Origin of the sequence: Pseudoalteromonas apostichopi, from assembly GCF_030297135.1 — a bacterium.
In the GTDB taxonomy this organism is placed as follows: Bacteria; Pseudomonadota; Gammaproteobacteria; order Enterobacterales; family Alteromonadaceae; genus Pseudoalteromonas; species Pseudoalteromonas apostichopi.
The window spans coordinates 1,954,939-2,012,609 of the sequence record NZ_AP028065.1; the positions used below are offsets into that span (position 1 = coordinate 1,954,939).

Below are 57,671 nucleotides of genomic sequence, written 5' to 3' on the forward strand. Positions count from 1 at the left end.
TTCTGTGCTTTGCGCGAGTGTATTTGCATCATCTTCACGAAAACCTGCAAACGATTCAGATTTACGAGCAAGGGTCACTGACCATAAGCCACTTGGGTAAATTGGCTGTGGGAAAGGCAGAGTTTGTAGATCAACAAAGCCCACTTCTGTCATCGCATCGCGCATTTCTACTAATAGTGGCATATGCATAAGTGGTGATTCACTTTGCTGAATTAAGATACCGCCAGGGCGAAGTGCAGTTAAACAGCTCGTATAGAAAGCATGGTTGAATAAACCTTCGCCTGGACCAACAGGATCTGTACCATCGACAATCACTACATCGATTGATTCAGGGGCTGCTTCACGCATGTACTTGATGCCGTCGTCAAACATCACTGTAGCGCGAGGATCTTGATTTGATTCACACAGCTCAGGGAAGTATTTAAGTGACATTTGTGTCACGACTTCATCGATATCAATTTGTGTTACGCTTTCAACACCTGGGTGCTTTAATACTTCGCGCAATGTACCGCAGTCACCACCACCAATGATCACAACATTTTTTGGATTTGGGTGTGCAAGCAATGCCGGATGGCTGATCATCTCGTGATAAAAAAAGTTTTCACGGCTACTTACCATAGTACAACCGTCAATAATCATCAGATTACCGAAGTCAGTTGTTTCGTACATTTCTACTTTTTGAAATGGCGACTGTTGTTCATCAAGCTTTTTAGTAATGCGTAGTGAAAAGGCACTACCATCACGGTCACTAATTTCAGTGAACCAGTTGTTTTGATCTAAATTAGCCATCTTGCTCATACACTTTTGGTTAATGGTAAAAAAGGGGGGCAATTTTGCCAGTGCTTGACCAATTGCTCAATCAAATTTTAATCAGTATAGCGAATATTTTTTATCACTTTGGCATATAGCGCAATTTTTGTTAGCGTGGTCAGCCCTAGCGTATTAAAATGTGCGTTTATATTTAATGAAATTACAGAAGATATTGCCATGACTTGGGGTTTAGACAAAGCACGCGATACATACAATGTTGCTCACTGGAGTGACGGTTACTTTGACATTAACGCGCAAGGTGAGCTGGTGGCTTACCCTGATGGTGATCAAACTAAAGCTGCGGTGTCTTTATCTGAACTGACCGAGCAATTCAAAAAGCAAGGTCTTACTTTACCTGTACTAGTACGCTTTACTGACATTCTACAAAATCGTGTTGATACTCTGACAAGTGCTTTTACCAAAGCGTGTAACGCCCGTGAATATCAAGGTAGTTATACTTGTGTTTATCCAATTAAGGTTAATCAACAGCGCTCTGTTGTGAGTAAACTACTCGCTCATCCAAGTGGTTTAGTGGGCCTTGAGGCCGGCTCAAAGCCTGAGCTTATGGCGATTTTAGGTGTAGCGAAAGAGCCAATTACCATTGTATGTAATGGCTACAAAGACAGTGAATTTTTGCGCTTGGCCTGTATTGGTCAAGGCATGGGGCACAAGGTTCACATTGTTGTTGAAAAACTCTCTGAACTGACTACCTTGTTAGCTGAAATTGATGACTTAGGAATTGAGCCATCAATCGGTATCCGTATTCGCTTAAACTCGGTAGGTAAAGGTAAATGGCAAAATACCGGTGGTGAAAAAGGCAAGTTTGGTTTAACTGCAGGCCAAGTACTTTCTGCTGTTGAGCTACTTAAGTCGCGTAATAAACTTCATTTAATGCAACTAGTGCATTTCCATATTGGCTCTCAGATTGCCAATATCCGTGATATTCATCGGGCATTGCGTGAATGTGCTCGCCATTTTGCTGAGTTAACTCAGTTAGGCGTGCCACTTAATACAGTTGATGTAGGTGGCGGTTTAGGTGTTGATTATGAAGGGTCTGGTTCACGTAGTTCGTGTTCAATGAACTACAGTGTTGATGAATATGCACGTAATGTAGTGAATGCGTTTGCTGAAGTGTGCCAACAACATGACCTTAAACACCCAGCCATTATTACCGAATCAGGTCGTGCGTTAACAGCGCATCATGCGGTATTAATTACTGATGTTATCGATGTTGAGCGTGCGCCAAATCATGAAAACCCAACAGCGCCTGAGGCCGGTAGCGTATTGGTACTAGATGAAATGTGGCAGTGTTTACAGCGTTTAACACCGCGTATGGCGCTGGAAATTTATCATGATGCAATGCATCTATTTAGTGAAGCTCATGATCAGTATGTGCATGGCTTACTCACTATGCTTGAATGGGCGAAGCTTGAGCAGCTGTATTTCACCATTTTACACCGCGTTCGAGCATCCCTCAGCGAAAATGCCCGTGCCCACCGTGAAGTGTTAGACGATTTAAACGAAAAACTGGCCGACAAGCTATTCGTTAATTTCTCATTATTCCAATCACTGCCTGATGTTTGGGGTATTCAGCAATTATTCCCTGTGATGCCTGTTGAAAACCTACATCAGCCGTTAACGCAACGCGCTATTATTCAAGACATTACCTGTGACTCTGATGGACAAATTCGTAACTATGTTGAAGGTACCGGCATTGAGAGCAGCTTACCTATACCTGAGTACAAGCAAGGCCAGCAATATCACATTGCGATGTTCTTAGTGGGCGCGTATCAAGAAATTTTAGGTGATTTACATAACCTATTCGGCGACACAGATTCAGTGCATGTTGAGCTTACTGAAGCCGGTTATCAGCTGACTAACGCGATTAAAGGTGACAGCGTTAAGGACGTATTAAAGTTTGTTGATTATGATAGTGACATTCTTGCTGAAAACTTTGCAAAACGGGTTAAGTCACTGGCAATTGATGAGCAATCTAAGGCACAATATTTGTCAGAACTAAATGCTGGCCTTTCTGGCTACACGTATTTTGAAGATTAAGCATTAAAGGAATAAGTAGTAATGTCCATGATCCGTTGTGTGTTCAGTTTTTTATTCTACACCCTCAATACACTTTTTTGGTTCGTGCCCATCTTTATTTGTGGCGTGATTAAACTGATCCCAATTAAACCTCTGCAAAAATTAATGAGTTGGGTTGCTAAGCAATGCGCCACTATGTGGGTGAGTTGTAACAGTATTAACCAAAACTTATTTGCTTCTTATAAGCTAAACGTAACCGGACTTGAGCAGCTCAAAGCAAAAGATTGGTACTTGGTGATCGCTAATCATCAAAGCTGGGTAGATATTGTTGTAATGCAACGCGTGTTTAATCGCCGCATTCCTTTTTTAAACTTTTTCTTAAAAAAAGAACTAATTTACGTGCCTTTCTTAGGTCTTGCGTGGTGGGCATTAGATTTTCCCTTTATGACTCGCACTAGCAAATCACAATTAAAGAAAAACCCTAAATTACGTGGCAAGGACTTAGAAACAACGCGCAAAGCTTGCGAAAAGTTCAAAGAAATGCCGGTAAGTATCGTTAACTTTGTTGAAGGCACACGTTTTACTGCCGAAAAACATTCACGCCAAAACAGCCCTTTTGAACACTTGTTAAAGCCAAAAGCGGGCGGGGTTGCGTTTGTTATGCAAGCTATGGGTGAACAAATTTCAAAAGTGGTCAATGTAACCATTCATTATCCTGATGGTATTCCGAGCTTTGTTGATTTTGCCAGTGGTCGTGTTACGCAAGTTGATTTGCGAGTAGAAGTGATGGAAGTGAGCCCTAATTTAATCGGTGATTACACCGGTGATGCTGACTTTAGAGTTAACTTTCAAGCTGAGTTAAATCGCATTTGGGATGAAAAAAATCAGCAGCTAGCCGAGTTAGAAGCAAAAACGCAGTAGTATTGCTAACGCAGTCGAGAGCACATATATGTTAAAGAAATTTTTACCAAATTGGTTAACAGGCATCCTAGTCAGCATTGTTTTGTTTGCTAATGTGATTATTTGGGGCACGCTAGTGCTGCTGTTCGGTGTGCTTAAATTATTACTACCGTTTAAAGTGGTTAGCGATATTCTCCATGTAGCTTATCGTGGTTGGTGCAAAGGTAACCGTTTCGCTTTGTGGTTAGGTTGCCCAACGATTGATATCGATATTAAAGGCAATATCAGTAAAGATGGTTGGTACTTACTTATTTCTAATCATATGAGTTGGCTCGACATTGTTGTGTTAAGTGCGATTGATGTGTTACCTGCGCCAAAATTCTTCTTAAAAGACGAGCTGAAGTATGTGCCGTTCATTGGCACCGGCGCTTGGGCTATGGGTATGCCTTTTATGAAGCGCGTTAGCAAAGCGCAGCTGGCAAAAAATCCCAAGCTGAAAGGACTTGATGTAGAGCGTACCAAACGCAGTTGCCGCGATTTTCGTAATCACCCAACGACTATAATTAACTTTGTTGAAGGCACTCGCTTTACTTGTCAAAAACACAGTAAACAGAATAGCCCGTTTACTTACCTCTTAAAGCCAAAAGCGGGTGGTACTGCATTTGCCCTTGAGGTATTAGGTGAGCAGTTTGATGCATTATTAAATACCTCGATTATTTACCAGGGGGAAGGCGAGCATATTTGCCGAAATCTGATGCGTGGTCGTCTTAATGTCATAAAAGTTGAGATGCATGTGCAAGCAATTAGCGCAGATATGATTGGTGATTATCAGCATGACAGAGCTTTTAGAACAGCTTTTCAACAACATATTAATGAGTTATGGTTGCAAAAAGACGCCCAGCTACTAACTTATCATCAAGCCCAGCAAGCTGAGTACCTTGCCAACATCAATAAAGAGGTTGAAGCGCCATGAAGCAAACTCACCTGCAAGAATTGGTGATGCCTTGGTTTGAATCAATGCCAGACGCGACGCTGTTAAGCGCATTAACGGCGACAGCTATCGGCGTTGGCTCATTACTAATAATCTATACGTTTACCCGCCGCCTGCTACTGCCGGGCATCCAAAAGGTTGTTACTCGTCTTTCACCAGAGCGCATTGGCGCGCTGACACCTATGCTCAATAAGCTCAATCGTCGCTTTGCTGGAGCATTGTGTTGCGTTCTTTATTTGGCAACTTTTGATTACGTATATCCTGTCCATGATGTTGCCTCGTTGGTCCTTAAAACCGTGGGGCAAGTTGCCCTGATCATTTATGGTGGTTTCATTTTAAGTAGTGTGGTGAGTATTGCAGGTGGTATTTATAACCAACTTGACTTTGCCCGTGATATTCCGATTCAGGGTTTGATACAGGTAGTAAAACTTATCACTTTTATGGTTTGTGCCATCCTTATTGTGAGCATTTTACTAGAGAAGTCACCGACATATATTCTCTCAGGTTTTGGTGCGATAGCTGCGGTCACCTTACTGGTGTTCAAAGATACTATTTTGGGTTTTGTAGCCAGTATACAAATTGCAGCTAATCGTTTAGTGACCTATGGTGATTGGATCCAAGTGGATAGCTATGGCGCAGACGGTGAGGTTATCGACCTTGGCTTAAATACCGTAAAAGTACGAAACTGGGATAACACCATTACAACTATCCCAACTTATATGCTGGTTGCTGGATCATTTAAAAACTGGCGAGGTATGCAAGAGTCAGGTGGTCGTCGTATCAAGCGTGCTTTAAATATTGATATGAATAGTATACGTTTAGTCGATGATGCGTTTCGTGAACAAATTGATGCTGCTATCCCACTTAATGATTATATTCGTGTTTCAAGCTTGCCTGATCCGGTGACAAACCTTGGTTTATTCCGTCGTTATGCTGAAGGTTACTTAAAACAGCACGAAAAAATTAATCGTGATTTAACCCTAATGGTGCGTGAGTTACAACCGATGAATCATGGTTTACCCATTGAGTTTTACTGCTTTAGTGAAGATAAGCGCTGGATTTCGTATGAGCACTTGCAAGCAGAGATTATGGATCATCTACTTGCTGTGTTGCCTATATTTGGACTTAGACCCTATCAAAGTGTTACTGGGCAGTTAAGTACAAGCGAATCCCAAACAGGGCTAAAACCAAGTATCAAGGTTGCTAACACTGTGCGTGAAAAAGCTTAAAACTGACTAATCAGTACGCTAATAGCAATAAATCCTAACAATAGCCACCAAATTGGTGGCTTTGCTATTCTTAGCCAAGTAAATGCCGCAATAACTAAAGCTACTTGCCACAGATTTTGCACGGCTGATTGCCAAATAGGTGAATAAAGGGCGGCAGCTAAAAAGCCCACCACGGCGGCATTTAATGCTGAAATACTGCCTGCAAAGCGAGGCTTATCAGCCAGTTGTAGCCAGCTTTTCATAAAAGCTAACATCAATAAAAATCCCGGCAAGAAAATCATGATGGTCGCGACAATTGCACCTATAAGTGGCGTATTTGGCGACACTTGTGCGCCTAGGTATGTTGCTATGGTAAACATTGGTCCTGGAATGGCCTGAGCACTGGCATAAGCAGATAAAAACTGCTCGGTTTCAAGACTCGGCACACCAGCTTGTAAAATGGGTAATACAACATGGCCGCCGCCAAAGACCATAGCGCCTGTTTGGTAAAATGGTGCAAACAAAGAGAACCACTCGCCTAAAGGTAAAAAGCTCATCAGTAACAAGGCGGTAAATAAACCAAGCGGTAACCAAGCAATTTTCACAGGTTTATGTTCTTGGTTCTCTGGCAGTTTAAGCTGAGGATAAAACCAACCTATGGCTGCAGCCGCAATAAGTACTAAAATTTGACTTGATAACTGTGAAAATACAATCAGCGCAACAGTACTCAGTACTGCTATGAGTTTATGTAAGTGGCTTTTGCAAAAGCTCATTGCCATGCTGTAGGTTGCATCGGCAACGATCACTACAGCAAATAGTTTAAGTCCAGCAATGACTGCAAAGTAAATATCACCAAATTGGTGAGCACTGAGAGCCAGAAAAAACATGATTAAAAATGAGGGCAGGGTAAAGCCTACAAAAGCACAAAGACCTCCCAGTAGCCCACCTTTTTCAACCCCCATTGCAAAGCTAACTTGGCTCGACCCCGGGCCTGGTAACGCTTGGCTCAGGCTAATTAGTTGAGCATAACGTTCTGCTGAAAGCCATTTTAAATTATCAACAAAGTGGCGCTTAAAATAACCAAGGTGTGCTGCAGGACCACCAAAGCTCATACAGCCTAATAAAAAGAATTGTTTAAAGATGATGAATAACATTACTTTTGCCGTTCCAGGGTGAATGTTTCTATTATGACAAAATTGTATGACATTTTTGTGGTTTTTATGACACAAGGCCGTCTACAATATAGAGAACGAGTGAACGTAGTTATGAGTATCACTATGAAACGCTATATTACCTGTTTATTGTTATCGCTATGCAGCAGCTTTGCACTTGCAACTTCTTTTGAGAAGGTTGTGGTGGCTGTTGATCATGCGCCTCCTTATGGCATGGTCACTGAAGATGGTAAAGTGAGCGGCGCGATTGTTGATATTATGCGTGAGGTGCGGCGTACTTTACCAATCAAACTTGAGTATGTTGCTTGCCCGTTTTCTCGTTGTCTGAAAATGCTCGAACAAAATGAACTAGATGTGATGGGCGGACTCATTCGCACCAAAGCGCGTGAACAAAAAATGCAGTTTCTCACCCCTCCATACATGATGTTGTCGTCTTCTTTTGTGTTTTATGCAAGAACTGATAGCGAGCTTGAAATAAATAGCTATCAAGATTTAGCCGGTAAACGTATTGCTGTAATGCGAGGTGCAGCACACTTTCCTCGTTTCGATAACGATAAAACACTTATAAAAGTTGAGGCTTTAAGTGAAAATAATGCATTTGAAATGCTATTAAAAAATCGTGTTGAGCTAGTGATTGCTGTTGAGAGCACAGCTGATCATGCCTCTGTATTTCTGCAGCGACCTTCACAAGAAATCGTAAAAATGCCGTATCGCCATAAAGATGTCATATATGGTCACATTGCGTTAAGTAAACAATTCGCACGCTCAGATTTGGCCGAAAAAATTCAAGAGCGCCTCAATACGTTAGTCCTCAATGGCCGCTTAACAGAATTGGTCAAAAGATATAACTTACCTCCGATTACTACTGTAACACTTGATAAGTAACCCACTCTTCATCGTTTGTTCATAGAAACTCATTCATAATTGTTAACAATTCAATTTGAATAATTGCCATGGAGAGACACATGACTTTTACAAAATCAGTTTTAACAGTGGGCGTTTTAGCCGTTCTTTTAACAGGTTGTGAGACAACTAATACAGGTAAAGGCGCTGCGATTGGCGCCGCAACAGGTGCAGTACTAGGTAAAGCAACAGGTGATCACGACGATAAACGTATCTTCATTGGTGCAGCTATTGGTGCATTAGCTGGTGCAGCCGTTGGCGATTATATGGATAAGCAAGAAGAAGCATTTCGCGATGAGCTAGCGGGCTCTGGTGTTGAAGTGGTTCGTGAAGGCGATAATATCCGTCTGGTCATGCCATCAAACATTACTTTTGCGACAGATCAGTCATATATTTCATCAGGTTTCCACAGCACGCTAGACGCGATTGCTAACGTGATGAATAAGTACGAAAAAACGTATTTAAGTGTTGAAGGTCATACAGATAGCACAGGTAAAGATAGCTACAATATGACGTTGTCTCAGCAGCGTGCACAAAGCGTAAAAGATTACCTAGTTAATCATCAGATCATGTCTGCGCGCATTAGCACAAAAGGTTATGGTGAAACGCGTCCTGTAGCGAGCAATGACTCAGCAAATGGTCGTGCTTTAAACCGTCGCGTAGAAATTCAGATCGTACCAAATACACAAGGTTAGATTTTATACCAATCCGCAATAATACTTAATCATTTTGAGGGATTAAACCTGTCGCTAACTGCGTTAAAAATTTCTGATTTAGAACAACTAAATAACGAAATTTTTGCCTTGTTATCAACGAGGTTTTATTGCCTCAAAATAGACTACTTAATTAAGCTAATTGGTATTACATCTAAAGTTGTGGTCAGGTTTGATATGCCCTTTCAAACCTGACATTTCTCTTTTTTAATCTCGATTAAACTGTAATTCGCACAATTGTTTATACAATGGGTTAGTCTCAAACAATTGCTGATGTGTACCAGTTGCAATTATTTCCCCTTTATCCATTACAACAATTACATCGGCATGTTTAACCGTTGCTAAACGATGGGCAATAATGAGTGTTGTTCTGTCTTTCATTAGATGCTTTAACGCAGCTTGTACATGAAACTCACTTTGTGCATCGAGTGCACTGGTTGCTTCATCAAGCAATAAGATAGCTGGGTCTTTTAATATTGCTCGCGCGAGGACTATGCGTTGTTTTTGCCCACCAGAAAGCCTGACACCTTGCTCCCCTAAAAAGCTGTGATAGCCATCTGGTAGTTGATTAATAAACTCATCAGCATGGGCATATTTAGCCGCAGCATATACTTGCTCGTCGCTGGCGCTTGGGTTGCCATAGCGAATGTTATGCATTACATCTGAGCTAAATAAAATTGGGTTTTGTGCCACCATCCCCATTTGCTGGCGCAAGCAATCAAGAGAAAGAGCTTTTATGTTTATTCCTGCCAGCGAAATACTCCCAGAGCTTGGGTCATAAAAGCGCTGCAGTAACTCAAACAACGTTGTTTTACCAGCGCCTGACGGGCCAACTATAGCGACAGTTTGCCCCCGCTTTACCTGTAAATTCAGTGTATTTAAAGCGGCTTTATCAGGCCTTGAAGGGTAATGGAAAGACACATCATTAAATTGGATAGCAGGGTGGGTGAGCTTGTTTGCTTCAAATTGTGCATCGTTATTCGTATCCGGATTTTGGATCATGCTTTTAACGGCTAGTAGCTCTAACAATCGTGCTGCTGCCCCTGCGGCTCTTTGTAGTTCCCCATATACTTCTGCAACTGTTGCTACAGACATGGCCACCATAATTGCGTAAAACACGAAAGCGCCTAGTTCACCACCTGTCATTGTGCCAGCTAATACGTCACTGCCGCCAACCCAAAGCATCACACTAATGGCACTAAAGGTTAGGAATATAACCGCAGCAATTAAAAACGAGCGCTGTTTGATGCGGCTCTTCGCTACTTGAAACGCTTTGTTTGTCTCTTCGCTAAATGCCGCTTTTTCACGCTCTTCATGGCTATAACTTTGCACGACTTTGATATTTTGAATGATCTCACCTGCATAGGTGCTGATATCGGCAATAGCATCTTGGCTGGAACTTGCGAGCTTTCGTACTTTGCGACCAAAAATCATCATCGGTAGTAATACCACAGGCACGCAGGCAACAACCACAAGGGTTAGCTTTAAGTTGGTGATAAGTAGCATAGCTAGACCACCAATGAGCATTAAGCTACTGCGTAGTGCCATTGAAAAAGATGAGCCGATGATAGATTGCAACAAGGTGGTATCGGTGGTGAGACGCGACATTAGCTCGCCGCTGCGGTTTTCTTCAAAGTAGCTGGGGTGCAACGTAACAATACGATCAAACACAGCTTTACGCATATCGTTACTGACTCGCTCGCCAATCCACGACATTAAATAAAAGCGACAGAAAGTACCTACCGCTAATAAGCTAATCAAACCAATCAGTGCCATTACTGCTTGTTGAAGCTGAGCTTGTGAGCCAGCAATAAAGCCACGATCAATAACAAATTTAACGCCTTGCCCAAGTGATAAGTTCACACCAGCGGTGAGCAACAAGGCGCCAAGCGCTGCAAACACCACCCATTTATAGGGTTTTATAAAAGCTAAAATTGGTAACAGGCTGCTAAATGCCGCCTTTTCTTTATTGTTAGGCATGCTAGATTCTTATTGGTGAATAGGGTATAGATATGGTTATCAATGCTCTAAAAATCAACAGTTATTAAGGGATTAGTATGGAATCTACAACGATCAGTGGTCAATTCAGCGTAAAATTAAACCCAATTGGCGGCTATGCCACAGGTCAAGATGGCGTTAATTTAGGACGCATGTCTATTGATAAACAGTTCTCAGGCCCATTAGAGGCAACAAGCCAAGGCGAAATGCTCAGTGCCATGACTGCAACTCAAGGCAGTGCAGGCTATGTAGCAATTGAGCAAGTTGTTGGTAGCTTAGAAGGTAAGCAAGGTAGTTTTGTACTGCAACATTTTGGCACTATGGATAAAGGGACTGACCGATTAACTTTAGAAGTGGTGCCTGACTCCGGTGCTGGAGAGCTTGAAGGTATTTCAGGTAAAATGGCAATTCGAATTGAATCGGGTATTCATTATTATGACTTTGAATACCAACTGATGGACTAACATAACATCAGTTTTATTATTAATAGAGAATAAAGAATAATGACACTAACTGAGTGGTTGAGTTTAGTTTTAATTTGCGTGATGGGTGCTATGTCTCCGGGGCCAAGTTTAGCTGTGGTTTTAAAGCACAGTCTACATGGAGGTGTGAAGAACGGCATGTTAGCGGCGTTAAGCCATGGTATTGGGGTTGGTTTTTATGCGTGTGCCTCGTTACTTGGCTTAGGCGCGCTGATGACTCAGTTACCAACGCTTTATCAAGTGCTGGTCTATGGCGGTGCAGCATATCTCGCCTATTTGGGGATTCGTATTCTGTTAGCTAAACCTAGCCCGCAAACACTGAATGTTGAGCAGACTAAGCCAAGTCCTCGCATCGCTTTGCAAGATGGTTTTGCCATTGCTTTTTTAAATCCAAAGCTTGCGGTTTTCTTTCTAGCCCTATTTTCGCAGTTTATTGACCCAGAGAATCTGACTTTGCAAGTCGGGTTGATCATGTGTTTAACCGTGTTTGTACTCGATACAGGCTGGTATCTACTTGTTGCACTGTTAACCGAAATATCAAAAAAGCGTTTTGGTTTTACTAAGGCGAATCCATGGTTTGAAAAATTGCTAGGGGTAATTTTTATTACCTTAGCAGTTCGCGTCGTTATTACCCTATAAATCTCTCTTTGTTGCGATTACACCACTAATAAAAAGGGAGGTGATCGCAGCTCTCCCCAGTAAGCTCCTATTGCATACGTATTCATCACACAATATTCACCTTTTGGTTACACTTTATTGGTTGTTTTTTGACAACAACAATAACCACAAATACAACACCTCCAACGACAACAGGGTGGGAATCCAATGGGGAAATTCAAGCTAAGTGCGCTTATGCTGGCCTTGGTGGCAGCAAATAGTGCAATGGCGGCGACGGAAGAAGAACGCACATCGGCAAAGGAAGTAGATCCTGAGCTTGAAGTAATTGAAGTGCGCGGCTTCAGTCGCAGCTTAATTCAATCATTAAATCAAAAACGTTTTAGCGACACAGTCTCTGAGCAACTATCAGCTGATGACTTAGGAGCATTACCTGATGTGTCGATGGCTGATGCATTAACACGGCTACCGGGGATCTCAGCGGTACGTACCGGTGGCCAAGCTGCCGAAATAAACATCCGCGGTTTATCCGGTGGATTTGTTTTTTCGACATTAAATGGTCGTGAGCAAGTATCTACCAGTGGTAGCCGTAGTATTGAGTTTGACCAATATCCGTCTGAGTTAATCAGTTCGGCGGCGGTGTATAAGTCACCCAAAGCATCACTTATAGAAGGGGGCGTAGCGGGTACAGTAGAGTTACAAACAGCCAGCCCATTGGATAATGACCAGCAACACAAATTTACCGCTAATGTGCGGGGTATGTATAACGACCGTGCTTCAGAGGTATTCGATGCTACCGAATACGGCGATCGTATTAGCTTCTCTTACCAAGGTAAGTTTCTTGACGATACATTAGGTGTCGCATTGGGTTACGCACGCTTATTCCAGCCAAGTGTGGCGACTCAGTTTATCGGCTTTGCATATAACGGCAATAAAGATGTTGATGGGTTAGCAAATGATACCGATGGCCCTGCAGATAACCCTGCTAATGAATACATCAGCGAGGGTTTTGAGCTTCAGCATTTAGGCGGTGAAGAAACCCGTAATGGCTATTTAACCTCGATTGAATGGGCGCCAACCGATAGCTTTAAATTAAAAGGTGATGCGTTTTTATCTCGTTTTGATAGCGAGTCATTTGCCCGTGGTTTCCGGGTTAAGTTCGGTGGCCCATCTGCTGTATATGCTAACCCAGTACTTGATGGTAATGCGGTTATTGGTGGTGCGATTAACCGCACATCAAATAGCTTTACTCGCGTTGAAATCGTTAATGATGATAACCAAGACTTCGATGAAGTAGATAGCTACGGTATTAATGCAGATTGGCAAATTACCGAGCGTTTAAACATGAACGCTGACGTGTCGCTATCACGTGCTAAGAGTAACTTCCGAAATGGTTTACTTTGGGCATTGGTTGCAGAAGATGCTACCGTTGAAAACCCTGTGTTTGATACCAATGTATCACTTAACTATCAATTGAACGGCTTAAACTTACCTGATATTGGCTTTAATCAAGCCGACGCATTTAGCGATATCGACCGAGTTATGGTTAGTAAATACGGTATTTATCCGTATGAAAATGAAGATGAAGTAAAAGCATTTCGACTCGATTTTAAATATGAGTTAGAGAACAATTGGTTTAGCTCAATTGAATTTGGCGCTCGTTATTCAGACCGTGAGTACAGTAATAATCGCTCTGTATTTGAATACGGTAACGATGGCGCATTCTCTTCGACACAGCCGCCACTTCGTCTAACTGACGATATGACTACAGTAGTTGATTGGCAAGGTGAGTTTAGTTATTTCCCATCATACTTAGCGATAGATTTAGATAAAGCGCTCAACGCGTGGTTCCCTGATGGTATTCCACAGCCAGTACAAACTTGGGGTAATGCTGATGGTGTTGTTGATTTAGATGGTGATGGTGAGCCAAATGCACAAGGCTATACTACTAACTATTCATGGACCATGCTACAAAGCGGATCAGTTTACGAAGAAGTGGTATCAGCGTATCTTATGCTTAACATTGATACCGAAATTGGTACTCTACCAGTCACAGGTAACCTTGGTATTCGCAGAGTTGATACAGACCAGTCAGCGACAGTACTTGAAAATGTCGGTGGCGATCCGCAGCTTGGTGCGCAATATATTGTCGATGACAATGGCATTGTTAATGACCTTTATGCGCCTAGCGTGTTAGGTATTAAATACACTGATTACTTACCGTCGTTAAACCTGAATTTTAAAGTAAGTGACGCGACACAAATTCGTTTTGCTGCGGCAAAAGTGATGGCGCGTGCTCCAATTAACCGTTTAGCAGGTGATGCTAGTGCATCGGTTAACAATGACGGCGAAATTAACGGTTCAAGTACCAATAATCCATTCTTAAAACCTTTCTATGCGGACCAGTACGATATTTCATACGAGCAATACTTTGAAGACACAGATGGTGCTCTGGTTGTTGCTGCGTTTTATAAGAATATTGACTCATTCATAGATACGGTAGCCATAGAGAACTTTGACTTCAAAGGTAATGGTTTTAACGTACCAGAATACATTGTGGACCCTGTCAGCGGTGAGCAAATCGAAACTACTAATGGTGTGTACACTACTGCGGTTAATAATGCCAAAGGTGGTTATATTCGTGGGATTGAGCTTGCCTATACGCAAGTTTTCTCTTTCTTACCATCACCGTTTGAAGGTCTAGGCATTAACGCTAGTTACTCATATACCGAGAGCGAAGTGCAATCTATTACTGATTTAGGTGGCGATTCTGTGTCGCAAGATTTGCCTGGCCTTTCAAACAATGTCTTTAACGGCACACTTTTTTACAGCTATGAAAACTTTGAAACACGTTTGAATGTGCGTTATCGCGATGACTTTGTTTCAGAGCAAGTTGCTGTCAATGAGCAAGTGGTGAATTTTGATGCGGAAACGGTTGTCGATTTCCAAACATCGTATCAGTTCACAGATTCATTCGGCATGTTATTACAAGTGAATAACCTGACTGATGAACCAACACAAAGCTACTTTGGAACAACCAGTAAAACAGGGACCACGCAATTCTTTGGTCGCCAGTTTTATCTAGGTTTTACCTATAACCATTGATCAGTAAGCTGGAGATAAAAACATGAAAATAATAGCTAATTTTAGCCGCTTACTGATTGCATGCAGCATGGTATTGCTAGCTGCATGTGGTGGTGGCGCAAGTAACGATATAGATTCAGGGCAAGTTTTATTGACCTGTAGCGTACCGCAAGTCCCCAATGAAGCGGGTACTGAGTGTGTTGATCCACCGCCGATTAGTTGTCCGGCACCAACGGTACCAGATGAGAATAATGAGAGCTGTGTAGTTGGTGCTGATCCAACTCTTCCTGACCCTGTGGTTTTCCCCGCAGATGATGAAGCCATTTTATTCTATAACCGCACCAGTGATGATGCTTATGAAGGCTATCGATTACACTCATGGAATAATGATGACTGTGATGCGTACGCAGCGCCGTTTGATGCCACTGATTGGGCCAATGGGCATGAATACGATGGTATTGACCCTAACTATGGTGCGTACTGGATTGTAAAACTAAAAGAAGGTTATAACGAGTGTGCTAACTTCATCGTGCATATTGGTACCGAAGGATCTGGCAAAGCGTTTGGTGATGTCGATTTAAAAATGCCATTGATGCAGGACGATGAAAAGTTCCAACGAATGAACTTTACTATTCATGGTGAACCATCAGTATTTGAATACCCAATTGTTAGCTTAGGTGAGCGCCCGGTGAGTATTTCTGGTGCATCAGCGCATTGGATTGATTTATCTACTGTGATTTACCAGCCAAGCAATGAACTGACTAGTATAATTAAATTACACTCGTCAAGCAGTGCAAATTTAGCTGTCGATGAAGATACCGGTGAGTTAAATGGTCAAGTGGTTGAGCTTACATCGACGTCTTTGAGTGATGAGCAAATCGCTAAAGTGCCACACCTTGCTGGATGGAATGCGTATCAAGGTAGCTGGGATGCAACTGCAGCAAAAGAGCTTATTAAACAACAGTTGGTTGTGGCAGGCTACGATGCTGATGGCAAGCTAATTGAAGCAACCTATGTGCAAACAGCTAAAGCCCTCGATGATTTATATACCAGTGGCGAAAGTGACGCTAATGAAGCACAACTAGGAGTGCATTACGTCAATAATGGCATTGATGTGTCAGTATGGGCACCGACTGCAAGCAATATGAAATTAGCGCTGTATGATGCTGATAAAACAGAGCTTGAACAACTTGCTATGACCTTTGATAGCGCAACGGGTATTTGGTCTAGCAATCTCGATATCAGTCACGATCGTCATTACTACCGCTTTATGTTTGATGTTTATCACCCGGCGACTAAGCAAATTGAAAGCTTATGGAGCACAGATCCTTATTCATTAAACGTTTCAACCAATGGTTTATATAGCCAACTGATTAACCTTGATGATGAGGATACTAAACCGACCGGTTGGGATGAGCGTATGGTGCCAACGGTTGATTACCCTGAGCAAGCGGTCATTTACGAAGGTCATGTGCGTGATTTTAGTGTGCGTGATGAAACTGTCAGCGAAGCAAACCGTGGTAAGTATCTTGCGTTTACTGAGCTTGATAGCGCACCAATGCAACATCTTAAAAAGCTGGCAGATAATGGCTTAACTCATTTCCATTTACTGCCACTGACAGATATTGGCACCATTGATGAAGATGCCAGTCAGCGTGTTGATATTACTGCAACCTTAGGTGATTTATGTAGCCGCATTGACGATGATGCCGATGCATGTAAAACCGAAGATAAGAGTGCATTGATAGTTGATTTAATGGCGTCATACTTACCTGGCTCTGATGATGCTCAAGCACTTGCCAATGCAATGCGTGGTGTTGATAGCTTTAACTGGGGTTATGATCCGCATCATTTTATTGCGCCTGAAGGCTCTTACGCTTCATCGCCTGAAGGTATTGCACGAGTCAAAGAAACGCGTGCGATGATTCAGTCTTTACAAGAAATTGGTTTACGTGTCGTGCTTGATGTTGTTTATAACCACACGACCTCATCAGGTGTTTGGGATAAATCAGTCTTCGATAAACTGGTACCAGGTTACTACCACAGATATAACGAAACATCAGGCGATATTGAGCGCTCAACGTGTTGTGAAAATACAGCAACAGAACATGTCATGATGGATAAGTTTGTTGCTGATTCTATGGTGATTCTAGCCCGTGATTTTGGTTACGATAGCTTCCGCTTTGATGTGATGGGGCATATGCCAAAAGCGTCAATTATGACTGCGCTTAGTGCGGTGCAAGCGGTTGACCCTGATACCTACTTTTACGGTGAAGGGTGGAACTTTGGTGAAGTCGCAGATAACCGTTTGTTTGTGCAAGCTAAACAAATGGATATGGCAGGCACTGAAGTAGGTACCTTTAATGACCGTATCCGTGAAGCAATTCGCGGTGGTGCGTTCTTTAGCAATAATGCCACAGATGGCAACTTATCTGAGCAAGATACGTTGCGTTTATCACTGGCAGGTAACTTACAAAACTACATTCTTAAAGACTTTAAAGGTAATTCAGCAAAAGGCAGCAGCTTTAGCTGGAGTGGTCAGCCAGCGGCTTACGCCCTTGACCCGGCTGACAGCATTAACTATGTCTCTAAGCATGATAACGAAACACTATGGGATCAGCTGCAATACAAGCACGGCACTAACTTAAGTATTGAAGAGCGTGTACGTGTTCACAATATGGCTCTAGCTATGCCACTGATGAGCCAAGGTATTCCATTTATGCAAATGGGTGCGGATATGTTGCGCTCTAAGTCAATGGATCGCAACAGCTATGATTCTGGTGATTGGTTTAACTTTGTTGATTTCAGTAAAGAAACAAATAACTGGAATGTGGGTTTACCGCCTGCGCAAGATAACCAAGCGAAGTGGGGCGAAATTGCGCCTATTTCAGCAAATCCTAACGCACAAGCGATGGCAAGTGACATTGAGTACGCAAGTAATGTATTTACTGAATTCTTGGCAATTCGTAGTGCCAGCCCACTCTTTAGTTTAACCACAGAGCAAGACATTTTAGACCGTGTTGGCTTTCACAATATTGGTAAGCGTCAACAGCAAGGTTTAGTTGTGATGAGTATCGATGATGGCGTTGGGTTGACTGACCTAGATAGCCAATACGATGCCATTGTAGTGGTTATGAACGGTACTGAGCAAAGCTTATCGCATACGGTATCAACGGCTGCGGGTTTTGAGCTACATCCAGTTTTAAAAGCGAGTGTTGACTCAAGTATGTCAGCGGCAAGCTTTATAGCTGGTGAGGGCGAAGGTACCTTTAATGTTCCGCCATATACTGTTGCAGTGTTTGTGAAACCACAAGGTGATGCACAAGGCGAAGGCCTAAGTGCGGATGCTACTGTAGGTGCGCCAGATATCGTGCCATTTGGTAGCACAACGGTTTATGTTCGTGGCTCATTAAACGACTGGGGCACGGCAAATAGCTTTGAATATGTGGGTAATGGCGAGTACAAAATTGCGATTCCTCTAACAGCGGGTAGTTATGAGTTTAAAGTCGCTTCTGAAGATTGGTCTACCGTTGATTTTGGTGCGCTTTCTGCAGATGATGCTGAAGTGATCGAAGGCGAAGATGAGCCGCTAACACGCAGTGGCGCCAATATGATCTTTACGGCGGCAATGGATGCTGTTTATGTGTTCTCATTCGATGCCACAGACACCGAAAACCCAGTACTTAAGATTTATAATGAAGAGCCATTTGTTGGTACGCCAATTTATGTACGCGGTAGCTTAAACGGTTGGGGTACCAGTGACGAGTTGATGTATCAAGGTAAAGGTATTTACACCTTCACTAAACAATTATCTGCAGGTAGCTATGAATTCAAAGTGGCCTCTGAGGATTGGAGCACGGTGGATTATGGCTCAGGTGAGAGTAGTGCGGCTGTGACTTTAGGCACAGAAAAACAGCTTGCAGTAAAAGGTGCAAACATGACAATTGATATTACAACCGATGGTCAATATCAGTTTGTATTTGACGCCAGTAATCTCGAAGAGCCTCTTATGGCTGTGTTCAACGCAGAAATGTTTGGGGAAACTCAAGTATACTTACGCGGCAGCGTCAATGGCTGGGGAACGGATAACCCTCTAATTTATGCAGGTGATGCGATGTACAGTACAACCATGACATTAGAAGCTGGTGACTATGAGTTCAAAGTTGCTTCTGAAGATTGGAGTACAGTAGATTATGGCGGCAGTGGTGATGCACCTGTCGCTGTGATTGGTGAAGCGGCCTTACTAGAAGCCGTTGGTGCTAATATCGCCTTGAATATACCGACAGCGGGAGATTACCGTTTTACCGTGCAAGGACCCGATCTGAGTAAACTAACAGTGACGGTTGAAGCAGTGGAATAGCTTTCCCTGCAGTACCTTTAAGCCGGGCTTAGCTCGGCTTTTTTTGTATTTAATGAAAAGTTTGTATATTGTCATAACTCTTATCAAGGAGTCTATGATGACAGAAACCAGTTTATTGAGTGCCAGTTTTGATCCCAAAGTAAAACGGTATTGGTTATTACTGGGTATTTTTACCTGTATGATTAGTATGGTAGGTATCCCTTTCATTCCTATTGTTGCGTTAATAATCTGGCTGGTGGCAGGGCGTATTTTAGCGGCGATGTCAGCTACTTTGTTAACTCGTAAATTAGTGGTGAAGCGTGGTGTCTTTTTTAAAGAAGAAAAGTCGATCCCACTTGAAAAAATAACCGATGTAGCACTAAGTCAAGGTCCCTTAATGCGTCAATTTGGTCTCTATCGACTGAGCTTTGAAACGGCAGGTCAGTCGGGGCAAGGTGCATTGGTATCATTACTCGGAGTGATTGATGCTGAGAAGTTTCGCGAAGCAATCTTGAAACAAAAAGATGAGATGACTCAAACTAGCAGCGCTAAACCAGAGCATCAACCTGAAGACAGTCAGTTAGAACTGCTACGTTCACTTACTTATAGCGTAAAAAACATTGAGCAAATGTTAGTTACGCTATTAGATGAAAAGCGTTAGGCCATTTGTAAAGTAGGGCTACCAGCTTGTACGCTGAGCGCTTTTTGACGCTCGTTAAGCAGTGTGTAATCGGCTGTTTTGACACTACTTACATAATGCCACTGGGCAACTGCTTGTTGCTGAGTAAAGGTGACAGTTAAGTAGCCGCGTTCAACTAAGTTGTTATAAGCTAAGTCGTTAACCAGCAATGCAATGACTTGCTCAATTTGTGCGACAGCTTCGCTCGATTGTGTATTTAACGCTAAGTAGTTCTCAAGTCCTGGTGAAGAAACCGAAGATGTCGCAAACTCAACACCGGCAGCGGCTTGAGCAGAAACAGGATTGCTGGCATCAGTGACTAATTGTCCTGCCCAGCTGTTATGTGTATCACCCGCTAAAACGACAAGGTTCTTTTGCGCTGCAATTGCTGTCCCAAGTATTACCTCACGTTCATAAGCATAGCCATCCCATGCGTCAAGATTATAGGGCGCTGTCGTTTCTACGCGTGCTCGCTCTTGTGCTGTAACACTTGGATCTCCAGCTAAAATGCGTCCTTTAATTTGCGCAAGCTCATTAAATAACGTGTTTGCTTGAGCGAGTAATGCAGAAGGATCAGCACCGCTAGCTTGAATTACTTGAATATTCATTAGTAATTGCAGAATCTCAAATGGCAAATGCATTTTAGTCATCAGCACTTGTTGTCCAAGTACTTGCCATTGTGTTGTTGCTGTCGTTAAACCATCGGTAAGCCAAGTGAGTTGCTCGTTACCTAATAAAGCACGAGTAGGTGAGCTGATTGCTGCAACAAAGTCAGTTTGCCCTTGGCTAGTGGCCAAATCGAAATCAGCATAGTTAATTTGTTCATCGCGAGCTAAAACACGGGTATCGAGCATGTGTAATGACACTAAATTGCCAAACTCAAAGCGTCGATAAATACGTTCTTTATCGGTGACATTGCGTATTGGCATCCATTCGAAATAAGCTTGTAGCGCATGCATTTTTCGCTCGCTAAATTCACCTTCGCCGTCGTTGTGATTTTCTGCGCCACTGTGCCATGTATCATTTGCTATTTCGTGGTCGTCCCAAACAGTAATAAATGCACAATGACTATGGGCAGCTTGTAGGTTCTCGTCTTTACGATAATGGCCGTAACGTTTGCGGTAATCAGCTAAAGAAATGATTTCATCGCTATTGTCATCAGGTAATAAACGGCCTAGTTCGGCAGCATCTTCAGTCGCATAGCCTGTATTACCATATTCATAGATGTAGTCACCTAAGTGTAGTACTGCATCTAAATCGGTTTGTTTTGCGATTTCACCATACACATGGAAGTAGCCAGCAGGATAGTTAGCGCAAGAGACAACGGCAAATTTTACTTGTTCTATGTTGTCGGTTGGAAGCGTTTTACCTGCTCCAGTAGGTGACGTTTTACCATTACTTATGAAGCGGTAGTAATAGGTGGTGTTGGCATCGAGACCTTGCAGATCAACTTTCAAGGTATAGTCGGTTGCATCACTTACTTGAGTTTCGCCATCATGGCTTATAGTTGTGAAGTTAGCATCCGTTGAGGCTTGCCAAACTACGTTAACACTTTTGACGTTTTCAAGTGGGGTTATGCGAGTCCAAATGATGAGGCTATCAGCTAGCGGGTCGCCACTAGCAACACCGTGATCAAAGCTGACAGGGGTCTGCTTTGTGGTTTCCTCATCATCGTCATTAAGACTACAGCCAGTTAAACCGAAAGATAAAACGGCGGCTCCAAAACCAGCCGCCGATGCTTTTAAAAAGCGTCTGCGTGTAAAAGTCATTGCTCTGTACCTACAAATAGAAAAGTACGAGCTTATCCGACCAGTGTTACTATTCTATGAAGCTAAAACACTTGGCAAATTTGTTCTGCATTACAGGTGATTACAGTGACATTTTCGTAGCCAACACGAGTAAGTGCTTCGGCACTAAGTGTGGCACGGGCACTACTTGCACAGTGTAAGTAAATTGGCCTTGCAGGATCTTTTTCAATTTCCATTAATTTCATTTCAAGTACACCGCGCGGTATATTAATAGCACCTGTCGCTGCTTTTGTGGCGTGTTCAGCCGGCTCACGTACGTCTATTAATAAACCGTGATTTTCGCTTAATTCTTGTTTTGCTTGGTCAGCGTTAATGCGGCGCTGGTTTGGGGCAATAATTTTCATTAAGTCAGGAATTGGTGTCAGCATACTAATCCTCCATGCCAAGTTTGCGTAAAATAGTGATCATTGGGCACCACTTAGTGAATGCCGATTGAATTAAGTTTAGAGCAATAAATACCGTAAACCAAATCCACAACGGACTGTGAAACTGTTGTAGCAACAATGAAATACAGATCATTACACCAGCAATTAGGCGAAGCGCGTCATTTAGTTTCATAATAAGACCTCAATAACAGAGTGATGCATTTAATATATTAGAAAAACCTACATTAGTAAATTCTAATATTAGACTTTTCTAATATATCAATCTATACTTTAGCGGTATTTAAGAATATAGAGTAGTGTGATTATGAACATCGATTTTGCGGCTATGGCCGACAATGTGGAACAAGCAGAGCAAATGCTAAAGATATTGGCGAATAAAAATCGCTTGATGATCTTATGTTCGCTGCAAGATGGTGAAATGAGCGTGAGCGAATTAAACGAAGCTGTGCCGTTGGCACAGTCAGCATTATCGCAACACTTAGCGGCGCTGAGAAAAGCGCAGATAGTCTCGACTCGACGTGAAAGCCAAACTATCTATTATCGCGTGGTTGATAAAAACGTGGTATCGATCTTAGCGACCCTACATGGCTTATTTTGCAAAGGTAATTAAGCAATGAATGCTATCGATAATGCAGTAAAAAACAGCTTGAGCGGTCGCCTCCCCGTCATTATTTTTATTATGTCGGTGCTGCTTGGCTTAATGGCATTAAAGCAAACCCCTCGTGAAGAAGAGCCGCAAATTGTGGTTCCTATGCTTGATATATATGTGGCAGCGCCAAACGTTGAAGCGCCAGAAGTAGCCAGGCTGGTAACTGAACCATTGGAGAAGTTATTGGCGCAGTTAACGGGCGTTGAGCATATTTACTCGACTACACAAAGTAATGCTGCTGTTGTTACTCTTCGCTTTGAAGTTGGTCACGACCGTGAGCAAGCCATTCTCGACACTTACGCTAAACTCTATAGCTATCAACACACGATGGCGTCAGTGATCAGTTCATGGCAAATACGCCCGGTTGAAGTGAACGATGTACCCATTGTGATGCTGGGCTTATTTAGTAAAGATCCAAAACTTTACGATGATTACCAACTAACCCGCTTTGCCAACGAAATCGCTAACAGTTTACAGCGCATCGAAAACACCAGCGAAGTGAAAGTGATTGCTGGTAGAACTCGTCAATTAACGATTAACCTTGATGCAAGCGCGCTTGCTGCACATCAAACAACCCTAACCGATGTGTATTATGCGCTTAGCGTATCTAACCAATTAGTTAATGTGGGCAGTGTTGTTGAAGGTAAGCAGCAAATTGCCTTACAAGTGGGTGATGTTTTACGTTCTCAATCTGCGATAGAACGCCTTGTTGTCAACGTGGTTAACGGTAAGAGTGTTTACCTAAGTGATGTGGCCGAGGTGAGTGATGGTCCAAGCGAAGCACAAAGCTATCAATGGTTGGCTCAATCAGATAACCAGCAACAACTTCCTTTAGTTACCATTAGTGTCGCTAAGCAAGCTGGCACTAATGCGGTAGCTGTAGCCAATGAAGTACACAGCATGATGGACAGCTTATCGGCTAATTTGCTGCCAGATGAAGTGGGCTACACCGTACTGCGAGACTATGGCCAAACAGCGAACGAAAAAGTAAATAATCTTACCTCGAGTTTAGTATTTGCGGTGTTTACCGTGGTTATTTTTGTTGGCGTATTTTTAGGCTGGCGACCAGCAATTGTGGTTGGTTTAGCTGTGCCTATTTGTTACGGCATAACCCTGACACTTGATTTTGCCTTTGGTTATACGATTAACCGAGTCACGCTGTTTGCATTAATACTTTCTCTAGGTTTATTGGTTGATGATCCCATCACAGGCATAGATAACATAAGTCGTTTTTTAACGCAAAAAGGTGATAAAAAACAACGCATAGTTGATGCTATGAGCGAAATACGCGTGGCGTTGTTTATGTCAACATTGACTATTATGGTGGCATTTATCCCGCTTGCGTTTATTACTGGCATGATGGGCCCTTATATGGCACCTATGGCATTTAATGTGCCAGTCAGTGTGATGGTTTCTACCATTGTGGCATTTTTTGTAACGCCTTGGTTGGCCATGAAACTGCTGAAAGCGCCCGTTGATGACAGTATGCAACTAGAAGCCAATCCGCATAGTTTGTATGAGCGCATCTTATCGCCATTACTTGAGTCTAAAGGCCGTGCAAAACTCGTTCTATGGACCACATTAGGCCTGTTTGTCGCCAGTGCCATGCTACCCGTCATGCGTGTTGTGCCTTTAAAGTTGCTACCGTTCGATAATAAAAACGAGTTGCAAGTTTTAATCGATATGCCAGAGGGCACGAGCCTTGAGCAAACCGCAGCTTTCACGCGAAAAGTACAAACTGTCACTTGGAAATTAAATGAGGTAAGCGAGGTGGCAGCCTACGTTGGCCAGCCATCGAGTATGGACTTTAATGGTATGGTACGTGGTTATTATCGACGCGAAGCCGCCAATCTTGCTGAGCTAAGAGTATTACTGCTTGATAAAACTGAGCGTGATCATCAATCTCATGCTGTGGTCATGCGCTTGCGTGCAGCATTAGCACCACTGGCAACCGATGGCATTGTTATTAAAGTGGTTGAAGTACCACCAGGCCCACCTGTTTTAAGTACCTTAGTGGCTGAAGTTTACAGTGAGCCATTTGTTGATACAGACACTCACTATCAAGCAGCTCTTGCAGTTGCGGCAAGGTTAAAGCAAGAGCCGCATGTGGTTGAGGTTGATACCAGTATTGCTGCCAATGCACCCTTACAACGTTTTGTTACCGATAAAAGTAAAGCGTCATTGTCGGCGGTGTCTACGCAAGATATTGCCCAGACTTTAGCCATTGCCTCGCATGGGCAAAATGTTGGGGTGTTATATGTTAGCGGCGAAACAGACCCTGTTGATATTAAACTGCAACTGCCGTATCAAAACCGAAATCAATTTGCTCAATTGCTCGCATTGCAGGTTCGCGGTGACAGAGAACTCGCAAAAACCAGTGATGAATTTGGGCTGCAAAGTGCACCGCGTCCGCTGGTGGCATTATCTGAATTAGGCGAGTTTCAGTATCAAGATGTTGCTAAACCAATTATGCGTAAAGATCAGCGTAATGTTGTGTATGTAATGGCTGAGCTAAACGGTCGTACACCCGCTGAGATCATTGCTGACGTCAATGCCGACTTAGGTATCAGCGCTGACGAATTTAGCCAAACTGATTGGCAAAGTAGGCACTTTTTCAATAATGGTGGTAGCCAAGCTTGGCAATTACCTGCTGGCACTGACGTAACCTTTAGTGGAGAAGGTGAATGGCGAATTACCATTGATGTATTTAGAGATATGGGCATTGCCTTTGCGTTTGCGCTAACTGCAATTTTCATCATCTTACGAATTCAAACAAATTCTGCCAGTTTGTCACTGATCATCATGTCGGCTATTCCATTAACCGTGATAGGTATCATGCCGGGCTTTTGGTTATTAAATCAATTTGGAGAGCGCACCATTGCTGGTGCTCCAGAGCCGGTGTTATTTACTGCAACAGCCATGATAGGCATGATCGCACTTGCCGGTATTGTGGTCCGTAACTCACTTATTTTGGTTGAATTTATTAATCAAGCTCGTAGCCAAGGTATGGCAATTAAACAAGCTTTAATTGCCGCAGGTACAGTGCGTATGCGCCCAGTTTTACTCACAGCGGGAACCACCTTATTAGGTAACTTGGTGATCACCCTAGATCCGGTATTTAGCGGTCTAGCGATTGCAATTATTTTTGGTATTGTGGCATCAACATTGTTCTCATTATTTGTTGTGCCCCTGGTTTATTATTTAGTGTTTGCAAAGGATGCAGCCAAAGAGGAAAAAGCTCATGCAGGGTAAATCAAAACTTATTGGTTCAATTATCGCGTTATTTGTGATCATTGTGGCGGTACTTTACATGGCGGGCAGTTTTTCTGATAAGCAAGCTGCAGGCATGAAAAACCCATCGGCAAACGATTACAATGGTCAGTTAGTGACAGTTACACTGGCAGATATCGCTCGTGATGAAGTTGTGCCAGGAACCGTGATTGCAAAACAAAATACGCAAATCTCATCGCGAGTTATGGCACAGGTTGAGCGTTTAAATGTACGCGCTGGCGATACTGTAAAACAAGGTGATGTATTGATTACCTTGCAGCAAGATGACTTTAAAGCTGGGCTTGCACAAAGCGAAGCACAAATAAACGCAATTAATGCATCGCTGACTCAAGCAGAGAAACAGCTTAAACGTATCAACGATTTGTACAAACAAGGCTTGGTATCTGTTAGTGAATACGACGATGCTAAAGCAAGATTCGATAATTTAACTGCGAACCTAGCGATTGCTAAACAACAGCAAACACAAGCACAAGTCGCGTTGAGTTTTACGCAAATTAAAGCGCCGATTTCAGGTGTTGTGGTTGAGCGTTTTGCAGAACCTGGCGATACCGCAACCCCTGGTACGCCATTACTCGCACTGTATAACCCACAGCAATTGCAATTAGCGTTTAATGTCAGAGAACAACAAGCAATTAAATTGAATGTTGGCCAAGCTCTGACAGTCAAATTACCCGCTTTATCAACGTCAATGCCTGCCACTGTGACAGAAATAGTGCCCGTTGCTGATAGTGCTGCGCGCAGTATGGAAATCCGTTTAGAAACAGATGTGCAAACTGGGCTAATGCCTGGGCTTTATGCGCAGTTACAATTACCGCTCGCCACTGAAAAAGGGGTGTTGATTGACTCAAGTTGGGTGCACCAGTATGGCCAATTGAGTATGGTTTACTTACTTGAAAATAATCAGATAGTGCGTCGTTTTGTACGCCTTGGCGAAGTGGTTGATGGGCAGCAGCACATCGTTTCAGGTTTAAACCCAGGTGATGTGCTAGCTATTGATTTTAAAACTAAATAAAGGTTGCTATTTCGTCCAGCGACTTTTTCACTAAGGCATGCTCAGGGATAGTTGCATCTGTGCCTGGGTAGCCTGCAATGAGCAGCATGTAAGGGCGCTCATTATCTTTATCGCGGCCACAAATTTCGGTTAAAAAGCTCATTGGCTTTGGTGTATGCGTGAGGGTAGCAAGGCCTGCTCTGTGTAGTGCTTGAATTAAAAAGCCGGTTGCTAGGCCAACAGATTCATGAACATAGTAATTGGTATTTTTGTCATCGGCAGAAATACCGCCTTTCTTTTGACTAAACACGGCAATTAGCCAAGGTGCATGCTCAAGGTAGGGCTTACTGGCATCTGTGCCAAGTGGTTTTAAAGCATCTAACCATTCTTCACCAGCTCGGCCTTCATAAAATGAGCGCTCTAGCTTTTCGGCTGCTTCACGAATTTGTTTCTTAACATCGCTACTGTGTATTGCCACAAAGTGCCAAGGTTGATGATTGGCACCACTTGGTGCAGTGCCTGCCGCTTTAATACAAGTTTCGATTATTTCTTTGGGCACAGGGCGGTCGCTAAAGCTGCGAATACTATGGCGACGCTGACTAACGGCTAAAAACTCTTCGGCGCGTTTAAGCATTTCGTCATGAGGGTATTCAATAAAGTCATTGAGTGGTTGATTATTGTGTTCTTGCATGGCTTTTCGCTTCTTGTGTGTTGATGATTTAATTATGAATATGTTGGTTTCGACGGTACTCTTCTAATTCATTGCTCAACCAATCTTTTGCATTGAGTAACGATCCATTGCTGAGTCTTACTTTATAGGGCTTACCGCTCCAAGAGCTTTTGCTCGCTAGGTTTTCGATAAACTTGTCGGCGGTATTTGCATAGCGGGTCGCTTTTCGATATTTCATAGCGAGGTGCTCGGCAGCATCTTGGCTTGAGTGTTCTGTGTCATTGCGTATAAATACGGCATCGCTTTTAGCGACAAAATCAATTAAGTGATTAATTTCTTGCTCTGGAGTGGCTGCAATACAGAATTGACTAATGCTCAAGAACATTAATGCGATAAACCAATATCTTTTCATTGTTATTTTCACTGTTCTTTTTGCTCTATGGTTAAGGTTGCAATTATTGGATTATGATCTGAGCTTGCAAGCTCAGGCACTATAGTTGTTTCTATTTTGACACCTCGCACCCATATTTGGTCAAGTGCTAATCCAAATGTTTTGGTGCGTTTATCATCTAAATAGATAGCCTCGTGTAGGCCTAGTTGGGTCAACGTTTGCTGCAATAAGGCTTGGCGCTCATCACTCCAGGTATTGAGATCACCGGCAAATACGATAGGTCCTTTATGCGTTCGCATAATGGCGGCGGCATCGTCTAGCTGTTGTTTAAAGTCACTTACACCAACCGTAAAGTTAATGGCATGCAGGTTAATACTGAGTAATAACTGTTGATCTGGCAGCGCATACTCCACAATATTGGTGGCTTTTGGGCTACGTAGCCAAGGCTCTTTGTGAGTGAGTGTGCAATGCACAGTGGCGGGCCAACGGCTGAGTGTCATAACTCCAGATTGCACACTGCCACTCTTATAGCCTTTAGCAAAACGCCAATATGGTTTGAGCTTTGTAAGAGCTGGTTCTTCGATAGCTTCTTGAAGTAACACAATATCAGCATCGTCATTTAGGTTTTGTAAATCTGTGAGTAAGCCATCTATTTGTGCTTTGTAGATATTCCAACTCAATAACTTGAACTGATAGGGCAAAATGTAATGCGCTGCGTAAGTTTGCATGCGACTTTGTGCTAACTGCTGTTGGCAATTAGCAAGGTTCACGGCAGTTTTGGTTATACCTTGCTGCTCATCAGAGCTAGGATCGCTTGAAAAGCTATACCAAGACAGCGCGCTCAAACACACAAGTAATAAAAATATACGCAGATATGCCGTCATAATGACCTTTAGTTACTTTCCTTGAGAGTTAGTCGTTGTTAGCCCAGTTTAGTTCAAAGGCTAAATGTTAGAAACTGTAGTATTTCCTACAATTTCTATACGCTTTCTTACCCAAAATGAGTACTCATGTTCTTATACTTACTTAGCTTAACAACTAAGACAAAGGAACTACTCATGAAACAAATGGCCTGTATGCTGCTCGCCTTATCGGTGACAGCTTGTTCATCAGTCACCATAGTGCCAGAAAAAATAACCAATAAATTAGCCACTAAAGCTGATTACCAAGATAGCCGCCCATTCTTTCTGTGGGGGCTTGTTGGTGAAGAGCGCGTTGATGTAAAGGCTATTTGCCAAGATAAAAAAGTTGCCCAAATGCAATCACAACAAACATTCGCTGATGGCGCATTAGGACTAGTTACACTCGGAATTTATGCTCCTCACACAGTAAAAGTATGGTGTGAGCAACAAGCACAGGAGCAACAACTATGAAAAGCTTACTAATAACAGCGGTGTTAGTTGCAACCTTAAGTGGTTGCACAAATATCTACTTCGATAATGGCAGTGCAGCGCAAGGCAATAAAGCGCCTGCAACAGAGCAGTGGCATCATAACTTTGCCGCGGCGCTTTACGAAGGTTCAAAGCCTGTCGACTTATCTGAACAATGTCCTGACTCTGAGTGGCAAACCGTTCACACTTATAAGTCGTTCACCAATGGTCTTGCTGAAATTGCAGTAAACCAAGTTGGGCCTATTTGGTACCCGAAAACAGTTGAAATAAGCTGTGCTCAAGTACCTTATAAGCCAGACTAGTTATTCATAACGCAGTGCATCAATTGGGTTTAAGCGTGCCGCTTTAATAGCGGGCGCTAAGCCAAACACAATACCAATCAATGACGTAAAGCCAAATGACAGCATAATCGCCCAACCCGGTATGTATGCATCTGGCATGCTCGGCACTGATAACGAAATCAGTGCCGCGGCACCATACCCTATCGCTAAACCAATTAAGCCACCAAAAAGTGATAGCACCACCGCTTCAACTAAAAATTGCAGCATAATAAAGCCAGGTGTTGCCCCTAATGCTTTTAAAGTGCCGATCACACGAGTGCGTTCTGTTACCGAAACCAGCATGATATTCATCACACCGATACCCCCAACCACCAGACTGATACCGACTATCCCCGCGGTAATTGCGGTTGCACTTCCGGTAAATTTATCGATATTAGCACGGGCTTTTTCGGCGGTTTCAAACTCAAAGTCGTCATCTTCGCCGTCTTTTAGTTTATGTAATTGACGCAAGATGCGGCGAATTTTACCCAGTACTTGCGTTTCGTTAGCATCGTCTTTTAAACGAAACATCATTTGCACATTAGTATCAACACTGCCGCCTTCTAGCGCACTCATGGTACTTATTGGAATATTAATGTAATCGTCTTGGTCAAAACCTAATAAGCTACCTTGTTTTTCAGCAACACCAATAATGCGAAACCACTCACCACCGAGTTTGATATATTCACCTACAGGGTTTTCAGGCAAGTTGAGCTTTTCGATAATTGAAGGGCCGATAAACGCCACTCGACGGCGTTTTTCATCATCTTCTGCGCGAATAAATCGGCCGAGTTCTGGGTAGGTGCGGTAAGCTTTTTGGTAGTCTTGCTCGGTACCCATCACGCGTGAAGCATGACTTTTATTGCCGTACTCTGCTGCACCAGAAAAGCGCCAAGTAAACATCAGCGCAGTAAAGGTTTCGGCTTCTTTAACGCGTGCTTTTAGGGTTAAAAAGTCGCTGTAGGTTAGCTTTGCTTGTTGGCCTACCATTTCTTTTTCTACGCTAGTGTAAGGTTTTATATTGGTCACATCAGGAGACATATCAGCCAGCTGATCATTAATTTGCTTGGTAAATCCTTGCATTACTGCCACTACGGTCACAACCGCTGCAACACCAATGATAATACCTAAGCAGGTAAGGGCACTACGCATCGCGTTTGCTTTAATTGCCATGAGTGCGGCTTTAGTGCCTTCCATAACAGCGATAGCAGATTTAAACATGTTGCCTTGCTCCTTCGCCTTTACGGGTATCACTGACAACCTTGCCATCAACTAAACGAATAACACGCTGGCAGTGATCAGCAATATCTTGTTCGTGAGTAACCAAAATAATGGTGTGCCCTTCGTTATGAAGCTCATCAAACAGTGCCATGATCTCAGTGGTGGTTTTACTATCTAAGTTACCTGTAGGCTCATCACCAAGTAAAATATGTGGTTTAGTAACAAGTGCACGAGCAATCGCGACACGTTGACGTTGCCCACCAGAAAGCTGGCTCGAAAGGTGATTTACCTTATCGCCAAGACCAACCCGCTGTAATGATTCGAGCGCTTGCTGCTTTCGCTCTTTGGCAGAGATAAATCGATACACAAGTGGCTGCATAACATTTTCAAGAGCTGATGCTCGCGGTAACAAATTGAAACTTTGAAAAATAAAGCCAACACTTTCATTACGCTGATGAGCAAGCTCAGTTTCGGTCATTCGCTTTACCAGCTTATCTTTTAAATAGTAGTCACCACTTGTAGGGGTATCTAAACAGCCAAGCAAGTTCATCAGGGTTGATTTACCTGAACCCGAAGGGCCAATAATGGCAACATACTCATTTTGAGCAATTTCAATATTGATATCATCAAGGGCTTTGAAAACTTGTTCGCCCATTTTATATTGCTTATTGATATTACTAAGTTTTATCACCGCCGACATTAGCTAGCACCTTTTTCAGGGCTGTTTTTAACGGCTACCGTATCACCCTCTTTTAGTGAGCTGAGAGGTCTAGCTGGGCCGATAACAATACGATCTCCCTTTGCAACACCGCTGGTTAGTGCTTGTTCGATATCTGAAGAAATGCCTACCGTTACAGTTGTTTTAGTTACTGTATTATCTGCGTTAAGCTTCCAAACAAAGTAGCTATCATCCTCTTTTTGAATTGCTTCAATGGGGAGTTTTAAGCCATTTTCGGCAATACTTGTCGCAATTTCAGCACGGCAACTCATACCGGCATATAGTTGGCGGTCAGTGGCATCAAGTAGTACTTTGACTTTAAATGATAACCCTTGTGAACCGGCTTGGTTTTTTGCTGAAGTACCAATGTTTATTACTTTGCCAGTAAAAGGTTGGTTTGGGTAAGCGGCGGCATATATATCTGCATGTTGGTCTAGTTTTATACCAGCAATATCGGTTTCGTCCACGCGAAGTTCGGCTAAAATAGCGCTTGGATCTGCTACTAGCATCAGATCTGAGCCAATAATGTTGGTTGTTCCGGCAATTACGGTTTCACCTTCTTTAATATTTACCGATGCAAGTAGCCCACTCATTGGTGCGCGAAATACACTTTTATTTAAACGGTCTTCAGCAATGAGTAATGACGCTTGGGCTTGGTTGTAAGCTTCACGTTTTGCTTCAATATCTATTTTCGCTAAATCGCGGGCATTTTGTAGGTTTTCATACACTTCTTGGCCAGCGAGGCCAACTTCATAAAGCTCTTTTTGGCGGCTTAGCTGGCGTTCGATATTTTTCAGTCGGGTTTCGCTGTGCTTAATATCAATTTCAGTAGCGCGAAGCACGGCTTTGTTGCGTGCAACTTCAGATTCAAACGCTGTAGTATCTAGACGCATAAGAATATCGCCCTCAGTGACACTTTCTCCTTCTTCGACAAACACTTTCGCTACGCGGCCAGTCACTTCAGAGCGCAGCTGCACTTGGGTGTTAAAGACTAGGTTGCCAGAGGCTAAAATTGAATCGGCAATATTGCCTTGTGCAACTTCTGCAATATGCATTTCTGGTGCATCTTTATTGCCTGTGACTTGCTTTGATACTAGTAATGCGACAAATGCTGTAACAGCGAGGCCAATAATAATGGCTTTTTTCATGTTACTTCCTTGGTAGTTAAGAGCGGCATATCGCCGCTCAAAGCAGAATTAAACGAGAGCGATTACAGTCCAAATACCGTAAATAACAATACTTGGTAGAGCTGCAAACAGTAGCGCTTTATTGAAAGTGAAATTAGTCCAGCACTTCAAACCGATAGCTGCGATGAAAATGCTCCAAATAGAAAAGATATTTAGGCTCTCCAATAAGGTGTAGAATGGATGGCCAATTTCTAAACCAATTAAAAGTTGGTTAATCGAAGGGTAGTTCATTAGCGTTTGTGAAATTTGGTTAGTGCTTGCTGTAAGCACTAAGATTAAAAAGCCTAAGTAATAAATAACCAAAGGCATCATGGCCCACATGCCAAAGCCATACCACGCACCATAGCCATAGTTAGCTTCTGGATCTTGTTTCGATACAAATAGGTAGTAACCTGCCATTAGAGCATTAATAACAGCTAAACCAATAATGCCACCAAACATAGCAAACCAAACTTGCATATCTATGGTTTGCTCCATGCTTTGGCGAATCATTTTTTGCTCAGCAATAGTGGCATCAACACTGGCGGCTGCCACTTGTTGATCGATTAAAAATTGCGGGTCAGCTTTATTATAAAAAGCAAACATGCTGGCGGCGAGAATGCCGGCAAGTAAAATAAAGGCAACAAAAGACCAACCTTTTGCTTCTTTTAAACCATTAAAGGCTTTACTCGGGCTGATAAAAATATCAACCAATGCGGTCATTACATTTGATGATTTCATTTTTTATTCCTTGTTTTATAACATTTGTTTTTAGGTACTAAAATATCCTGTTTAGTAACAAATTAGCAATTTGTTTTGTAACTGTATGTTAACAGCTGTGATTAGTAAATCTGTGATATGGTTAAAGGATTAATTTGAATCGAACTTATTAGGAAAAGTAGGTCGTTATGGTGAATAGCAATGGTCGTTGTATTGATGAGTTGGTATTAGGGTTCTGGCGCTTGTTAGATTGGCAGGTAACGCCCCAGCAATGCTTAAGTTTTTTAGAAAATGCAATCGATATGGGAGTTTCACATACCGATCATGCTGACATCTACGGTGAATACGGTTGTGAAGCTGAATTTGGTAAAGCACTTAAACTAAAACCAAGTATTCGTGATGAAATCAAAATAATTACTAAATGTGGTATCAAGCCTGCGTTTGCAAGCCTAGGATTACAAGGCAAAGCAAACCACTATGATTCAAGTGCCGCGCATATTATTGCCTCAGCACAGCAGTCACTAAAAAACTTCAACACTGATCGTTTAGATGTATTACTTATTCATCGCCCTGATTACTTGATGAATGCCGATGAAATGGCAGAAGCATTTAATACGCTCAAAGCGAATGGTGATGTTATTGATTTTGGTGTATCTAACTTTACGCCATCGCAACTGAGCTTGTTACAGTCGCGTTTAGACTTTGAACTAGTGACCAATCAAATCGAGTTTTCACCCTACGAAATGAAAGCCCTTGATGATGGTAGCTTAGATCAATGCCAGTTGCTTGATATTAAACCTATGCTTTGGTCACCATTGGCAGGGGGGCGTTTATTCTCAAGCGATGATGAAAAAGCAGTGCGTTTACGTGCCGTGTTAGAGCAGGTTGGTGCTGAAATTGGCGCCACAGCAATTGATCAAGTTGTTTATGCTTGGTTGTTAATGCACCCGAGTGCACCGTCTGTGGTACTTGGTACGGGTAACATTGAACGTGTTAAATCAGCGGTTGAAGCTAAGCAGCTCTCTATGAGCCGTGAACAATGGTATCGCATTTGGCAAGGCTCAACTGGTCATAGTGTGCCTTAACGAATAGCCCTAAACGAGAAAAGGGCCTTACGGCCCTTCGTGTTGCAGCAAGTAACACATTCTTTATAAAGTGAAGTCAACCGCGTAAGCGACGTACACTTTTACATCTGAACCATCGATGTCATTGTCTGAAAGACCGAAAGTAAAGCCGTCTTTCGACACTGAAACGCCGTAGTCGATGATGTCATCATCACCAATGAAATCCCCTGAGTAATGACCTAAATGAAGGGCCATTTCTGCACCGGTACTGCCAACTGGGAAGCTGTAGTCAGCATTTAAATAAAGTGAATCACCAAAGTCTGTACCGTCACCGCTAGCTGCTGATGTTGCTAGTACTGCTGCACCAAAGGTGAAGCTACCCATGCTAATGCTACCGTAGATTTCTGAGAAATCTGCATCTGTGTAAGATGCTGCATCTGGGTATGCATAATAAATGTAGCCAACATCGTAGCTAAAGGTTTCATTGATTTCACCGCCAAAACCAGCATAAAGGTCTAGCTCGTACGTCATGTCGTCAGCCCAGCTAGCATTCGATACCCAAGTACCCGCATAAAAGCCAGATTCACTTGCGTAGTCGATACCACCTTGGATTGCAGCATCACCGCCAGTTTGCTCTTGACCACGCCATAAGTAATTTGACGTTGCCGCAGCGTTTGCTGTGACTTCTGCATAACTATATGTCGAGCTCAAAGTTAATAGCGCAAGAGCGCTTGCTGCGACCGTTTTTTTTAGTTTTAGCATGTTTCTGTATCCTGTTGTTATGTTGATTTTGTCCCATTTCAGATTGCAGTCTGGTTATTATTCGAGGACATTTATTATGTGTTGTCTGGATACGATGTTGCACTGGTTGTGCCAAGTTCATTTTGAATGGGCTATTTTATGCTTAAATGCTTTAAAAACAGACTTCTAAGATGGCTTAATTGAAAAAATAGTGGATATTTGAATTGTTCATGCGCACTTGTGTGGTGCAAAAAATAACCCGGTTGCACAATTGCGAAGCACCCGGGTTTCTCTTATTTGAGAGTGACTTAGCCGAAAATCGCTCGCATCAGACTAATAGTCTCTTCAACACTTCGGCCTTTTTCAACTTCACTGATGATTGAATCGCGCTTTGCTTTGATATGTTCAGGGATATCATCACTTGCTAATGCACGGTCTACCAGTATCTCAGCTGATTCTTTGCCACGGCGTACGGTCTTTTTACCTGCTGAGCTCGTGGTACTCTTAGGTTTGTTTAACAACTTAATATAGTTTGAGTTATCGGCGGTACTTTTATCTGCATAATAAAAGAAGCTAGGTAATAGGGCTTTAATTTCAACTAAAGATTGCTCAAGTTCATTTGCGGCGCTAGCCATTTTGAACCAAGGCATATTATGGATTGCTTCTACAATATCTTGCCAGTAGCGCTCAAAATCACGGTTATTTAATTTGGTAATACCTAGTGCCCCACAAAGGGCATCAAGTTTACTATTTACGATTGGTGTAAACACATCAGGTCGGCGCATCGCAAGTAAGCGAGTTGCAGGAGCAAGCGTTGGCTTTTCATCGCTACCATTAAATGCCATCAAGTATGCAACCATAAAGTGTTGATAATGCTCTTGGGTTATTTCGCCTTCAAGTGGAATGTGCGCTAAGGCTTCATCGAATGCACCAGGCAAATCACTCAACATTTGGTGAAAGCCTTTTGCGTTCTTCGTAGAAGCAAACCATTCAACATCGAAGTTATAGCTGCTTGGATCAAGCGACGCACTGTGTTTACCTGAAAACGCTAAACGGTCTTCAGGGATCATCTCTTTTAATGATTGTGATTTAATCGCTGCAATGTAATTAGCTAAACGTAGTTGCTCATCAAGTGCCACAAGCTCTTTATGCTGTTCGATGAAGCCTGCGATAACTGGCCATGGTGCAACTCTTAAGGTTTTTAATTGCAAAAAGCTGATGGCAGAAATTAATAAGTCATGAAGTTTCTTAAGTGTCGGTAATTGCTTATCTTCTAATAGATCGTAGTTAATGCGATCGCGGCTTGCACTTAATAGCTCATAGCACCAGCCTAAAAAGTCTTCAGGGTGGTTTTCTACTTTAACTGCCATTAGGTTTAAGCTGATATCAGAGGCCTGCTTGAGGATGTTTTGATAAATTTGACTTTCTTGCTCGCCAAGCGCCATTTTTGACGGTGAAATAAGCAGTTTCTTCATGCTTAATCGATACTCCAGTTTTGACCAAATTAGGTTGTTTGATTTTAGTACACAGGGTGCAAAAACAACAGGGTCGTGCATCATACCGAAGTAATGAAATGATGCAATCTTACTGATAGAGCAAGATTGCGATTGACTTGATTAATTAATCATTATCATCAAGTGTAAATAATTGCTCAACGGTAAGTTCAAAGTGGGTTGCAATTTTTAACGCGATAATAACCGAAGGTATAAAGCGGCCTGTTTCAACTGTGCTAATGGTTTTACGTGATACTGCAATGGCATCAGCGAGTTCTTGCTGCGATAAACCCTTCTCTTTACGGAATTTAGCGATATTATTTTCCACTATTATACCTAGTCTCTACTCTGCCAAAGAATTGATACGCCGTATACTAAACACATTTGAGCGAGGTAAAATGTGGCCATCATGCTATGAGATACATTTAAAGCAAGGTCATCAGACAATAAAAAAATAACCCCCATGCTAAAAAGTAATCCAAGAACCACATGTTTATAAGCGATGGTATCAATTGTCTTTAAAAATTCATCGGTATACATAAGGCGATACCCAAGTTTCCATGTAAACCCACCTCTAATCACAAACATAAAAAATGAACCTAAAAAAGCGGCAGCGCCGATAAACAGTAAAGGTGCTGATGTTTGCTTAAGCATTGGGTAAACACTAATGATTAATAACGTAATTCCCATGAATATTGAAAACCATGCGTTATGGCTCATAAACTTTTCTTCCGTTTGTATATCTTGCTTAGACATAATCTTTTCCTTTTTGATTTAAATGTAACCTCTAGGTATCAATGTAACCCTAGGGTATCATTCGGTCAAGATTTATTTGTAACCTAAAGGTATCAAAATATTTCAGCGCTGATTCATGTTCTTATACCTAAGCTTGTTTACAAACCTTTTTGTGGGTTGGGCAATGCATTTGCGCCTAACTCCCGCTATGATATGAACATTGTTTGCCCATTTTTAAGGATGATTATGAAAACCTTACTGAAAGTTGTTGGTGTCATTTTCTTATTACTAATTGCATTAGTAGTCGCAGCACCATTCCTCATTCCTACAGACGCGATATTTAATAAAGTATCGGAGCAAGTAGAACAAACCACAGGTCGTAGTCTGACTATTAATGGCGATAAAAAGCTGTCGGTATTTCCATCATTAAAGCTAGAACTGAATGATGTAAACTTTGCCAATATGCAAACTGGTTCGCAAAAAAATATGGCAAGTATGCAGCAACTTGCTATCCGTATTCCTTGGATGTCGTTATTTGGCGGTGAGTTTAAGCTAGATAAATTTGTTATTAACGAACCAACGATTTTGTTAGAAACCGATAAAAATGGTAAAGCAAACTGGCAGCTATTTGATGCGGTTGCAGAGCAACCACAGACTGAGCAGCAAAAGAGTTCTGGTGCCGTTAACTTACCAGATAACTTTGATATTGAGCTTGGTGAAGTGGCAATTTATGGTGGTACCTTTACTTATCTAGACGGTAAAACTGGGGCAAAACAACAGATAAGTGATTTAGAGTTAGCCATTTTATTACCTTCTCTTCGTAAAACCCTTGAGTTAAAAGGCGGTATTACCTATATGGGTGAGCGTTTTGATTTGGATGTAACGCTAGATACACCCGTAAAAGCGATTGAGGGCGAAACCTTTAATGTCAGCACTGAGGTTGATTCACGCTTGATCGATTTGAATTTCAAAGGGGCAATTGCAGAAATGGGTAATGATGTGCAAGGGCTTCTATCTGTCAGTGGTGACTCAGTTAAAAACATTGCGAATTGGCAGGGTGTTGAGCTTAATGCTAAAGAGAATGCTTTCAATGCGTTTAATGTAAAAGGTTCAATGCATTTAAAAGGTGAGCAGTTTAAACTGGCTGAGCTACTTGCCACCCTAGATGAGCTACAAATTAAAGGTAAAAGCGATATTAAGCTTGGCGACCGTTTAGTTGTAAATGCCGATATTGATTTAGGCATGCTTGATTTAAACCCTTACTTACCTGAGGGGGTAGCTAAAGAAGAGCAAGCAGAACCAGCCTCAGATGCGCCAGCGCAGCCAATTGTTTGGGATGATACAACAATTGATATGAGCGGCCTAAATGCACTTGATGCAAATGTTGTTGTGCGTTCAAGTGGTTTAAAAGCAAATGATATTACACTTGGCGAAAACCAGTTAACAGTGAACCTTAAAAATGCAGTAGCTAACATCAGCTTAGATAAGTTTGTTGCATACGAAGGTAATGGCAAAGGTGTAATCACCGTTAACGCTAAGCAAACACCTTATAAAATTAGCACTAACTTTTCTTTAGATAAAATCGATGCACAGCCATTACTTACTGATGCGGCCGGTTTCGATAAGTTAATGGGTAAAGGCTCTTTAAACTGGGATCTAACGACCACAGGTCAAAGTCAAAAAAGCTTTATTAATGCCCTTAACGGCAAGGTGGGCTTTGAGTTTGCAGATGGTGCAGTGAAAGGAGCCAATATTGCAGAGATGGTTCGTAAAGCAAAAGAGCTGATTAAGGGGAATTTAAGTGCGGTATCAGAAGGCCTGGATACTGGCTTTGATAACTCACAACAGACAGACTTCTCAGCACTTAAAGGTAGTTTTGTATTCACAAATGGTATTGGTGAAAATACAGACTTATCTCTATTAAGCCCGCTTATTCGTATTACCGGCTCAGGTAAGATTGATTTACCAATGACCACTGTAGACTACCGTTTAGTGACGGGGATTGTTGATTCAATCGAAGGGCAGGGTACGACAGATGACAGCACTGGGTTTAAAATTCCTCTGCGTATAAAAGGCCCATTCCATGATGTAGGTTATAGCTTAGATGTGAGTGAGGCTGCTAAAGAAGAAGTGAAAGAAAAAGCCAAAGATAAAATAAAAGACAAATTAAAAGGTCTATTTGGAAATTAATAAAATTTAATTAAAGTCAAAAACAGGGCGCATTAGCGCCCTGTTTGTTTTATAATCAATAACAAACCAGCAAGTCGCTGTAATTCCTTAATGCAAGCAGCACGATTAATTCCAAATTAATTAAAAAATAACCTACCACTTCCTTGTCATTGCTGCTACAATTGCCCGCCCTTAAGAGACAACTTGCTTGTTTTTTGAGTGGAATTTAACCGAAATGTCTTGATTTTAAACAGAATTAAGGCGTGTTGTAATTTCTACACCGGAGGTCATTAACATGATCCAAATGCAAACTCAGCTGGACGTTGCTGATAACAGCGGCGCTCGCAAAGTGCAGTGTATTAAAGTCCTTGGCGGTTCGCACCGTCGCTATGCAGCGGTTGGCGATATCATCAAAGTTTCTGTAAAAGAAGCTATTCCTCGCGGTAAAGTGAAGAAAGGTGATGTTAAAAACGCGGTAGTTGTGCGTACTAAAAAAGGCGTTCGTCGTCCGGACGGTTCTTTGATCCGTTTCGATAGCAATGCGGCTGTTATCTTAAATGATAACTTACAGCCAATTGGTACTCGTATCTTCGGCCCTGTGACTCGTGAACTTCGTACTGAAAAGTTCATGAAAATCGTTTCACTAGCACCAGAAGTACTATAAGGAGTCTATCATGGCAGCAAAAATCCGTCGTGATGACGAAGTAATCGTACTAGCCGGTAAAGACAAAGGTAAGCGCGGTAAAGTGCTTTCAGTTGTTACTGAGTCTGGTCGAGTATTTGTCGAAGGCATCAACTTAATCAAGAAGCACCAAAAGCCGGTTCCACAGTTGAACCAAGCTGGCGGTATTGTTGAGAAAGAAGCGTCTATCGACGTATCAAACGTTGCGATCTACAACTCGGAAACGGGTAAAGCAGATCGTGTAGGTTTCAAGATTGAAGATGGTAAGAAATTACGTATCTTTAAATCTACTGGTAAAACTATCTAATAGTTGGAGTAGAATGATGGCGAAACTGCATGAAGTATATAAAGACAAAGTAGTCGCTGAACTTCAAGAGAAGTTTGGTTTCAGCTCTGTCATGCAAGTCCCTCAGATCGAAAAGATCACATTAAACATGGGTGTGGGCGAAGCTCTAGCTGACAAGAAGATCTTAGATAACGCTGTTGCGGATCTAGAAGCAATCTCTGGTCAGAAACCTCTAATCACTAAAGCACGCAAATCAGTTGCAGGCTTCAAAGTGCGTGAAGGTTACCCAATTGGTTGTAAAGTAACCCTACGTGGCGAGCGTATGTGGGACTTTTTTGAGCGTTTGGTTTCAATCGCTATCCCGCGTATCCGTGACTTCCGTGGTGTAAGTGCTAAGTCTTTTGATGGACGTGGTAACTACAGCATGGGCGTACGTGAGCAAATCATCTTCCCAGAAATTGATTATGATAAAGTAGACCGTGTTCGCGGTATGGATATCACAATCACTACTTCTGCGAAAACAGATGATGAAGGCCGTGCGTTGTTAGAAGCGTTTAACTTCCCATTCAAGAAATAAGGGTAGGGTTATGGCAAAGAATTCTATGAAAGCGCGCGAAGCAAAGCGCACTAAATTAGTTGCTCAGTATGCTGAAAAGCGTGCGGCACTAAAAGCTATCATCAGTGATGTAAATACATCTGACGATGATCGTTGGGACGCGGTATTAAAGCTACAAGCTTTACCACGTGATTCTAGCTCTTCACGTCAACGTAATCGTTGTAACGTTACGGGCCGCCCACATGGTTACCTTCGCAAATTCGGCATGAGCCGTATCAAAGTTCGCGAAGCAGCTATGCGCGGTGAAATTCCTGGCCTTAAAAAGGCTAGCTGGTAATAGTATCACGGGAGTAAGACTATGAGCTTGCAAGATCCTATTGCGGATTTGTTTACACGTATCCGTAACGGTCAGTCAGCGAAGAAAGTATCAGTAACGATGCCAACTTCAAAACTGAAAGTAGCAGTAGCTAAAGTATTAAAAGATGAAGGTTATATCGCAGATTACGCTGTAAGCGGTGAAGCGAAGCCTGAGCTTTCTATCGATTTAAAATATTTCGAAGGCAAAGCTGTTATTGAAAATATCCAGCGTGTTAGCCGCCCTGGTCTACGTATCTATAAGAAACGTGACGAATTACCAAAGGTAATGGGTGGTCTTGGTATCGCTATCGTATCAACTTCTAAAGGCCTAATGACAGACCGCGCAGCACGTAGTGCCGGCGTTGGTGGTGAGATCATTGGCTTTGTAGCTTAATCGGAGGGGAACTATGTCTCGCATAGCAAAGGCACCAATCAATGTTCCTGCCGGTGTAGAAGTTACATTAAAAGGCCAGGACATCACAGTTAAAGGCAAAAACGGTGAATTAACTCGTACTATCAACGACGCTGTTGAAGTACAAGTTAACGACAACGTTATTACAACTTTACCTCGTGAAGGCGTAGCTAATGCATGGGCACAAGCAGGTACTGCTCGCGCTCTAATCAACAACATGGTTGTTGGTACGCATGAAGGTTACGAGAAGAAACTTCAGTTAGTAGGTGTTGGTTACCGTGCAGCAGCTAAGGGCAAAGTATTAGACTTAACTCTTGGTTTCTCACACCCAGTGAATTTCGAAGTACCAGAAGGTATTACGATTGAAACACCAAGCCAAACAGAAGTTCTAGTTAAGGGCGTAGACAAGCAGTTAGTTGGTCAAACAGCTGCTAACATCCGTGCATACCGTAAACCTGAGCCTTATAAAGGTAAAGGTGTTCGTTACGCGGACGAGAATGTACGCCGTAAAGAGGCTAAGAAGAAGTAAGGTAAGACGATGGATAAAAAAACAGCTCGTCTACGTCGTGCTAAACGCACTCGTAGAAATTATATTGAACAAGGCACAACGCGTCTTGTTATCCACCGCACGCCACGTCACATTTACGCTCAAGTAGTTACTGCTGAGGGTAATGTACTGGCTGCTGCTTCTACTGTTGAAAAAGCAATTAGCGAAACAGTTAAAGGCACAGGTAACGTTGCAGCTGCTCAAGCAGTTGGTAAAGCGGTTGCTGAACGTGCAGCTGACAAAGGCATCGAAAAGATTGCTTTTGATCGCAGTGGCTTTAAATATCACGGCCGTGTGAAGGCGCTTGCTGATGCAGCGCGTGAAGCCGGTCTGCAATTCTAGGAGTAGACAATGGCTAACGTAGAAGCAAAGCAACAACAGCCTGATTTGGCTGAAAAGCTAATCGCGGTAAACCGTGTGTCTAAAGTAGTTAAAGGTGGTCGTATCTTTAGCTTTACTGCACTAACAGTAGTTGGTGACGGCGCAGGTAAAGTAGGTTTTGGTTATGGTAAAGCACGTGAAGTTCCAGCTGCTATTCAAAAAGCAATGGAAAAAGCACGTCGCAACATGATCAGTGTAGACCTTAACGGTAACACGCTACAGCACCCAATCAAGGGTCGCCACGCGGGTTCTAAAGTATACATGCAGCCTGCTTCTGAAGGTACAGGTATCATCGCCGGTGGTGCGATGCGTGCAGTACTAGAAGTAACTGGTGTACAGAACGTATTGTCAAAAGCATACGGTTCAACTAACCCGATCAACATCGTTCGTGCAACGATTGCTGCTCTAGAGAACATGAATTCTCCAGAGTCAATCGCTGCTAAACGTGGTCTTAGCGTTGACGAAATCACGGGGTAAACCATGGCTAATAAAACTGTAAAAGTAACACAAGTAAAGAGCTCTATCGGTCGTTTACCGAAGCATAAAGCTACATTACGTGGTCTTGGTCTACGTCGTATCAATCACACTGTTGAGTTAGAAGACACAGCATGTGTGCGTGGTATGATTAACCAAGTTTCTTACATGGTAAAGGTTGAGGGTTAATTCGATGCATTTGAATACACTTTCACCTGCTGCTGGTGCAAAAACTGAAAAGAAACGTCTAGGTCGTGGTATTGGTTCTGGTCTTGGTAAGACTGGTGGCCGTGGTCATAAAGGCCAAAAATCACGTTCTGGCGGTAAAGTTCGCGTTGGTTTCGAAGGCGGTCAAATGCCTATGCAACGTCGTCTACCTAAATTTGGTTTCACTTCACGTAAATCATTAGTATCTACTGAAGTTAACCTTTTTGAAATCGCTAAAGTTGAAGGCGATGTAGTAGACGTAAACGCGTTACAAGCAGCTGGTCTAGTTAAAAAGAACATCCAGTTCGTTAAAGTAGTTAAATCTGGCGAAGTTTCACGCGCAGTTACCGTTAAAGGTCTTAAAGTGACTAAAGGTGCTCGCGAAGCTATCGAAGCTGCCGGAGGCAAGGTAGAAGACTAAGGAAGTACTAATGGCTAAACCAGGTCAAGATATGAAAAGTGCACAAAGTGGGCTTTCGGAATTGAAGCGTCGATTACTATTTGTATTAGGTGCTATCATTATTTACCGTCTAGGTTCATTCGTGCCGATCCCTGGGATTGACGCCGCTGTACTTGCCGATTTCTTCGAGCAACAAAAGGGCACCATTGTTGAAATGTTTAACATGTTCAGCGGTGGTGCGCTTGAGCGCGCTTCAGTGTTAGCACTGGGTATTATGCCGTACATCTCGGCTTCGATTATTACGCAACTATTAACGCATATGTATCCGCCGTTTATAGAGCTTAAGAAAGAAGGTGAGCAAGGGCGTAAGAAAATTAGCCAGTACACACGCTACGGCACGCTTGTGCTTGCTACTATCCAATCAATCGGTATTGCTACAAGCTTACCGGGCATGATGGACGGGTTAGTTGTTAACCCTGGTATCGGTTTCTACTTCACTGCTGTAGTGAGTTTAGTAACTGGTACTATGTTCCTAATGTGGTTGGGCGAGCAAATTACAGAACGTGGTATCGGTAACGGTATTTCTGTTCTGATTTTTGTTGGTATCGTAGCTAACCTGCCGTCTGCTATTGGTTCGACAGCCGAAATGGCGCGCCAAGGTGATCTGAATGTACTTGTACTGTTATTGATTGCTGTAATCGTATTCGCTGTTACTTACCTAGTTGTATTCTTTGAGCGTGGTCAACGTCGTATCGTCGTTAACTATGCGAAGCGTCAACAAGGTCGTCAGGTATTTGCTGCTCAAAGCACGCACTTACCACTGAAAGTAAACATGGCGGGTGTTATTCCACCAATCTTTGCTAGCAGTATAATTCTGTTCCCTGGTACAATTGCAAGCTGGTTCGGCCAGGGTGAAGGTCCGGTCGCTGATGTGCTACAAGCAATCGCTACAACGTTGACTCCAGGTCAACCTTTATATGCGATGGTTTTAGCTGCGGCTATTATCTTCTTCTGCTTTTTCTACACCGCGTTGGTATTTAACCCGCGTGAAACAGCAGATAACCTGAAAAAATCTGGCGCATTTATCCCAGGTATTCGTCCAGGTGAGCAGACATCTAAATACATTGATAAAGTGATGACACGCCTGACATTGGCAGGTGCTTTGTATATAACCTTTATCTGTCTGGTGCCCGAATTCATGACTATGGCATGGCAAACGCCATTCTATTTCGGCGGTACATCAATTTTGATTATCGTTGTTGTAATCATGGACTTTATGGCACAAGTACAGACGCATCTGATGTCACATCAGTATGATTCTGTGCTGAAAAAAGCAAACCTTAAAGGCTACGGTCGATAAGGTCATTTTACGGAGTTGAGCAATGAAAGTACGTGCTTCCGTTAAGAAAATATGCCGTAACTGTAAAGTTATTAAACGTGCTGGTGTAGTACGCGTAATTTGCAGTGAGCCTAAGCACAAGCAAAGGCAAGGCTAATTAAACAGTCGTGCAGGCTGAGTTATTTACTCGGCCTGTGTTTTTAGTTGTGATTTGGTCTTCGTTTGAGTATCCTTACGGGCTTTTCAAACAGATGATTACCAAATTCAAATATAGGAGATGTGTTAGTGGCCCGTATCGCTGGCATTAACGTCCCTGATCATAAACATGCAGTTATCGGTTTAACTGCTATTTATGGCATAGGTAAGACTCGCTCTAAGGCTATCTTAGCAGCGACTGGTATCGCCGAGACCACAAAAATCGGTGAACTTTCAGACGAAACACTTGACGTATTGCGTGAAGCAGTTGGCAAGTACACTGTAGAAGGTGACCTTCGTCGTGAAGTTACATTAAATATCAAGCGCCTTATGGACCTTGGTTGTTTCCGTGGCCTACGTCACCGTCGTTCGTTACCACTACGTGGTCAACGTACTAAGACTAACGCGCGTACTCGTAAGGGTCCTCGCAAGCCTATCAAGAAATAAGGTGGGGTAGATTATGGCTAAAGCACCAATTCGTCGTAAGAAGGTTAAAAAGCAAGTTGCTGATGGTATGGCTCACGTTCATGCTTCTTTCAACAACACTATTGTAACAATTACCGACCGTCAAGGTAATGCACTATCTTGGGCAACAGCAGGTGGTTCAGGTTTCCGTGGTTCACGTAAATCTACTCCATTCGCGGCTCAGGTTGCTGCAGAGCGTGCAGGTACTGCTGCTCAAGAATACGGTTTAAAAAATCTAGAAGTTTTCATCAAAGGTCCAGGTCCAGGTCGTGAATCTGCTGTACGTGCTTTGAATGCTGCTGGTTACCGTATCACCAACATCACTGACGTGACGCCAATCCCTCATAATGGTTGTCGTCCACCGAAGAAACGTCGCGTTTAACAATAGGTTAGGAGAAATAACATGGCAAGATATTTGGGCCCTAAGCTCAAGCTGAGTCGTCGTGAAGGTACTGACCTGTTCCTTAAGAGCGGCGTAAGAGCTATCGACTCTAAGTGTAAACTTGAGACTGCACCTGGTCAGCACGGCGCTCGTAAAGGTCGCTTATCTGATTACGGTTTACAGCTACGTGAAAAGCAAAAAGTTCGTCGTATCTACGGTGTACTAGAAAAGCAATTCCGTAACTACTACAAAGAAGCTGCTCGCCTTAAAGGTAATACAGGTGAAAACTTGTTACAGCTTTTAGAGCAACGTTTAGACAATGTTGTATATCGCATGGGTTTTGCTAGCACACGCGCTGAAGCACGTCAGTTAGTAAGCCACAAAGCGATTTTAGTTAATGGTCGTGTAGTGAATATCCCTTCATACGTAATTACTCCAGAAGATACTGTTGTAATTCGTGAGAAGTCGAAAACACAAGCACGTATCATCGCTGCTCTAGAGTTGGCTGAGCAACGTGAAAAGCCGACTTGGGTTGAAGTTGACGGTAAGAAAATGGAAGGCAGCTTCAAGCGCCTACCTGAGCGTTCAGATCTGTCTGCGGACATTAACGAACAACTAATCGTCGAACTTTACTCTAAGTAAAGTTAAGAGTTAAGAGAGGATAAAATGCAGGGTTCTGTTACCGAATTCCTAAAACCAAGGTTAGTCGATATCGACGCTATCAACCCAACGCGTTCTAAAGTAGTTTTAGAGCCATTAGAGCGTGGCTTCGGTCACACTTTGGGTAATGCCTTACGCCGTATACTGTTATCATCTATGCCTGGATGTGCAGTAACTGAAGTAGAAATCGACGGTGTATTGCATGAGTACAGCGCGAAAGAGGGCGTACAAGAAGACATCATTGAAATTCTGTTAAACCTTAAAGGTCTAGCAGTAACTTTAGAAGGCAAAGATGAAGTTTTTCTGACCCTGACTAAATCTGGTGTAGGCCCTGTGACTGCGGCTGATATTCAGCACGATGGTGATGTAACTATCGCCAACCCAGATCACGTTATCTGTCACCTTACGACAGCTAACAGCGAGATCAGCATGCGTATTCGTGTTGAGCGCGGTCGCGGTTATGTGCCGGCATCTAGTCGTTTATCCTCTGATGACGATGAGCGTCCAATTGGTCGTCTGCTGCTTGATGCATCATTCAGCCCAGTTGAACGTATTGCGTACTCGGTTGAATCAGCCCGTGTTGAGCAACGTACAGACTTAGACAAGTTAATCATTGATATGGAAACAAACGGCACTTTAGATCCTGAAGAAGCGATCCGCCGTGCGTCTACTATCTTAGCTGAGCAATTAGATGCATTCGTAGATTTACGTGATGTAACTGAGCCAGAAGAGAAAGAAGAGAAGCCAGAATTCGATCCTATTCTACTTCGTCCAGTTGATGATCTTGAGCTAACAGTACGTTCAGCAAACTGTTTGAAAGCCGAGCAAATTCAATATATCGGTGATTTAGTTCAGCGCACTGAAGTTGAGCTTCTTAAAACGCCTAACTTAGGTAAGAAGTCTCTAACTGAAATTAAAGACGTGCTAGCTTCACGTGGTCTTTCTCTAGGTATGCGCCTAGAAAATTGGCCGCCTGCAAGCCTAGCTGAATAATCTAAATCACTATATTAGTTTAGTTAGAAGGATAGGGTCATGCGCCATCGTAAGAGTGGTCGTCAATTAAACCGTAACAGCAGCCATCGCAAAGCGATGTTCAGCAACATGGCTGGTTCTTTGGTGAAACATGAAATCATCAAAACAACTTTGCCTAAAGCTAAAGAGTTGCGCCGTGTAATTGAACCTTTAATCACACTGGCTAAGACTGACAGTGTAGCAAACCGCCGTTTAGCGTTTGCTCGCACGCGTGATAATGAAGTAGTTGGTAAATTATTCAGCGAAATCGGTCCACGTAATACAGACCGTCCTGGTGGTTACACTCGTATTCTTAAGTGTGGCTTCCGTGCTGGTGATAATGCACCAATGGCTTATATTGAACTAGTTGGTCGCCCAGCGACAAACGAAGAAGTTCAAGAAGACGCGCAGTCTGCAGAGTAAGTCGTAAAGACACCAAAAAGCCGAGCTTATGCTCGGCTTTTTACTTTCTGAAATTCATTTCTAATAAAATAACTCTATCAATCCACAATCATCACCATACCATCTTGAAGCAACTAGCAACTAGCAACTAGCAACTAGCAACTAGCAACAAAGATCACATGTAAAGATCATTACGTTTCTCTTTATTAAGTGAGCCCATCTTTATACAAACTCAAATAAGTTTTTTACTTCTTATATTGTTTAAATAACTCAAATACTGCTAATTTAGTGTGGTTTTTGCACGTTTCGTTCGTATTTTGCGCGAACAGTCATTTTTTTAATAAAAACTGCAAAAAACAGTTGATCTGAATTCGGATCTCCCTATAATGCGCATCCACCGACACGGCGGACTGCTTACAAAAAAGCAAAACGACGAGTTGGTTGAGTCAAGTAAAACTGAGTTTTGAAAAAATAAACTTTTCTCAAAATTAAGTGTTGACAAAAATAACGGCTTGCGTAGAATGCACAGCCCTTGAGACGCGAAAGTATCTCAAACGTTCTTTAACAATATAAAGCAATCATCTGTGTGGGCACTCGTACAGATTGAGTTCTAACAGCAGATTCTAGTTCGCTAGATGACGCAAACAAATTTAGAGTCTCAATTGAACTGAGTGACCAACGGAAACAAGTTTACTTGTTTCAGCACAGTCAATTCGATATCGAAAGATATCAAAATTCAGAATTCATTGAGCATGTCCTTCGGGACAGAAAAAACTTTTAATTGAAGAGTTTGATCATGGCTCAGATTGAACGCTGGCGGCAGGCCTAACACATGCAAGTCGAGCGGAAACGAAGAGGTGCTTGCACCTCTGGCGTCGAGCGGCGGACGGGTGAGTAATGCTTGGGAATATGCCTTATGGTGGGGGACAACAGTTGGAAACGACTGCTAATACCGCATGATGTCTACGGACCAAAGTGGGGGACCTTCGGGCCTCACGCCATAAGATTAGCCCAAGTGGGATTAGCTAGTTGGTGAGGTAATGGCTCACCAAGGCGACGATCCCTAGCTGGTTTGAGAGGATGATCAGCCACACTGGGACTGAGACACGGCCCAGACTCCTACGGGAGGCAGCAGTGGGGAATATTGCACAATGGGCGCAAGCCTGATGCAGCCATGCCGCGTGTGTGAAGAAGGCCTTCGGGTTGTAAAGCACTTTCAGTAAGGAGGAAAGGTTAAGTGTTAATAGCACTTAGCTGTGACGTTACTTACAGAAGAAGCACCGGCTAACTCCGTGCCAGCAGCCGCGGTAATACGGAGGGTGCGAGCGTTAATCGGAATTACTGGGCGTAAAGCGTACGCAGGCGGTTTGTTAAGCGAGATGTGAAAGCCCCGGGCTCAACCTGGGAACTGCATTTCGAACTGGCAAACTAGAGTGTGATAGAGGGTGGTAGAATTTCAGGTGTAGCGGTGAAATGCGTAGAGATCTGAAGGAATACCGATGGCGAAGGCAGCCACCTGGGTCAACACTGACGCTCATGTACGAAAGCGTGGGGAGCAAACAGGATTAGATACCCTGGTAGTCCACGCCGTAAACGATGTCTACTAGAAGCTCGGGTCTTCGGACTTGTTTTTCAAAGCTAACGCATTAAGTAGACCGCCTGGGGAGTACGGCCGCAAGGTTAAAACTCAAATGAATTGACGGGGGCCCGCACAAGCGGTGGAGCATGTGGTTTAATTCGATGCAACGCGAAGAACCTTACCTACACTTGACATACAGAGAACTTACCAGAGATGGTTTGGTGCCTTCGGGAACTCTGATACAGGTGCTGCATGGCTGTCGTCAGCTCGTGTTGTGAGATGTTGGGTTAAGTCCCGCAACGAGCGCAACCCCTATCCTTAGTTGCCAGCGATTCGGTCGGGAACTCTAAGGAGACTGCCGGTGATAAACCGGAGGAAGGTGGGGACGACGTCAAGTCATCATGGCCCTTACGTGTAGGGCTACACACGTGCTACAATGGCGCATACAGAGTGCTGCGAACCTGCGAGGGTAAGCGAATCACTTAAAGTGCGTCGTAGTCCGGATTGGAGTCTGCAACTCGACTCCATGAAGTCGGAATCGCTAGTAATCGCATATCAGAATGATGCGGTGAATACGTTCCCGGGCCTTGTACACACCGCCCGTCACACCATGGGAGTGGGTTGCTCCAGAAGTGGATAGTCTAACCTTCGGGAGGACGTTCACCACGGAGTGATTCATGACTGGGGTGAAGTCGTAACAAGGTAGCCCTAGGGGAACCTGGGGCTGGATCACCTCCTTATACGATTTAGAACTTATTTGTTCGTAGTGTCCACACAGATGATTGTTAGTTAGCTAAACCACTTGGTTTAACTAATTAATATGCTCTTTAAAAATTTGGAAAGCTGATATTAAAATTCTTATAGATATTCGTATCTATAAAGAGTTTTCAAAAGTAAAAATATGCCATTAATCGAAAGATTAATTGGTATCTACTTTAGTATTCTCATCATTATTTGATGAATTAACTTCTGGCGAAGTTAACAGCTGTCACTAACAAAGACCCGTTTGGGTTGTATGGTTAAGTGACTAAGCGTACACGGTGGATGCCTTGGCAGTTGGAGGCGATGAAGGACGTATTAACTTGCGATAAGCCTAGTCAAGCTAGTAAAAAGCGCTTGAGACTAGGATTTCCGAATGGGGAAACCCACCTGCTTGCAGGTATCGTTAACTGAATACATAGGTTAACGAGGCGAACGCGGAGAACTGAAACATCTAAGTACCCGTAGGAACAGAAATCAACCGAGATTCCGGAAGTAGCGGCGAGCGAAACCGGACCAGCCCTTAAGCTTATTATGTGTTAGTGAAACATTCTGGAAAGTTTGACGATACAGGGTGATAGTCCCGTACACGAAAATGCATCTTAAGTGAAATCGAGTAGGTCGGAGCACGTGAAACTTTGACTGAATATAGGTGGACCATCATCTAAGGCTAAATACTCCCAACTGACCGATAGTGAACCAGTACCGTGAGGGAAAGGCGAAAAGAACCCCTGTGAGGGGAGTGAAATAGAACCTGAAACCGTGTACGTACAAGCAGTAGGAGCCCCTCGAGGGTGACTGCGTACCTTTTGTATAATGGGTCAGCGACTTATATTTTGTAGCGAGGTTAACCGATTAGGGTAGCCGTAGTGAAAGCGAGCGTTAACTGCGCGTTTAGTTGCAAGGTATAGACCCGAAACCCGGTGATCTAGCCATGGGCAGGTTGAAGGTTGAGTAACATCAACTGGAGGACCGAACCCACTAACGTTGAAAAGTTAGGGGATGACCTGTGGCTAGGAGTGAAAGGCTAATCAAACCGGGAGATAGCTGGTTCTCCCCGAAATCTATTTAGGTAGAGCCTCGGACGAATACTTACGGGGGTAGAGCACTGTTAAGGCTAGGGGGTCATCCCGACTTACCAACCCTTTGCAAACTCCGAATACCGTAAAGTACTATCCGGGAGACACACGGCGGGTGCTAACGTCCGTCGTGAAGAGGGAAACAACCCAGACCGCCAGCTAAGGTCCCAAAGTCATAGTTAAGTGGGAAACGATGTGGAAAGGCCCAGACAGCCAGGAGGTTGGCTTAGAAGCAGCCATCCTTTAAAGAAAGCGTAATAGCTCACTGGTCGAGTCGGTCTGCGCGGAAGATGTAACGGGGCTAAACTATGCACCGAAGCTGCGGATTCAAACTTTGTTTGAGTGGTAGGGGAGCGTTCTGTAAGCCGTTGAAGGTGTACCGGGAGGTATGCTGGAGGTATCAGAAGTGCGAATGCTGACATGAGTAACGATAATGCGGGTGAAAAACCCGCACGCCGGAAGACCAAGGGTTCCTATCCCATGTTAATCAGGGTAGGGTAAGTCGACCCCTAAGGCGAGGCCGAAAGGCGTAGTCGATGGGAAACGGGTTAATATTCCCGTACTTGGTATAATTGCGATGGGGGGACGGAGCAGGCTAAACAAGCATGGCGTTGGTTGTCCATGTGAAAGTGAGTAGGTTGAGAGTTTAGGAAAATCCGGACTCTTAAGACTGAGACACGAGACGAGCACCCAAGGGTGTGAAGTTGTTGATGCCATACTTCCAGGAAAAGCCTCTAAGCTTCAGATTATACCGAATCGTACCCCAAACCGACACAGGTGGTCAGGTAGAGAATACTAAGGCGCTTGAGAGAACTCGGGTGAAGGAACTAGGCAAAATCGTACCGTAACTTCGGGAGAAGGTACGCTCCTATCTGTGATGAGACTTGCTCTTTAAGCGGACGGGAGCCGCAGTGACCAGGTGGCTGGGACTGTTTATTAAAAACACAGCACTGTGCAAAATCGCAAGATGACGTATACGGTGTGACACCTGCCCGGTGCCGGAAGGTTAATTGATGGGGTTAGTTTTCGGACGAAGCTCTTGATCGAAGCCCCGGTAAACGGCGGCCGTAACTATAACGGTCCTAAGGTAGCGAAATTCCTTGTCGGGTAAGTTCCGACCTGCACGAATGGTGTAACCATGGCCACGCTGTCTCCACCCGAGACTCAGTGAAATTGAAATCGCAGTGAAGATGCTGTGTACCCGCGGCTAGACGGAAAGACCCCGTGAACCTTTACTACAGCTTGGCACTGAACATTGAACCTACATGTGTAGGATAGGTGGGAGGCTTTGAAGCAGAGACGCTAGTCTTTGTGGAGCCGTCCTTGAAATACCACCCTTGTAGTTTTGATGTTCTAACGTTGGTCCCTAATCGGGATTACGGACAGTGCCTGGTGGGTAGTTTGACTGGGGCGGTCTCCTCCCAAAGAGTAACGGAGGAGCACGAAGGTTGGCTAAGTACGGTCGGACATCGTACGGTTAGTGTAATGGTAGAAGCCAGCTTAACTGCGAGACAGACACGTCGAGCAGGTACGAAAGTAGGTCATAGTGATCCGGTGGTTCTGAATGGAAGGGCCATCGCTCAACGGATAAAAGGTACTCCGGGGATAACAGGCTGATACCGCCCAAGAGTTCATATCGACGGCGGTGTTTGGCACCTCGATGTCGGCTCATCACATCCTGGGGCTGAAGTCGGTCCCAAGGGTATGGCTGTTCGCCATTTAAAGTGGTACGCGAGCTGGGTTTAGAACGTCGTGAGACAGTTCGGTCCCTATCTGCCGTGGGCGTTTGAGAATTGAGAGGGGTTGCTCCTAGTACGAGAGGACCGGAGTGAACGAACCGCTGGTGTTCGGGTTGTCATGCCAATGGCACTGCCCGGTAGCTACGTTCGGAACTGATAAGCGCTGAAAGCATCTAAGCGCGAAGCAGGCCTCGAGATGAGTTCTCACTAGACTTTTAAAGTCTCTGAAGGGCCGTTGAAGACTACAACGTTGATAGGCAGGATGTGGAAGTGGTGCGAGCCATTAAGCTAACCTGTACTAATTACCCGTGAGGCTTAACCATACAACGCCAAACGCGTTTTATGACAGCGTAACAGACAGAAGTTAAGAAACTAAAGTAGACATTTACTTGATATCAGAATTCCGAATTTTAGTTGATTGCCAAGGCGATTAACGACCCAAATTTGCTTGGTGACAATAGCGTTTTGGACCCACCTGACCCCATGCCGAACTCAGTAGTGAAACGAAACAGCGCCGATGATAGTGTGGCATTTGCCATGTGAAAGTAGGACATTGCCAGGCTCCAAATTAAAGAAAGCCCGATTCGAAAGAGTCGGGCTTTTTTGCGTCTGGAGATGTCAGCTTTCAGCTGAAATGTGGGGTTGTCCTGTACAGAGACTCCCTCAGCAACAAAACCCTGTAGGAGGCACGTCAGTGCCGAGTTCAGCCCATAACCAACACATTCATGGCTAAAGCCATTCCTATGTGTTGCGTATCTCAGGTGCCAGACATTAGATGGCAGTTGATCTACAGGATTGTTTGGTACTTCAGAGTGTTCCTCAGCAACAAAACGAGTAGGAGGCACGTCAGGGTCGAATCTAGGCCATAACCAACACATTCATGGCTAAAGCCATGCCTACGTGATGCGTATCTCAGATGCCAGACATTAGATGGCAGTTGATCTACAGGATTGTTTGGTACTTCAGAGTGTTCCTCAGCAACAAAACGAGTAGGAGGCACGTCAGTGCCGAATCTAGGCCATAAGCAATATATTCATGGCTAAAGCCATTCCTACAACGACACTTTCCCTAGAGCCTATATGGCTTATCCTAACTCGCTAACTTTACTCTCACAATTCGCTAACTCATAACCCAAAAACAAAAACGCCAGCATATAGCTGGCGTTTTTAATCTGAAGGTAAGCTTGGTATCAGACCAATCCGCAATAATACTTAATCATTTTGAGGGATTAAACCTGTCGCTATCTGCGTTAAAAATTTCTGATTTAGAACAACTAAATAACGAAATTTTTGCCTTGCTATCAACGAGGTTTTATTGCCTCAAAATAGATCACTTAATTAAGCGAATTGGTATTAAGCTTTTGGACCTGCTGATTTGATTGCTTCTGAAACATCGTATTTTGCAAAGTTTTCAGTGAAGTCAGATGCTAGTTTGTTTGCGTATTCTGCGTACTTCTCTTTATCTTCCCATGTGTTGATTGGGTTAAGAAGCTTACTGTCTACACCAGGAACTGAAACTGGTACATCTAGGTTTAGAACATCGATGTGTTGAGTTTCAACATCAGCTAGTTTACCTGATACGATTGCATCAACTACAGCACGTGTAGTTGGGATATCGAAACGTTGACCAGTACCGTAAGGGCCACCTGTCCAACCTGTGTTAACTAGGTAAACTTTAGCGCCGAATTCACGTACACGCTTCATTAGAAGCTCTGCATAAACGCCTGCAGGGCGTGGGAAGAATGGAGCACCGAAACATGTTGAGAATGTAGACTCTATGTCGCTTGTTGAACCGATTTCAGTTGAACCTACTTTTGCAGTGTAACCGCTTAGGAAGTGGTAAGCTGCAGCTTCTTCAGTTAGTACTGAAACTGGTGGTAATACACCGCTCACGTCACAAGTTAAGAATACAACCGCTTTTGGCTCGCCAGCACGGTTTTCTACTTTACGTTTTTCAACGTGCTCTAGAGGGTAAGCTGCGCGGCTATTTTGTGTAAGGCTTGTATCATGGAAATCTGGTACACGGTTTTCGTCAAGTACAACGTTTTCTAAGATTGTACCGAAGCGAATTGCATTCCAAATAACAGGTTCATTCTTTTGCGATAGGTCGATACATTTAGCGTAACAACCACCTTCGATATTAAATACGCTACCAGGTGCCCAACCGTGTTCGTCATCACCGATAAGGAAACGAGTAGGATCCGCAGATAATGTTGTTTTACCTGTTCCAGATAGACCGAAGAATAAAGCTGTGTCGCCTGCCTCACCTACGTTTGCAGAGCAGTGCATTGGTAATACACCTTTTGCAGGAAGTAGGAAGTTTTGTACAGAGAACATTGATTTTTTCATTTCGCCTGCGTAGCGCATACCAGCTAGTAGTACTTTACGTTGTGCGAAGTTGATGATTACAGTGCCATCACTGTTTGTGCCATCACGCTCTGGGTCACATACAAATGAAGGTACGTTCATTACCTGCCATTCTGGGAAGTCGGCAGTATTGTATGTTTGTGGTTCGATAAACATGTTTTTGGCAAAAATATGATGCCATGCAGTTTCTGTTGTAACTACAACTGGTAAATAGTGCTCAGGATCAGCGCCAACTTCTAGGTGAGAGATGAAGTGGTCTTTGCTTTTCACGTGTTCTTCTACACGTGCCCATAACGCATCAAACTTGTCTGCATCGAATGGGCGGTTTACGTTGCCCCATTGGATTTCGTTTTCAGTGCTTGGCTCTTGAACAATAAAACGATCTTTTGGAGAGCGGCCAGTGCGTACACCGGTTTTAGCAACAAAAGCACCATTAGCGGCTAAAGTCCCTTCGCCACGACGAATAGCGTGTTCGACAAGTTCAGCTGCTGTAAGATCAACAAAACTAGTAGCGTTTGCAGTCATGTTTATACCTAAATTGTGAGAGATTGAACGGGATAGCTCTGGGGTTCTTAGTTTTCCCTTTTGCTAAAAGAATAGTAACAGAAGGATTAGGGATATTCGAGTGTCTGAAGGGCCTAAAAAGGCATATATTTGGCAAAAAACATGAATAATTTCAATGATACCGGTGTCATAAAATGGCGCTTTTTCATGACACCGGTATCATTATTTTTGATAATTTTTTTTAATAAAAAAGCCGCATCGAATGCGGCTTTAATACAATAATATTTTTAATTGGGTGTATCAGTTAAAAATAGCTTTAATATCCTGTTCGTTAAAAATGTAATCTTTTAAGCAGTAATGGCAGCTAATTTTTACTTCGCCGTTTGCTTTTACATCGGCAAGTAACTCTTCTTGACCTACATTCACTAACGCAGCAATTGTTTTATCTCTGCTACAGCCACAACGGAAACTAATAGATTGTGGCTCGAATAATTGAGGGTTATCTTCGTGGTAAAGTCTGGTTAAAACTGTATTTGCATCTAAACCCAGTAACTCTTCATCTTTAATAGTGTTGCTGATAGCTTCAAGATGAGTGAAGTCTTCAACAGATTTTTCCTTATTCACAGGTAATACTTGTAAGAATAAGCCAGCTGCTTTTGCTGTGTCTGCTGTTACTTCAGTTGCAAACCAAAGACGTGTTTTTAACTGTTCTGATTGCTCAAAATAGTTCTCTAGGCATTTATCTAAGCTATCGTGCTCTAAAGGTACAATACCTTGGTATCGCTCACCTTTAGTAGGCGTAATTGTAATAACCATATAGCCATTACCAATTAAGTCTTTTATTGTGCTTCCTGTCACTTCACCTTGTAGACGTGCTATGCCTCGCATGTTTTGTTTATCGTCACCATTAATTACCGCATATTTAACAGGGCCATCGCCTTGTAGTTGAACGGCAATTTCACCTTCAAACTTTAAAGTAGCTGTTAATAAGCAGGTAGCAACAAGTAATTCACCTAATAAGGTTTGCACAGGTG

General features: G+C 43.1%; 54 protein-coding genes and 3 rRNA genes (2 of these 57 only partly in view). 38 read left to right on the plus strand and 19 right to left on the minus strand.

From position 1 onward, the window contains the following. Positions 1-789 carry the 5' portion of a polyamine aminopropyltransferase gene (gene speE / locus QUE86_RS08740; RefSeq protein WP_178926500.1) on the minus strand. 75 nt of this gene lie to the left of the window's left edge, so only the first 789 of its 864 coding nucleotides appear in the window; its start codon is at positions 787-789; its stop codon lies off the left edge, out of view. Between the two features lie 198 nt (positions 790-987). Between speE and speA the strand changes: the two genes are divergently transcribed. From speA to QUE86_RS08760, 4 genes are read left to right on the plus strand one after another with little or no spacing between them, the layout of a single operon-like run. After that, positions 988-2,868 (plus strand): biosynthetic arginine decarboxylase, encoded by a 1,881-nt coding sequence (gene speA / locus QUE86_RS08745; RefSeq protein ID WP_130049971.1) that lies wholly within the window; start codon positions 988-990, stop codon positions 2,866-2,868. A 21-nt stretch (positions 2,869-2,889) separates the two neighbouring features. Beyond that, positions 2,890-3,768, plus strand: a complete 879-nt coding sequence (gene yihG / locus QUE86_RS08750) for a 1-acylglycerol-3-phosphate O-acyltransferase, YihG family (protein WP_130049970.1) — start codon at positions 2,890-2,892, stop codon at positions 3,766-3,768. A 28-nt stretch (positions 3,769-3,796) separates the two neighbouring features. Continuing rightward, entirely contained in the window at positions 3,797-4,720 is a 924-nt protein-coding gene (yihG, locus tag QUE86_RS08755) for a 1-acylglycerol-3-phosphate O-acyltransferase, YihG family (protein ID WP_130049969.1), read from the plus strand. Then, on the plus strand, positions 4,717-5,967 hold the full coding sequence (locus tag QUE86_RS08760) for a mechanosensitive ion channel family protein (RefSeq protein WP_130049968.1): 1,251 nt from the start codon (positions 4,717-4,719) through the stop codon (positions 5,965-5,967). The genes yihG (QUE86_RS08755) and QUE86_RS08760 overlap by 4 nt, the downstream gene beginning before the upstream one ends. Here QUE86_RS08760 and chrA read toward each other — a convergent pair. Next, positions 5,964-7,100: a chromate efflux transporter gene (chrA, locus tag QUE86_RS08765; RefSeq protein WP_239977112.1), complete on the minus strand. Its 1,137-nt coding sequence runs from the start codon at positions 7,098-7,100 to the stop codon at positions 5,964-5,966. The two genes, QUE86_RS08760 and chrA, sit on opposite strands and share 4 nt — an antisense overlap. A 33-nt stretch (positions 7,101-7,133) precedes the next feature. On the opposite strand from chrA, the gene QUE86_RS08770 reads away from it, so the two are divergent. Further along, positions 7,134-8,003 carry a substrate-binding periplasmic protein gene (locus tag QUE86_RS08770; RefSeq protein WP_130049966.1) on the plus strand — a complete coding sequence of 290 codons (870 nt, stop codon included), beginning with the start codon at positions 7,134-7,136 and terminating at the stop codon, positions 8,001-8,003. Between the two features lie 80 nt (positions 8,004-8,083). After that, on the plus strand, positions 8,084-8,716 hold the full coding sequence (locus QUE86_RS08775) for a YiaD family glycine zipper/OmpA-like lipoprotein (protein WP_130049965.1): 633 nt from the start codon (positions 8,084-8,086) through the stop codon (positions 8,714-8,716). Between the two features lie 225 nt (positions 8,717-8,941). On the opposite strand, the gene QUE86_RS08780 is transcribed toward QUE86_RS08775, so the two are convergent. Next, positions 8,942-10,714 carry an ABC transporter transmembrane domain-containing protein gene (locus QUE86_RS08780; RefSeq protein ID WP_286256662.1) on the minus strand — a complete coding sequence of 591 codons (1,773 nt, stop codon included), beginning with the start codon at positions 10,712-10,714 and terminating at the stop codon, positions 8,942-8,944. A 77-nt stretch (positions 10,715-10,791) separates the two neighbouring features. On the opposite strand from QUE86_RS08780, the gene QUE86_RS08785 reads away from it, so the two are divergent. The 5 genes from QUE86_RS08785 to QUE86_RS08805 all read left to right on the plus strand — a co-directional run bounded on the left by QUE86_RS08785 (position 10,792) and on the right by QUE86_RS08805 (position 19,913). Further along, positions 10,792-11,196 carry a DUF3224 domain-containing protein gene (locus QUE86_RS08785; protein ID WP_130049963.1) on the plus strand — a complete coding sequence of 135 codons (405 nt, stop codon included), beginning with the start codon at positions 10,792-10,794 and terminating at the stop codon, positions 11,194-11,196. A 39-nt stretch (positions 11,197-11,235) separates the two neighbouring features. Then, entirely contained in the window at positions 11,236-11,853 is a 618-nt protein-coding gene (locus QUE86_RS08790) for a LysE family translocator (protein WP_130049962.1), read from the plus strand. Positions 11,854-12,039: 186 nt separating this feature from the next. Next, the gene (locus QUE86_RS08795) at positions 12,040-14,934 is read left to right on the plus strand and encodes a TonB-dependent receptor (protein WP_178926505.1); all 2,895 of its coding nucleotides are present in this window, start codon (positions 12,040-12,042) and stop codon (positions 14,932-14,934) included. 22 nt (positions 14,935-14,956) lie between these two features. Beyond that, positions 14,957-19,273 (plus strand): alpha-1,6-glucosidase domain-containing protein, encoded by a 4,317-nt coding sequence (locus QUE86_RS08800; RefSeq protein WP_286256665.1) that lies wholly within the window; start codon positions 14,957-14,959, stop codon positions 19,271-19,273. Positions 19,274-19,370: 97 nt separating this feature from the next. Continuing rightward, positions 19,371-19,913, plus strand: coding sequence for a PH domain-containing protein (locus tag QUE86_RS08805; protein ID WP_130052212.1), 543 nt, complete (start codon positions 19,371-19,373; stop codon positions 19,911-19,913). Here the strand turns inward: QUE86_RS08805 and QUE86_RS08810 are convergent. From QUE86_RS08810 to QUE86_RS08820, 3 genes are all read right to left on the minus strand, one after another. Beyond that, a complete protein-coding gene (locus QUE86_RS08810) occupies positions 19,910-21,700 on the minus strand; it encodes an alkaline phosphatase D family protein (RefSeq protein ID WP_286256667.1) in 1,791 nt (596 codons plus the stop codon). The two genes, QUE86_RS08805 and QUE86_RS08810, sit on opposite strands and share 4 nt — an antisense overlap. Positions 21,701-21,762: 62 nt before the next feature. After that, a complete protein-coding gene (locus QUE86_RS08815; RefSeq protein WP_130049958.1) occupies positions 21,763-22,107 on the minus strand; it encodes a rhodanese-like domain-containing protein in 345 nt (114 codons plus the stop codon). Position 22,108: 1 nt separating this feature from the next. After that, on the minus strand, positions 22,109-22,297 hold the full coding sequence (locus QUE86_RS08820; RefSeq protein ID WP_054562832.1) for a YgaP family membrane protein: 189 nt from the start codon (positions 22,295-22,297) through the stop codon (positions 22,109-22,111). Positions 22,298-22,429: 132 nt separating this feature from the next. Here QUE86_RS08820 and QUE86_RS08825 point away from each other — a divergent pair, with 132 nt between their 5' ends. Genes QUE86_RS08825 through QUE86_RS08835 form a run of 3 tightly spaced genes read left to right on the plus strand, consistent with a single transcriptional unit; the run spans position 22,430 to position 27,077 of the window. Next, entirely contained in the window at positions 22,430-22,735 is a 306-nt protein-coding gene (locus tag QUE86_RS08825; protein WP_130049957.1) for an ArsR/SmtB family transcription factor, read from the plus strand. Between the two features lie 3 nt (positions 22,736-22,738). Continuing rightward, complete coding sequence (locus QUE86_RS08830; RefSeq protein ID WP_256855147.1) at positions 22,739-26,026, plus strand: efflux RND transporter permease subunit; 3,288 nt, start codon at positions 22,739-22,741, stop codon at positions 26,024-26,026. After that, positions 26,016-27,077: an efflux RND transporter periplasmic adaptor subunit gene (locus QUE86_RS08835; RefSeq protein ID WP_130049955.1), complete on the plus strand. Its 1,062-nt coding sequence runs from the start codon at positions 26,016-26,018 to the stop codon at positions 27,075-27,077. Before QUE86_RS08830 ends, QUE86_RS08835 begins: the two co-directional genes overlap by 11 nt. On the opposite strand, the gene QUE86_RS08840 is transcribed toward QUE86_RS08835, so the two are convergent. From QUE86_RS08840 to QUE86_RS08850, 3 genes are read right to left on the minus strand one after another with little or no spacing between them, the layout of a single operon-like run. Continuing rightward, entirely contained in the window at positions 27,070-27,747 is a 678-nt protein-coding gene (locus QUE86_RS08840; protein ID WP_130049954.1) for a nitroreductase family protein, read from the minus strand. The two genes, QUE86_RS08835 and QUE86_RS08840, sit on opposite strands and share 8 nt — an antisense overlap. A gap of 28 nt (positions 27,748-27,775) precedes the next feature. Beyond that, entirely contained in the window at positions 27,776-28,138 is a 363-nt protein-coding gene (locus QUE86_RS08845; RefSeq protein WP_130049953.1) for a DUF5329 family protein, read from the minus strand. Positions 28,139-28,146: 8 nt separating this feature from the next. Then, on the minus strand, positions 28,147-29,001 hold the full coding sequence (locus QUE86_RS08850; protein ID WP_286256673.1) for an endonuclease/exonuclease/phosphatase family protein: 855 nt from the start codon (positions 28,999-29,001) through the stop codon (positions 28,147-28,149). A gap of 174 nt (positions 29,002-29,175) precedes the next feature. On the opposite strand from QUE86_RS08850, the gene QUE86_RS08855 reads away from it, so the two are divergent. Beyond that, positions 29,176-29,490 carry a Bor family protein gene (locus tag QUE86_RS08855; protein ID WP_130049951.1) on the plus strand — a complete coding sequence of 105 codons (315 nt, stop codon included), beginning with the start codon at positions 29,176-29,178 and terminating at the stop codon, positions 29,488-29,490. Next, complete coding sequence (locus tag QUE86_RS08860; protein WP_130049950.1) at positions 29,487-29,810, plus strand: Bor/Iss family lipoprotein; 324 nt, start codon at positions 29,487-29,489, stop codon at positions 29,808-29,810. Before QUE86_RS08855 ends, QUE86_RS08860 begins: the two co-directional genes overlap by 4 nt. Here the strand turns inward: QUE86_RS08860 and QUE86_RS08865 are convergent, their stop codons facing one another. Genes QUE86_RS08865 through QUE86_RS08880 form a run of 4 tightly spaced genes read right to left on the minus strand, consistent with a single transcriptional unit; the run spans position 29,811 to position 33,674 of the window. Next, a complete protein-coding gene (locus tag QUE86_RS08865) occupies positions 29,811-31,049 on the minus strand; it encodes an ABC transporter permease (RefSeq protein ID WP_130049949.1) in 1,239 nt (412 codons plus the stop codon). After that, positions 31,042-31,749 carry an ABC transporter ATP-binding protein gene (locus QUE86_RS08870; RefSeq protein WP_063702351.1) on the minus strand — a complete coding sequence of 236 codons (708 nt, stop codon included), beginning with the start codon at positions 31,747-31,749 and terminating at the stop codon, positions 31,042-31,044. The genes QUE86_RS08865 and QUE86_RS08870 overlap by 8 nt, the downstream gene beginning before the upstream one ends. Next, the gene (locus QUE86_RS08875; protein WP_239977099.1) at positions 31,749-32,915 is read right to left on the minus strand and encodes an efflux RND transporter periplasmic adaptor subunit; all 1,167 of its coding nucleotides are present in this window, start codon (positions 32,913-32,915) and stop codon (positions 31,749-31,751) included. The genes QUE86_RS08870 and QUE86_RS08875 overlap by 1 nt, the downstream gene beginning before the upstream one ends. A gap of 48 nt (positions 32,916-32,963) precedes the next feature. Beyond that, the gene (locus QUE86_RS08880) at positions 32,964-33,674 is read right to left on the minus strand and encodes a YIP1 family protein (RefSeq protein WP_167659175.1); all 711 of its coding nucleotides are present in this window, start codon (positions 33,672-33,674) and stop codon (positions 32,964-32,966) included. Between the two features lie 170 nt (positions 33,675-33,844). On the opposite strand from QUE86_RS08880, the gene QUE86_RS08885 reads away from it, so the two are divergent. Continuing rightward, positions 33,845-34,738 carry an aldo/keto reductase gene (locus tag QUE86_RS08885; protein WP_434784478.1) on the plus strand — a complete coding sequence of 298 codons (894 nt, stop codon included), beginning with the start codon at positions 33,845-33,847 and terminating at the stop codon, positions 34,736-34,738. Between the two features lie 63 nt (positions 34,739-34,801). Here the strand turns inward: QUE86_RS08885 and QUE86_RS08890 are convergent, their stop codons facing one another. The 4 genes from QUE86_RS08890 to QUE86_RS08905 all read right to left on the minus strand — a co-directional run bounded on the left by QUE86_RS08890 (position 34,802) and on the right by QUE86_RS08905 (position 37,707). Continuing rightward, positions 34,802-35,479 (minus strand): TorF family putative porin, encoded by a 678-nt coding sequence (locus tag QUE86_RS08890; RefSeq protein WP_130049946.1) that lies wholly within the window; start codon positions 35,477-35,479, stop codon positions 34,802-34,804. 287 nt (positions 35,480-35,766) lie between these two features. Next, entirely contained in the window at positions 35,767-36,933 is a 1,167-nt protein-coding gene (locus QUE86_RS08895) for a hypothetical protein (protein WP_130049945.1), read from the minus strand. Between the two features lie 145 nt (positions 36,934-37,078). Then, positions 37,079-37,279: a helix-turn-helix transcriptional regulator gene (locus QUE86_RS08900; protein WP_130049944.1), complete on the minus strand. Its 201-nt coding sequence runs from the start codon at positions 37,277-37,279 to the stop codon at positions 37,079-37,081. An 8-nt stretch (positions 37,280-37,287) separates the two neighbouring features. Then, entirely contained in the window at positions 37,288-37,707 is a 420-nt protein-coding gene (locus QUE86_RS08905; protein WP_130049943.1) for a hypothetical protein, read from the minus strand. 225 nt (positions 37,708-37,932) lie between these two features. On the opposite strand from QUE86_RS08905, the gene QUE86_RS08910 reads away from it, so the two are divergent. The 21 genes from QUE86_RS08910 (at position 37,933) to rrf (ending at position 54,329) form a co-directional block, all read left to right on the plus strand. Further along, entirely contained in the window at positions 37,933-39,876 is a 1,944-nt protein-coding gene (locus tag QUE86_RS08910; RefSeq protein ID WP_130049942.1) for an AsmA family protein, read from the plus strand. 274 nt (positions 39,877-40,150) lie between these two features. After that, positions 40,151-40,519 carry a 50S ribosomal protein L14 gene (gene rplN / locus QUE86_RS08915; protein ID WP_010378257.1) on the plus strand — a complete coding sequence of 123 codons (369 nt, stop codon included), beginning with the start codon at positions 40,151-40,153 and terminating at the stop codon, positions 40,517-40,519. Between the two features lie 10 nt (positions 40,520-40,529). Next, positions 40,530-40,844, plus strand: a complete 315-nt coding sequence (gene rplX, locus QUE86_RS08920) for a 50S ribosomal protein L24 (RefSeq protein ID WP_036974032.1) — start codon at positions 40,530-40,532, stop codon at positions 40,842-40,844. 16 nt (positions 40,845-40,860) lie between these two features. Next, positions 40,861-41,400, plus strand: coding sequence for a 50S ribosomal protein L5 (gene rplE / locus QUE86_RS08925; protein WP_054554390.1), 540 nt, complete (start codon positions 40,861-40,863; stop codon positions 41,398-41,400). Between the two features lie 10 nt (positions 41,401-41,410). Beyond that, positions 41,411-41,716, plus strand: coding sequence for a 30S ribosomal protein S14 (gene rpsN / locus QUE86_RS08930; RefSeq protein ID WP_130049941.1), 306 nt, complete (start codon positions 41,411-41,413; stop codon positions 41,714-41,716). Positions 41,717-41,737: 21 nt separating this feature from the next. After that, on the plus strand, positions 41,738-42,130 hold the full coding sequence (gene rpsH, locus QUE86_RS08935; protein WP_054554388.1) for a 30S ribosomal protein S8: 393 nt from the start codon (positions 41,738-41,740) through the stop codon (positions 42,128-42,130). A 13-nt stretch (positions 42,131-42,143) separates the two neighbouring features. Then, entirely contained in the window at positions 42,144-42,677 is a 534-nt protein-coding gene (rplF, locus tag QUE86_RS08940; protein WP_054554387.1) for a 50S ribosomal protein L6, read from the plus strand. A gap of 9 nt (positions 42,678-42,686) precedes the next feature. After that, entirely contained in the window at positions 42,687-43,037 is a 351-nt protein-coding gene (gene rplR, locus QUE86_RS08945; protein WP_130049940.1) for a 50S ribosomal protein L18, read from the plus strand. Positions 43,038-43,046: 9 nt separating this feature from the next. Then, positions 43,047-43,553 (plus strand): 30S ribosomal protein S5, encoded by a 507-nt coding sequence (gene rpsE, locus QUE86_RS08950; protein ID WP_036974018.1) that lies wholly within the window; start codon positions 43,047-43,049, stop codon positions 43,551-43,553. Positions 43,554-43,556: 3 nt separating this feature from the next. Continuing rightward, positions 43,557-43,739: a 50S ribosomal protein L30 gene (gene rpmD / locus QUE86_RS08955; protein WP_016710201.1), complete on the plus strand. Its 183-nt coding sequence runs from the start codon at positions 43,557-43,559 to the stop codon at positions 43,737-43,739. A gap of 4 nt (positions 43,740-43,743) precedes the next feature. Continuing rightward, a complete protein-coding gene (gene rplO, locus QUE86_RS08960; protein WP_054554386.1) occupies positions 43,744-44,178 on the plus strand; it encodes a 50S ribosomal protein L15 in 435 nt (144 codons plus the stop codon). A 10-nt stretch (positions 44,179-44,188) separates the two neighbouring features. Beyond that, positions 44,189-45,517 (plus strand): preprotein translocase subunit SecY, encoded by a 1,329-nt coding sequence (secY, locus tag QUE86_RS08965; RefSeq protein WP_036974013.1) that lies wholly within the window; start codon positions 44,189-44,191, stop codon positions 45,515-45,517. Positions 45,518-45,539: 22 nt separating this feature from the next. Further along, positions 45,540-45,653 carry a 50S ribosomal protein L36 gene (gene rpmJ / locus QUE86_RS08970; protein ID WP_002959476.1) on the plus strand — a complete coding sequence of 38 codons (114 nt, stop codon included), beginning with the start codon at positions 45,540-45,542 and terminating at the stop codon, positions 45,651-45,653. Between the two features lie 128 nt (positions 45,654-45,781). Next, a complete protein-coding gene (gene rpsM / locus QUE86_RS08975) occupies positions 45,782-46,138 on the plus strand; it encodes a 30S ribosomal protein S13 (protein ID WP_036974011.1) in 357 nt (118 codons plus the stop codon). Positions 46,139-46,151: 13 nt separating this feature from the next. Then, positions 46,152-46,538, plus strand: coding sequence for a 30S ribosomal protein S11 (gene rpsK, locus QUE86_RS08980; protein WP_036974009.1), 387 nt, complete (start codon positions 46,152-46,154; stop codon positions 46,536-46,538). A 21-nt stretch (positions 46,539-46,559) separates the two neighbouring features. After that, the gene (gene rpsD / locus QUE86_RS08985) at positions 46,560-47,180 is read left to right on the plus strand and encodes a 30S ribosomal protein S4 (protein WP_036974007.1); all 621 of its coding nucleotides are present in this window, start codon (positions 46,560-46,562) and stop codon (positions 47,178-47,180) included. A gap of 24 nt (positions 47,181-47,204) precedes the next feature. Next, on the plus strand, positions 47,205-48,191 hold the full coding sequence (locus tag QUE86_RS08990) for a DNA-directed RNA polymerase subunit alpha (RefSeq protein ID WP_130049939.1): 987 nt from the start codon (positions 47,205-47,207) through the stop codon (positions 48,189-48,191). 39 nt (positions 48,192-48,230) lie between these two features. After that, positions 48,231-48,632, plus strand: a complete 402-nt coding sequence (rplQ, locus tag QUE86_RS08995; RefSeq protein ID WP_004589197.1) for a 50S ribosomal protein L17 — start codon at positions 48,231-48,233, stop codon at positions 48,630-48,632. 757 nt (positions 48,633-49,389) lie between these two features. Further along, a 16S ribosomal RNA gene (locus tag QUE86_RS09000) occupies positions 49,390-50,930 on the plus strand. A 277-nt stretch (positions 50,931-51,207) separates the two neighbouring features. Continuing rightward, positions 51,208-54,090 (plus strand): 23S ribosomal RNA (locus QUE86_RS09005). A 124-nt stretch (positions 54,091-54,214) separates the two neighbouring features. Then, positions 54,215-54,329 (plus strand): 5S ribosomal RNA (gene rrf / locus QUE86_RS09010). Together the 16S, 23S and 5S rRNA genes form the textbook arrangement of a ribosomal RNA operon. 790 nt (positions 54,330-55,119) lie before the next feature. On the opposite strand, the gene QUE86_RS09015 is transcribed toward rrf, so the two are convergent. Continuing rightward, positions 55,120-56,658 (minus strand): phosphoenolpyruvate carboxykinase, encoded by a 1,539-nt coding sequence (locus tag QUE86_RS09015; protein WP_130049937.1) that lies wholly within the window; start codon positions 56,656-56,658, stop codon positions 55,120-55,122. A gap of 279 nt (positions 56,659-56,937) precedes the next feature. Continuing rightward, positions 56,938-57,671: the 3' portion of an Hsp33 family molecular chaperone HslO gene (hslO, locus tag QUE86_RS09020; RefSeq protein WP_167659201.1), read on the minus strand. Its footprint extends 112 nt past the window's final position; only the last 734 of its 846 coding nucleotides appear in the window; its start codon lies off the right edge, out of view; the stop codon is at positions 56,938-56,940.

Coding starts and splice junctions, on each gene's coding strand:
- speA (WP_130049971.1), top strand. CDS start 988: ATGACTTGGGGTTTAGACAAAGCACGCGATACATACAATGTTGCTCAC.
- yihG (WP_130049970.1), top strand. CDS start 2,890: ATGTCCATGATCCGTTGTGTGTTCAGTTTTTTATTCTACACCCTCAAT.
- yihG (WP_130049969.1), top strand. CDS start 3,797: ATGTTAAAGAAATTTTTACCAAATTGGTTAACAGGCATCCTAGTCAGC.
- QUE86_RS08760 (WP_130049968.1), top strand. CDS start 4,717: ATGAAGCAAACTCACCTGCAAGAATTGGTGATGCCTTGGTTTGAATCA.
- chrA (WP_239977112.1), bottom strand. CDS start 7,100: ATGTTATTCATCATCTTTAAACAATTCTTTTTATTAGGCTGTATGAGC.
- QUE86_RS08770 (WP_130049966.1), top strand. CDS start 7,134: ATGACAAAATTGTATGACATTTTTGTGGTTTTTATGACACAAGGCCGT.
- QUE86_RS08775 (WP_130049965.1), top strand. CDS start 8,084: ATGACTTTTACAAAATCAGTTTTAACAGTGGGCGTTTTAGCCGTTCTT.
- QUE86_RS08780 (WP_286256662.1), bottom strand. CDS start 10,714: ATGCCTAACAATAAAGAAAAGGCGGCATTTAGCAGCCTGTTACCAATT.
- QUE86_RS08785 (WP_130049963.1), top strand. CDS start 10,792: ATGGAATCTACAACGATCAGTGGTCAATTCAGCGTAAAATTAAACCCA.
- QUE86_RS08790 (WP_130049962.1), top strand. CDS start 11,236: ATGACACTAACTGAGTGGTTGAGTTTAGTTTTAATTTGCGTGATGGGT.
- QUE86_RS08795 (WP_178926505.1), top strand. CDS start 12,040: ATGGGGAAATTCAAGCTAAGTGCGCTTATGCTGGCCTTGGTGGCAGCA.
- QUE86_RS08800 (WP_286256665.1), top strand. CDS start 14,957: ATGAAAATAATAGCTAATTTTAGCCGCTTACTGATTGCATGCAGCATG.
- QUE86_RS08805 (WP_130052212.1), top strand. CDS start 19,371: ATGACAGAAACCAGTTTATTGAGTGCCAGTTTTGATCCCAAAGTAAAA.
- QUE86_RS08810 (WP_286256667.1), bottom strand. CDS start 21,700: ATGACTTTTACACGCAGACGCTTTTTAAAAGCATCGGCGGCTGGTTTT.
- QUE86_RS08815 (WP_130049958.1), bottom strand. CDS start 22,107: ATGCTGACACCAATTCCTGACTTAATGAAAATTATTGCCCCAAACCAG.
- QUE86_RS08820 (WP_054562832.1), bottom strand. CDS start 22,297: ATGAAACTAAATGACGCGCTTCGCCTAATTGCTGGTGTAATGATCTGT.
- QUE86_RS08825 (WP_130049957.1), top strand. CDS start 22,430: ATGAACATCGATTTTGCGGCTATGGCCGACAATGTGGAACAAGCAGAG.
- QUE86_RS08830 (WP_256855147.1), top strand. CDS start 22,739: ATGAATGCTATCGATAATGCAGTAAAAAACAGCTTGAGCGGTCGCCTC.
- QUE86_RS08835 (WP_130049955.1), top strand. CDS start 26,016: ATGCAGGGTAAATCAAAACTTATTGGTTCAATTATCGCGTTATTTGTG.
- QUE86_RS08840 (WP_130049954.1), bottom strand. CDS start 27,747: ATGCAAGAACACAATAATCAACCACTCAATGACTTTATTGAATACCCT.
- QUE86_RS08845 (WP_130049953.1), bottom strand. CDS start 28,138: ATGAAAAGATATTGGTTTATCGCATTAATGTTCTTGAGCATTAGTCAA.
- QUE86_RS08850 (WP_286256673.1), bottom strand. CDS start 29,001: ATGACGGCATATCTGCGTATATTTTTATTACTTGTGTGTTTGAGCGCG.
- QUE86_RS08855 (WP_130049951.1), top strand. CDS start 29,176: ATGAAACAAATGGCCTGTATGCTGCTCGCCTTATCGGTGACAGCTTGT.
- QUE86_RS08860 (WP_130049950.1), top strand. CDS start 29,487: ATGAAAAGCTTACTAATAACAGCGGTGTTAGTTGCAACCTTAAGTGGT.
- QUE86_RS08865 (WP_130049949.1), bottom strand. CDS start 31,049: ATGTTTAAATCTGCTATCGCTGTTATGGAAGGCACTAAAGCCGCACTC.
- QUE86_RS08870 (WP_063702351.1), bottom strand. CDS start 31,749: ATGTCGGCGGTGATAAAACTTAGTAATATCAATAAGCAATATAAAATG.
- QUE86_RS08875 (WP_239977099.1), bottom strand. CDS start 32,915: ATGAAAAAAGCCATTATTATTGGCCTCGCTGTTACAGCATTTGTCGCA.
- QUE86_RS08880 (WP_167659175.1), bottom strand. CDS start 33,674: ATGAAATCATCAAATGTAATGACCGCATTGGTTGATATTTTTATCAGC.
- QUE86_RS08890 (WP_130049946.1), bottom strand. CDS start 35,479: ATGCTAAAACTAAAAAAAACGGTCGCAGCAAGCGCTCTTGCGCTATTA.
- QUE86_RS08895 (WP_130049945.1), bottom strand. CDS start 36,933: ATGAAGAAACTGCTTATTTCACCGTCAAAAATGGCGCTTGGCGAGCAA.
- QUE86_RS08905 (WP_130049943.1), bottom strand. CDS start 37,707: ATGTCTAAGCAAGATATACAAACGGAAGAAAAGTTTATGAGCCATAAC.
- QUE86_RS08910 (WP_130049942.1), top strand. CDS start 37,933: ATGAAAACCTTACTGAAAGTTGTTGGTGTCATTTTCTTATTACTAATT.
- rplN (WP_010378257.1), top strand. CDS start 40,151: ATGATCCAAATGCAAACTCAGCTGGACGTTGCTGATAACAGCGGCGCT.
- rplX (WP_036974032.1), top strand. CDS start 40,530: ATGGCAGCAAAAATCCGTCGTGATGACGAAGTAATCGTACTAGCCGGT.
- rplE (WP_054554390.1), top strand. CDS start 40,861: ATGGCGAAACTGCATGAAGTATATAAAGACAAAGTAGTCGCTGAACTT.
- rpsN (WP_130049941.1), top strand. CDS start 41,411: ATGGCAAAGAATTCTATGAAAGCGCGCGAAGCAAAGCGCACTAAATTA.
- rpsH (WP_054554388.1), top strand. CDS start 41,738: ATGAGCTTGCAAGATCCTATTGCGGATTTGTTTACACGTATCCGTAAC.
- rplF (WP_054554387.1), top strand. CDS start 42,144: ATGTCTCGCATAGCAAAGGCACCAATCAATGTTCCTGCCGGTGTAGAA.
- rplR (WP_130049940.1), top strand. CDS start 42,687: ATGGATAAAAAAACAGCTCGTCTACGTCGTGCTAAACGCACTCGTAGA.
- rpsE (WP_036974018.1), top strand. CDS start 43,047: ATGGCTAACGTAGAAGCAAAGCAACAACAGCCTGATTTGGCTGAAAAG.
- rpmD (WP_016710201.1), top strand. CDS start 43,557: ATGGCTAATAAAACTGTAAAAGTAACACAAGTAAAGAGCTCTATCGGT.
- rplO (WP_054554386.1), top strand. CDS start 43,744: ATGCATTTGAATACACTTTCACCTGCTGCTGGTGCAAAAACTGAAAAG.
- secY (WP_036974013.1), top strand. CDS start 44,189: ATGGCTAAACCAGGTCAAGATATGAAAAGTGCACAAAGTGGGCTTTCG.
- rpmJ (WP_002959476.1), top strand. CDS start 45,540: ATGAAAGTACGTGCTTCCGTTAAGAAAATATGCCGTAACTGTAAAGTT.
- rpsK (WP_036974009.1), top strand. CDS start 46,152: ATGGCTAAAGCACCAATTCGTCGTAAGAAGGTTAAAAAGCAAGTTGCT.
- rpsD (WP_036974007.1), top strand. CDS start 46,560: ATGGCAAGATATTTGGGCCCTAAGCTCAAGCTGAGTCGTCGTGAAGGT.
- QUE86_RS08990 (WP_130049939.1), top strand. CDS start 47,205: ATGCAGGGTTCTGTTACCGAATTCCTAAAACCAAGGTTAGTCGATATC.
- rplQ (WP_004589197.1), top strand. CDS start 48,231: ATGCGCCATCGTAAGAGTGGTCGTCAATTAAACCGTAACAGCAGCCAT.
- QUE86_RS09015 (WP_130049937.1), bottom strand. CDS start 56,658: ATGACTGCAAACGCTACTAGTTTTGTTGATCTTACAGCAGCTGAACTT.